Raw genomic sequence first — 56,190 nt, forward strand, 5'->3', positions numbered from 1 at the left:
CCGCGGGTCGACGCCGGCGGCGACGAGCGCCTCCTCGGCGGCCGGGGCCGAGCCCGCCCAGGACGCGAGCGCGGCCCGCAGGGTCTTGCGGCGCTGGGCGAACGCGGCGTCGACGCACGCGAACACCTCGACGCGGGTCGCGTCCGTCGGCGGGGGTTCGCGGCGGACGAGCGAGACCAGTCCGGAGTCGACGTTGGGCACCGGCCAGAACACCGACCGGCTGACGTTGCCGGCGAGGGCGACGTCGGCGTACCAGGCGGCCTTGACGCTGGGCACGCCGTAGGTCTTCGAGCCGGGCCCCGCCGCGAGCCGCTCGGCGACCTCGAGCTGGACCATGACGAGGATCCGTTCGATCGTCGGGAAGCGCTCGAGGAAGCTCAGCACCACCGGGACCGAGATGTTGTAGGGCAGGTTCGCGACGAGCGCGGTGGGCGCGTCACCGGGCAGCGCCTCGACGCGGAGGGCGTCGGCGTGGACGACGGTGAGCTTCTCGGCCACCCCGGGCGCGACGGTCCGGACGGTCTCGGGCAGCGCCCCCGCGAGGATCGGGTCGACCTCGACGACGGTGACGTGCCGGGCCACCGGCAGCAGGGCGAGGGTGAGCGACCCGAGACCCGGGCCGACCTCGACGACGACGTCGTCGGGGCCGATGCCGGCCACCCGCACGATCCGCTGGACGGTGTTGGCGTCGATGACGAAGTTCTGGCCCCACGTCTTGGTGGGGCGGACGCCGAGGCGGGTGGCGAGGTCACGGACCTGGGCGGCCCCGAGGAGCCCGGACGACGACATGGTCGCCACCCTATGGCCTGCGGCGCGAGGGGACACGACCGAGGCCGTGCCTCCCGGAAGGGAGACACGGCCTCGGATGGTGCCGTCGGACGGCGCCGGTGTCAGCGTCAGGCGGCGTGCCCGCAGCCCCACGGCTGCAGGCCACGGTCCGCGTAGACACGGTTGGCGACGGTGATCTGCTCGGCGCGCGACGCGAGGTCGGCGCGGGAGGCGAAGTCGCCACCCCCGGCACCGAGCCACGTGCGGATGTCGAACTGGAGGCCGCCGTAGTAGCCGTTGCCCGTGTTGATCGACCAGTTGCCACCGGACTCGCACTGGGCGATCCGGTCCCACATCGCGGCGTTGGACAGGTTGATGCCCGCGCCCGAGGTGTTGCCGGCCGAGGGGGCCGGGGCGCTCGCCCGAGGGGCGGTCGCCCGAGGGGCCGGCTTCGGCGCGACGGGGCGCGCCTTGGTGCCGACGGCGACGACCCTGCTCACGGGAGCCGTGACGACCCTGATCGTGAGGGGACGCACGGTGACGAGCTTGCCGTCCAGCATGGTGTTCCGCACGGTGGTGCGGCGGACGCCTGCCTTGCCCTCGGTCACGACCTTGCGGGTGCCCTCGAGGAGCGTGGCGTCCTTCTTGGTCACGGTCGCGAACGCGATGCGCTGGGTCGACGTGGTCAGACCCGTCGTCACGCGCTGCACGGCGATCGCGAGACCCCGGGTGAGGGGCGCGTTGGCGGCAGGGGTGACGCGGTCGTTGCGGTCGTACTTCACACCGGCCTCGGCGAGTGCTTCGCCGACGGTGCCGACGTTCGTCGTGAACGCCAGCGTCTTCTTGTCCACGACGACGCTGAAGGACTTCGGCGTCGTCACGGTGAGCGCGAGCCCCTCGCGGCCGAGGGCCTGCGATCGGGAGGCGGAGAGCTTGGCGTTGCTGCCGGCGCGGATGTCGAGGTCGCGCAGGGCGGCGTCGACCGTGGTCGCCGTCGTCCAGTACTCCTTGGTGACGCCGTCGACGGTCACGGTGAGCTTGCGGCCGTAGCGGACGGAGATGGTGTCGCCGTCACTGATCGGGCTGCCGACGGAAGGGGTGACCTGGTCGTGCTCGCCGACCGTGATGCCCTTCTTCTCCAGGGCGTCGCCCACGGTCGAGCCGAACACGTGCAGGGACGAGGCGTTGCCGTCGACCGAGAGGGCCACGGACTTGTCGAGGTGGGCGACGCCGAACGAACCGGCGGCCACCGTCAGTGCCGCAGCACCTTGGGCAGCGAGGCGCAGGGGACGAGAAATCAAGAAGTGCTCCGATGATCGAACTCTCCGGACACCGAGGCGAGCGACAGCCCTCAGGGGGGACCGCGGGCCCCCAGGGGAAGGTGCCCGACAGCAGGAGAGCGAGGTCTCACCGGTGTGACACCGGCGTCCTCGCCCCTGCTTTTCGCCCGAAGCCCAGCTCCGGCCAACGCCACAACCATCCCGAGAAACGGGGCAAAGGTCAAATTTTGGTAACGGTGATGTGGACCACGGGGTGGCGTGCGGGCGCCGGCGCCGACGTCACCAGGGCCCGTAGACCCGCTCCGAGTTGTCCGACAGGGCCTCGCACAGCGTCGGCACCGCGACCCCGAGGGTGGCCGCCATCGCCCGCACCGTGAGCGGCACGAGATGGGGTGCGTTGACCGCCCCGCGGTGGGGGTGCGGCGTGAGGTAGGGCGCGTCGGTCTCGACGAGTAGCCGGTCGAGCGGGGTGACCGACAGGGCGTCCCGCAGGCCCTTGGCGTTCTTGAACGTCACCGTCCCGGCGAAGGACAGGTAGTAGCCGCGCTCGGCACACTCCTGCGCCATCGTCACGTCGCCCGAGAAGCAGTGCAGGACAGTCGAACTCGGCGCCCCTTCCTCCTCGAGGATCCGCAGGACGTCGGCGTGCGCGTCCCGGTCGTGGACCTGCAGCGCCTTGTCGAGCCGCTTCGCCAGGTCGATGTGCCAGCGGAAGCTCTCGTGCTGCAGGCCCTGGCCCTCGGGGGCGGTCCGGAAGTAGTCGAGGCCGGTCTCGCCGACGACCCGGATCCGCGGGTGCCGGGCGAGGCTCTCGATCTCCGCGTATGCCGCCGCGAGACCGCCGCTCTCGGCCAACCGGGGCACCTCGTTGGGGTGCAGGGCGACCCCACCCAGCATCCCGGCATACGTGTCGACCATCTCGACGGTCTGGCGCGCGGCCGGGAGGTCGCAGCCGATCTGGACGACCCGGTCGACCCCCACCGCGGCGGCGCGGGCGAGCAGGTCGGCGACGTCGACCGGCACCCCGTCCCGCTCGATGTCGAGGTGCGTGTGGTTGTCGACCACCGCGATCGGCAGCGCGTCCGGCAGCCCGGGAACGGCGTCGCGGCCGGACCCGCTCACGACTCGCGGAGCCGCTCGAGCTCCTCCTCGACGACCGACTCGTCGAGCTTGACGAAGACGCCGGTCGGCTTGGCGATGGGGGCGCCGACGGTGACCGGGCGCGACTCCCAGCGCGGGGTGGAGCCGTAGGAGCCGGTGATGACCGGGTAGGTGCGGTCCGCGTCGTCGTCGAGCCCGTGGACGTCCTCGACGACCGGCATCGGGATGAACTCGCCCTCGCCGCCGATGAACGCGTGCACCCGGTTGGCGGCGTGCGGGAGGAACGGCGCGAGGATCGTGTTGAGGTCGCTGACGCACTGGATGAGGGTGTGCAGGACCGTGGCGAGGCGCTCGCGCTCGTCGTCGCCCTTGAGCTTGAACGGCTCGGTGTCGGTGACGTACTTGTTGACCTCGCCGACGGCCCGCATCGCCTCGCCCACGGCCGACTTGATCCGCTGCCGGGCGAGGAGGTCGCCGACGGTGTCGAAGGCCTGGAGGGTGGCGGCGCGCACGGCCTCGTCGACCGGTTCGAGCGCCCCGGGCTGCGGGATCTCACCGAAGCTCTTGGCGATCATCGCCCCGGTGCGGTTGACGAGGTTGCCCCAGCCGGCGACGAGCTCGGAGTTGTTGCGCTGGACGAACTCGGCCCAGGTGAAGTTGCTGTCCTGGTTCTCCGGGCCGGCCGCGCAGATGAAGTAGCGGATGGGGTCGGGGCCGTAGCGCTCGAGGACCTCGCGGATGCCGATGACGTGCCCGCGGCTGGAGGAGAACTGCTTGCCCTCCATCGTGAGGTACTCGCTGCTCACCACCTCGGTCGGCAGGTTGAGCACGCCGTAGGTGCCGGGCTCGCCGCCCTTGGCTCCGCGGCCGGCATACGCGAGCAGCTCGGCCGGCCAGATCTGCGAGTGGAAGGTGATGTTGTCCTTGCCCATGAAGTAGTAGGAGAGCTGCTCCTCCGGGACCGCGCCCTCCACCCACCAGTCGCGCCAGCGCTCGTCGTCGCCGGTGCGCCGGGCCCACTCGATCGAGGCCGACAGGTAGCCGACGACCGCGTCGAACCACACGTAGAGGCGCTTGGCCGGCTGGTCCTCCCAGCCCTCGAGCGGCACGGGGATGCCCCAGTCGATGTCACGGGTCATCGCGCGCGGCCGGATGTCGTCGAGGATGTTGAGGCTGAACTTGATGACGTTGGGGCGCCACGTGCCGCTGGCCTCGCGGCCGGAGAGCCACTCGCGCAGGGCGTCGGCGAGCGCGGGCAGGTCGAGGAAGAAGTGCTGCGTCTCGATGAACTCCGGCGTCTCGCCGTTGATCCGGCTCTTCGGCGCGATGAGGTCGGTGGGCTCGAGCTGGTTGCCGCAGTTGTCGCACTGGTCGCCGCGGGCCTCCGCGTAGCCGCAGATCGGGCAGGTTCCCTCGATGTAGCGGTCGGGCAGGGTGCGGCCGGTGCTCGGGCTGATCGCGCCCCGGGTCGTCTGCTCGATCATGTAGCCGTTGGCGTGGACCTGCCGGAAGAGCTCCTGGGCCACGGCGTAGTGGTTGGCGGTCGTCGTGCGCGTGTAGAGGTCGTAGGAGCAGCCGAGGTCGGCGAGCTCGCGGGCGATGATCGCGTGGTTGGTGTCGACGAGCTCCTGCGGCGTGACGCCCTCCTTGTCCGCGAGGACGAGGATCGGGGTGCCGTGCTCGTCGCTCCCGCTCACCATGAGCACGTCGTGGCCGGCCATCCGCATGTAGCGGGAGAAGACGTCGGACGGGACACCGAAGCCGGCGACGTGGCCGAGGTGGCGCGGCCCGTTGGCGTACGGCCAGGCGACGGCAGAGAGAATTTTGCTCACCGGTCGATCCTAGGCGTCGCGCACAACCCGGCTCGCGAGCCCCTCTGGCGCTCCCGAGCCGGATCGTCCCGGCTCGCGAAGACGCCTCCGGCTCGCGAGCCCCGTTGCGTATGCCGTCCGCTCGCCGCCGCGGGTCAGGCCCGGCCCATCCCCGCGTCCCGGGCGCGGATGATGGCCTCCGCGCGGTCGGTCGCCTGGAGCTTGGACAGGATCGCGGAGACGTTGTTGCGCACCGTCTTGGGTGCGAGGAACAGGGCGGAGGCGATCTGCCCGTTGGTCCGGCCGGCCGCGATGAGGTCGAGGACCTCACGCTCGCGCTCGGTGAGCATGGGGAACTCGGCCGCGCTGCGCGCCGGAGAGGGCGACAGGAGCTCCCCGATGCGCGCCGCCAGGGACGACCCGAACACCACACCGCCGGCGTGCACGGACGTGATGGCCCGGGTCACCTCGTCCTGCGAGGCTCCCTTGACGAGGTAGCCGCGGGCGCCGGCGCGCATGGCCGAGAGCAGGGTCCCGTCGTCCTCACCCATGGTGAAGACGAGGACGCCCACCCCGGGGTCGGCCGCCAGCACCTGCCGAGTCGCCTCGATCCCGTTGAGCTGCGGCATCTGGATGTCCATGACGATGACGTCGGGGTGGTGCTCGGCCGCGAGCGCCACGGCCTCGGCGCCGTCGCGGGCCCGGGCGACCACCTCGATCTCGGGGTGCGGCTCGAGCAGCGTGGCCAGCCCGTCGCGGAAGACCGGGTGGTCGTCGGCGATGAGCACCCGGATGCGGCCGGTGGGCTCGTCAGTGGGCGACATGCTGCTCCTGTCGGTTCTCGGGCGTCGTCGGGGACGACGTGGGCGACGTGGACGTGGGCGACGTGGCCGCGACCTCGGCCACGGTCTCGGCCAAGGCCTCGGCCTTGGAGGACGGTCTCGGAACCGCCGCAGGCACGGTGGGCAGCCACGCCCGCACGGTCGTCCCGCCCCCCGCCGGGCAGGCGACCTCGTAGCGGCCACCGAGCTCCTCGACCCGCTCGCGCAGCGACCGCAGCCCCACCCCGGCGACGGCGTGCTCGGGGATCCCGCGCCCGTCGTCGGACACCTCGACGACGAGGTCGGCGGGACCGGTCGTCAGCGACACCGTGACCCCCGCCGCGTCCGCGTGGCGGGCCACGTTGGTCAGGGCCTCGCTGACGATCCGGTAGGCCGCGACCTCGACCGCCGCCGACAGCCCGCCCAGGTCACCGGCCGCCACGCTGACGTCGATCCCTGCCGTCCGGAGGCGTTCGGCCTGCTGCTGCACGGCGGCGAGCAGGCCCAGGTCGTCGAGCGCGGGGGGGCGCAGCCCGTGCACGAGCCGCCGAACGTCGGCGAGCGCCTCGGTGATCTCGGCGCGCGACTGGACGACGAGGCGGTGCGCGGTCTCCGGGTCGGTCCCGACCGCGTTCCCCGCCGCGTCGAGCCGCATCGCCACCCCGCCGAGCACGGGCCCCAGCCCGTCGTGCAGGTCGCGCCGGATGCGGCGGCGGTCCTCCTCGCGAGCGAGCACGAGCTGCTCGCGGGACTCCTGCAGGTCCTGCGCGAGCATGCTCGCCCGCACGGCGATCGCGGCCTGCCGGACGACGTCGAGGAGCAGGGCCTGGTCGCGACGCGACAGCATCCCGCGGATCCCCCCGTCGGGGAGCTCGATCGAGCCGATCCGCTCGTCCCGGTAGGAGATCGGCAGCGCCCGGGTCGCCACGGGGGCCGTGCCGTGCGTCGCGGCCAGCCCGTCACCGCCGCGACCGAGCACCTCGACCCGGACGTAGCCGACGTGGAACGCCTCGGCCACCGAGGCCGCGAGGGTCGTCAGCTGCTGCTCGAGCCCGCCGGACTCCTCGAGCCGGGCGGCGAGCGCCGACACGACCTCGTACCGCTCGCCCCGCAGCCCCATGATCCGGCGCCGCACGAGCGCAGTGAGCCAGGCACGCAGCGGTCCGTAGGCGGCGACGGCGAGGACGAGGACGAGGACCGTCACCTGCCGCTCCTCGAAACGGTCGCCCAGCAGGGCTGCGGCCGCGGCCACGAGGACGACGTCGAGGAGGACGAAGCCGGCGGCGATCCCGCCGTAGACCAGGGTCCCGCCGACCAGTGCGTCGACGTCCCCGGTCTGGGGCCGCACGACGCCGATGACGACGGAGACGCTTGTGACGGCGAGGGCGGCGACGAGCGCGGTCATCCCGACCGGGCCTCCGACGTCGAGGACCATGACCCCGCCGGCGAGCAGGCACACGAGCGCGCCCCAGAGGAGCCACCGCAGCCGCGTGCGCTCGACGCCGTCCGCCGAGGCGTGCCGGGCGAACACGACGGCCGCCGACAGCGGCAGGGCCGCGATCGTCACGACCTGGGCGACGCGGAGCAGCACGGCGGTCAGCCCGACCGGCAGCGGCAGCTCGACCTGCGGCAGCAGCTGCACCGCTGACTCCGGGAGGAGGCCGGTGTAGATGGCCTCGTCGGGAGCGAGCATGAGGAGCACCGGAAGCACGAGCGACATCGCCACCGCCACCAGCGCGACCACCCGCCAGCGCCCCGCGGGCAGCCGCCCCGACGGGTAGGTGACGAGGAGGAGCGGGAGTGCGACGAGCAGCAGCGCCCCCGCCTCCGAGAAGACCCAGTACGCCGGTCCGGTCAGCGGCGGCACGGGTGACTGCGTGAGGCCCCACACGGCATACGCGGCGCACAGGCCGTCGAACGCCCAGAAGGCACCGGTGCCGGCGAGCAGCAGGCCCACGACGTGGCGGGGGCGGTAGGCGAGGATCGCGGCTCCGCAGGCCCCCACGAGCGACCCGATCAGGGCCGACGTCACGCCGCGGTCGGAGACGAAGCGCTCCCGGTCCGCGTCGGTGACGAGCCCGTCGAGCAGGGCCGTCGCGACGAGGATGGTGACGAGGACGAGCCCGAGCAGGACCGGCACACCCGTGCTGCGCACCCGCGCACGCGGCGCCGGCGGCACGGGGAGGGCGGGGAGGGCGGCCACGCGGCAAGTCTGCCCGCGGCCGCGTCCCGCTGTCAGGGGATCGAGGTCCCGTCAGGACGGGACATCGACGGGACGGGATCGGGGACTGCGCTCCCTGACGCCCGGGTCACGGGGCGCCCGAGAGTTCTCGGCAACGGCACCGAACGCGGCGCCCCCACCGAAGGAGACCCCGATGTCCGTCACCCAGACCCCCGCCCCGGCCCGGTCCGACCTGGCCACCGCCCCACCCGTCGAGACCACGGCCGCCGGCGGCACGCCGCGCACGCACCCCTACCGCGTGCACGGTGCGCTGCTCACCACCGGAGCACTCTCGTGGTCGGCGGCGATCGCGGTCCTCGGGCTCAACAACGAGTCGCTCGTCAACCAGTACGTGCACAACGCCACCGCGTTCCTCTTCCAGGTCGGCGTCCTCGCCCTCGTGCGGGTGCTGTGGCTCACGAGGGCGATCGGCGCGGGCCGGTTGGCGCGCACCCTGCTGCGGATCGAGACGGGGTTCCTCGCCCTCGCGATGGCGTCGACGACGTCCGACTTCCTCGGCCTGACCGACCTCGAGAACCCGGCGTTCCTCATGCTCGACCTGTTCTGGCCGATCTCGATGCTCGGCATGTTCCTCATCGGCATCCGCATCGCGGTCGCCGGCCGCTGGACCGGCGTCTCACGCTTCTGGCCGATGGTCGCGGAGAGCTGGGCCGTCGTCACCGTCCCCGCCATGGCCCTCCTCGGGGAGGGCACCGCCCGATGGGTCGGGGCGCTCCACCTCGTCGTCGGCTACGCCGTCCTCGGCCGGATCGTCGCCCGCAAGCAGGCGCGCACCGACGCCTGAGACACGACACGACGCGTATGCCGTGTGGTCCCGGCCCCGGGACCACACGGCATACGCGTGCGTGGGTCACGAGGCCTCAGCGGGGCCGGACCGTGAGCACCTGCGCGAGGGTCCCGAACGGACCGAGCTCGTCGTGCAGCACCGACGACGTCACGCCGGTCCCCGCGACGCCGAAGGTCACCGCGGTGTCGAAGCCGAGCCACCCCTCCCCCGGCGAACGGAAGAGGTGGGCCGTGAGGTCGAGGTTGGGGAACGCCACGTCCTGGGGGCTGGCCCGCACGGTCATCCCGTTGGCGATGTCGAGCAGGCCGACGGCGGCGGCGAGGCGGCTGTGCGGCTCGTCGACGAGGGGGACGTCGGTGCGCACCCAGAACGCCGCCCGCCCCGGCTGCTCCTGGGCTCGCCGCAGCGACACCGACTCGATGAACCCGCCGGGCCAGACCGTCCGCGGGTCCCACGCCGGAACGGCCGATGGCGCCGGGATCGCCGGAAGCCCGCTGCCCGCAACGCTGCTCGTGTCCCTCGCGTCGAGCAGCCAGGCCCGCAGGGTCACCGCGGGCCGCCCGCCGTGGGACAGCACCGCCTCGACCAGCTCGATGGTCCGGCCGGGCCGCAGCACTCGGACCTGCACGTCGCACACGTCCATCGGCAGGGTCCCGAGGATGTCGTAGGACAGCCGGGCGAGCGCCAGCCCGTCGTCGCGACGGGCGTCCCGGTCGACCTCGACGAGGTGGGCCATGAGGCCGAGCGCCGGGGCGACGTGCTGCTCGTCGAGGTTCCAGGCACCCTGGACGTGGACGGCGGGCCTGAAGCTCGTGTCGCCGACCCTTCGGAAGTAGCTCATCGCCCCATCCTCCCCGCCGGGTCCGCGAGCCGGAGATCGCCCCGGGCATCGAGTAGACATGTCCTCGAGGGCGCGGTCCTGCGTCCGGACGACAGGGAGGTCGACACGTGATCGCCGCACTCACCGGCTTGGGGCTCTCCGCCGCGGCGGGGCTCAACGCCTACATCCCGTTCATGGTCGTCGCGCTCATCGCGCGCTTCACCGACGTCATCACGCTGCCGGAGGGCTTTGCGTGGATCGAGTCCCCGTGGGCCATCGGCGTCGGCGCTGTGCTCCTCCTCACCGAGCTCGTCCTCGACAAGATCCCCGCCGTCGACACCGTCAACGACGCGATCCAGACCTTCATCCGGCCGAGCATGGGCGGGCTCATCTTCGCCGCGACGACGGCCGCGGAGGACCTCGACCGGTCGACGTGGATGGGCGAGAACCCGTGGGTCGGGGTCGTGCTCGGCATCGTCGTCTCCGGGCTGGTGCACTCGGGCAAGATGGCCGCCCGGCCGGCGATCAACGCCGGAACCCTCGGCATGGGTGCCCCGGTCGTCTCGACCGCCGAGGACGGCGCGTCCGTCGGCCTGTCCCTCGTCGCGATCTTCATCCCGGTCCTCGTCATCGTCGCGCTCGCCGCGCTCGCCTGGCTGCTCGTCTGGATGTGGCTCAGGGTGCGCCGATGGAAGCGGCGGCGAGCCGACCGTGTCGGGCCGGACCCGGCATACCCACGGGTCTGAGAGCGGGCGCACCACCCACGCCCACGTTCGCTGCATAGGCTGCGGCACATGGAGGCCACCGAGCAGCGCGCCCTGACGCGGCGGGACCTCCTCGCCGAGACGTGGCTCGTGCTCGGCGTCTCTCTCGGCGCGTCGGCGATCTGGAGCGCGCTGTCGCTCGTCCGCAAGCTCTCGGCCGAGGCGCCGCTGGGGCAGCAGACGACGGCGATGAACTCGTCGGTGACGCCGGACCGGCCGTGGCTCGACCTCGTGTACCAGCTCGTCGGGATCGGGCTGGCGCTCGTCCCGGTCCTCCTCGCGATGCACCTGCTCGCCCGGGGGGACGTGCGGGCGCGGTTCGCGATCGGGTGGGACTGGACCCAGCCGGCGCGAGACCTCGTGCGCGGCCTCGGCCTCGCGGCGCTCGTCGGCATCCCCGGCCTCGGCCTGTATGCCGCCGCCCGGGCGCTCGACCTCAACACCACCATCGCGGCGGCGAACCTCACCGACGTGTGGTGGGCGGTGCCCGTCCTCGTGCTCGCGGCGGCGCAGAACGCGGTGCTCGAGGAGGTCGTCATGGTCGGCTACCTCTTCACCCGGTGGTCGCAGGCCGGCTGGTCGACCGGCCGGATCATGCTCTCGTCGGCGCTGATCCGCGGGTCGTACCACCTCTACCAGGGCTTCGGCGGGTTCGTCGGCAACGCCGTCATGGGGCTGCTCTTCGGGTGGCTCTACACCCGCACCCGGCGGGTGGGCCCGCTCGTCGTGGCCCACACCGTCCTCGACGTCGTCGCCTTCGTCGGCTACGCCCTGCTCAGGGACCGCCTCACCTGGCTCTGAGGGGGCCCCGCCAGTGTCGCGCCGAGCCGTCAGTCGGGGGTCCTGTGACGAGTCGGGGGTCGCCGGGGCCCCGACTCGTCACGCAAACCCCGACTGGTCGCCCTGGTCGCCCTGGTCGCCCTGGTCGAGCCAGGTCGCCCTGGTCGAGCCAGGTCGAGCGCCGCTCGGGACGAACCCCTTGGTCGGCGAGGATCGCGAGCAGCCGGTCGGGTCTGAGCAGGTCGGCCCACACCCACCGCGCCACCTCGGTCCGGCGTCGAAGGCGGTCCTCGCGCTTCTTCTCGGCCCACAGCACCCGCCCCGCCTCCTCAGGGCTGGCCCCGGCCGGGATGCGGTACTTCGTGCGCCCGTCGAACTCCCCCACCGCCCTCTCCCACCAGAAGTCGACGTCACCGATGTGGCCGTCCGCGTCCGAGAACGAGACCTGCAACCGCGGCTTCGGGATGAGCAGACGGAACATCTGCACGCGCGAGAAGCTCTCTCCCGGAGACATGCTCATTCCGTCGGCGATCGCGACGACCCGCGCGGCGGACGCACGACCGCGCGCTCGCCGCGGCACGACGGCGAGCTCCTCGGTGAGGTCCTCGCGCGTGCACATCCCGTGGCGGAGGCAGTAGTCGGCGGCGGTGACCGCATCCTGTAGGGTGCCGTACCGCGCAAGGTCGACCACCATCCGCGCCGGCGGCGTGACCAACACACCGTGCACCCGCACGCACTCGCTCTCGGCGCCCAGGAGCGGGCGGAGCACGGACGACCCGCTGACCCCGCGGCGGGTCACGAGGTGCCGCACCGTCGTGGGCCAGGCACTGATCCGTGGGACCCCCAGGACGGCAGCAGCCGACTCGCCCGCGAACCGCACCGACTCCCCCGTCCGGTGGGTGCGCATCGTGGCGTGCACGAGGGCGGCGTGACGGTCCACCGGGGTGAGCGCCGCGAAGCTCGCCTCCGGCAACCAGACACCGGTGCGCACCTGCCGCCACCCGCCCCGGCTCGGCTCGGTCCCGGCACGGCGCAGGTCGGCGGTCCGCACCAGCTGGCTCGGGTCGAACGGTGGGTGGCGAGGGGGTCCGTGCATCCCCCGAGGGTCGCAGGACTCGTCGGTGGTGCCGCGGAGTTGTCCCCAGGCATCGTCAGTCGGGTCCTCTGTGACGAGTCGGGGTGCGCGCCACCCCCGACCGGTCACACGGCCCCCGACACGTGAGCACGCGGCATACCCAGAGTGGGTATGCCGCGTGCTCGCGAAGCGTAGGCGGGCTCAGCGGCCGTGCTTGAGCGCGGTGCGCAGGTCCTTGTTGAGCTGGGAGATGACGTCCTGCGGGATGCCCTTGGGGCACGCCTGGGAGCACGCACCGACGTTGGTGCAGCCGCCGAAGCCCTCGTGGTCGTGCTGGCCGACCATGGACACGACGCGGGCGTCGCGCTCCGGCTGGCCCTGGGGCAGCTCACCGAGGTGGGTGATCTTCGCGCCGAGGAAGAGCATGCCGCTGGCGTTGGGGCAGGCGGCGACGCAGGCGCCACAGCCGATGCACTCGGCGGCCATGAAGGCACGGTCGGCGTTGTCCTTGGGGACGGGCGTCGCGTGGGCGTCCGGGGCCGAGCCGGTGTTGGCCGAGATGTAGCCGCCGGCCTGGATGATCCGGTCGAGCCCGCCACGGTCGACGACGAGGTCGCGCACGATCGGGAAGGCCTCGGCCCGCCACGGCTCGACCGTGATCGTGTCGCCGTTCTTGAACGAGCGCATGTGCAGCTGGCAGGTGGTCGTCCGCTCGGGGCCGTGCGCGTGCCCCGAGATCATCAGGCCGCACATCCCGCAGATGCCCTCGCGACAGTCGCTGTCGAAGGCGATGGGCTCCTCACCGTTGGCGTTGAGCTTCTCGTTGAGGACGTCGAGCATCTCGAGGAACGACATGTCCGGGCTGATGTCCGACATGCGGTAGGTGACGAGGCCGCCCGTGTCGTCGGGTCCGGTCTGGCGCCAGATCTTGAGGGTCAGGTTCATGACCGGGGCCCCCGCAAAGTATCGGAGTGAGGAACGAACGTAGAACTTTGTGGGGTGGTCACTTGTAGCTCCGCTGCTTCAGCTCGATGAACTCGTACGTGAGGTCTTCCTTGTGCAGGACGGGCGCGCCCATCCCGGCACCAAACGTCGTCTCGCCGTCCGTGTCGTGGGGTGGGGTGAACTCCCAGGCCGCGACGTAGGCGAACTCGTCGTCGTGACGCAGCGCCTCACCGTCCTCGGTCTGCGACTCGGCGCGGAAGTGCCCGCCGCAGGACTCGCGGCGGTGCAGCGCGTCGATGCACATGAGCTCGCCCAGCTCGAGGAAGTCGGCGACGCGGCCGGCCTTCTCGAGGGACTGGTTGAGGGTGTCGGCCGCGCCGAGGACCCGGACGTTGCGCCAGAACTCGGCGCGCAGGCCGCGGATGAGGTCGATGGCCTTGAGCAGGCCCTCCTCCGAGCGCTCCATGCCGCAGTACTCCCACATGATGTTGCCGAGCTCGCGGTGGAAGGAGTCGACGCTGCGCTCGCCGTTGATGGCGAGCAGGCGCTCGGTGCGCTCCTCGACCTCGCGGCGGGCGCCCACGACGGCCGGGCTGTCCTCGGTGAGAGGCGTGGCCGGGGACGTGGCGAGGTAGTCGCGGATGGTGTTGGGCAGGACGAAGTAGCCGTCGGCCAGCCCCTGCATGAGGGCGGAGGCCCCGAGCCGGTTGGCGCCGTGGTCGGAGAAGTTGGCCTCGCCGGTGACGAAGAGCCCGGGGATCGTCGACTGGAGGTCGTAGTCGACCCAGAGCCCGCCCATCGTGTAGTGCACGGCCGGGTAGATGCGCATCGGCGTCGTGTACGGGTCCTCGCCGGTGATCCGGGCGTACATGTCGAAGAGGTTGCCGTACTTGTTGCGGACGGCGTCCTCGCCGAGCCGCGCGATGGCGTCGGCGAAGTCGAGGTAGACGCCACGGCGGAAGTCGCCGACGACCGGGCCGACACCGCGACCCTCGTCGCAGACGTTCTTGGCCTGGCGCGAGGCGATGTCGCGGGGCACGAGGTTGCCGAACGAGGGGTAGATCCGCTCGAGGTAGTAGTCGCGGTCGTCCTCGGCGATGTCACGCGGGTCCTTGTCGCAGTCCTCGCGCTTCTTCGGCACCCAGATGCGGCCGTCGTTGCGCAGCGACTCCGACATCAGGGTCAGCTTCGACTGGTGCTCACCGGCGACCGGGATGCAGGTCGGGTGGATCTGCGTGTAGCAGGGGTTGGCGAAGTGGGCGCCCTTGCGGTGCGCGCGCCACGTCGCCGTGACGTTGGAGCCCATGGCGTTCGTCGAGAGGAAGAAGACGTTGCCGTATCCGCCGGAGGCCAGCACGACGGCGTCGGCGAGGTGGGTCTCGATCTCGCCGGTGACGAGGTCGCGGGCGATGATGCCGCGCGCCCGGCGCTCCGAGCCCTCGCCATCCACGATGACCTCGAGCATCTCGTGCCGGGTGAACTGCTCGACCGTGCCGGCGGCGACCTGGCGCTCGAGCGCCTGGTAGGCCCCGATGAGGAGCTGCTGCCCGGTCTGCCCGCGGGCGTAGAACGTCCGGGACACCTGGACGCCACCGAAGGACCGGTTGTCGAGCAGACCGCCGTACTCGCGGGCGAACGGGACGCCCTGCGCGACGCACTGGTCGATGATGTTCGCGCTCACCTCGGCGAGGCGGTAGACGTTGGTCTCGCGGGAGCGGTAGTCGCCGCCCTTGACCGTGTCGTAGAAGAGGCGCTGGACGGAGTCGCCGTCCTCCTTGTAGTTCTTCGCGGCGTTGATGCCACCCTGGGCCGCGATCGAGTGCGCCCGGCGCGGGGAGTCCTGGAAGCAGAACGACTTCACGTGGTAGCCGGCCTCGCCGAGCGTGGCGGCCGCGGCGCCGCCGGCGAGCCCGGTGCCCACGATGATGACCGACATCTTGCGTCGGTTCGCCGGGTTGACCAGGGCCGCCTCGAACTTGCGACGGGTCCACTTCTGCTCGATCGGCCCGGCCGGGGCCTTGTGGTCCGCAATGGGGGCGCCGTCGCGGTAGAGGCCGTGGACGAGGCCGGAGGAGTTCTCAGTCATGGTCAGCGACACCTTCAGTCGATCAGGCCGAATGCGATGGACAGCGGCGGGATGAGGAACCCGACGACGATAAGTGCGGCGAGCCCGACGCCGAGGCCGCGGGCACGCGTCCGGGCCTTGGGGGTCGAGGTCCAGCCGAGGGTCTGCTGGGCGCTGAAGACACCGTGCATGAGGTGCATGAACAGGGCCACCATCGCCGCGACGTAGATGAGCGTCATCCACCAGACCTCGAAGCTCGCGACGACGAGCTGGTAGGGGTTCGCGGTGACGTCGATGCCCTGCTTGTCGGCGTTGGGCGACACCTTGACGATCGTGAAGTGGATGAGGTGCCACACGATGAACAGGAGGAGGAAGACCCCGCCCCAGCGCATCCACTTCGTCGTCGCGGCCGTCTTCATGGCGGCGTACTTGGTGCGCCGCGCACTGCCGGCGCGGCTCCAGAGGGCGAACGCGGCATACACGTGGCCGACGATCGAGAGGAGGAGCACGAGCCGGACGATCCACAGCAGACCGCCGTACGGGAGCATCGGCTCGCCGAACGTGCGCAGGTGCTCGGCGTAGCCGTTGAACGACTCCTCGCCGGAGAGCGCCTTGAGGTTGCCGTACATGTGCAGCAGGAGATAACCGACGAAGACCAGGCCGGTCACTGCCATGAGCAGCTTGAGCGCGATCGTCGTGCTCCGCGCCGTCGTCGTGCGCGGGGAGAGCGTCGTCGTGGGCATGGACGAAAGGTACCCCGACCTGCGCGCGCGGACCTGCTCAGGCCGACCTAACTCACGTGTGAGATACGCACGTTACCCACGCGTATGCCGGCCCACGCAGAGCGTGGGACCCGCGCGCCCCCCTCCGCGGCCCGCTCAGCCGTCGAGGCGGGCCAGCTCCTCGGCGCCGAGCTCGAGATCCGCCGCGGCCGCCGAGTCGGTGATGGACTGCGGCCGCTTGGCCCCCGGGATCGGGATGACGACACGCGACTGGGCGAGCTCCCAGGCGAGGGCGACCTGCTGGGGACTCACCCCGCGAGCGGTGGCCACCTCGGCGAAGGCCGGGTGCTTCTCGGCGAGCTCCTTCGCGTCGCCGAGCCCACCGAGCGGGCTCCACGGCAGGAAGGCCAGGCCCAGCTCCTCGCAGACGTCGATCTCGGGGCGGCTGCTGCGGAAGGCGGGGCTGAACTGGTTCTGGACGCTCACGAGGGAGGTGCCGAGCGCGGCATGCGCGGCCCGGATCTGCTCGGGGTTCGCGTTCGAGAGGCCGACCCGGGCGACCTTGCCGCTGTCGGCGATCTCCTTGAGCGTCCCGATGACCTCGTCGTACGGCACCTTCGGGTCGGGGCGGTGGTGCTGCCACAGCGCCAGCTGCTCGACGCCCAGCCGCTCGAGGCTGGCGTCGACCGCGCGGCGCAGTTGGTCGGCCGAGCTGTCGAGGTCCCACCCACCACCCTCGGTGCGCACGTGCCCGCCCTTGGTGGCGAGCAGGACGCGGTCGCGGACGCCGAGCTCGTCGAGGATCGAGGCGATGAGCCGCTCGTTCTCCCCCTGCGCCCCGGCGCCCGTCTCGTCACCGGATCCGTAGGCGTCGGCGGTGTCGAAGAGGGTGACCCCGGCGTCGAGCGCGGCGGTCACGGTGTCGAGGAGCTGCTGTCGCGGCTGGCTCCCGCTCTGGTCGAACGTCATCAGGCCCAGGCCGATGGCGCCGACCTGCATGTCTCCGAGGGTGCGTGTGTGCATGCCCTCCAACCTCACGACCGCGGCGTCCCACGTCAAATCGAGGTCGTCGGGCGCTCTGCTCGAGCCGGGGCGAGGACGCGCGCGACCCCACCCCCGACTTATTGCGCTTTCCGGCCGTAGCAACGCGACTCATGTCGGGTTTGTACGGCCGGAAAGCGCAATAAGTCGGCATGCGGGGTGAGCGCTCAGCGCTGGGCAGCCAGGGCCGCGTCGTAGAGCGCCTTCTTCGACAGGCCCGTCGCCGCGGAGACGTCGGAGCACACGTCCTTGAGCCGCTGCCCCTCCGCCACCCGGTCGAGGATCCCGGTGAGCTGGCTGTCGACGTCGCCCACCGTGACGTCGGCGCCGGCGACGACGACGGTGATCTCCCCCTTGACGCCGTCGTCCGCCCACGCGACGAGCTCGACGAGCGAGCCCCGGCGCACCTCCTCGTACGTCTTCGTCAGCTCGCGGCACACCGCCGCCCGACGGGTCCCGCCGAACACCTCCTCCATCGCGGCCAGCGACTTCGCGATCCGGTGCGGCGCCTCGAAGAACACCATCGTCCGGTGCTCCCGGGCGAGGCCCCGCAGCACCCGGATGCGCTCCCCGCCCTTGCGCGGCAGGAACCCCTCGAAGCAGAACCGGTCCACCGGCAGCCCCGACACCGCGAGCGCCATGAGGACCGCCGACGGGCCGGGCACGCACGTCACGCGGACGTCGATCCCGATCGCCGCTGACACGAGCCGGTACCCGGGGTCGGACACGGACGGCATACCCGCATCGGTGACGACGAGGACGCGAGCCCCCTCGCGAAGCCTCTCCACGAGGTCGGTCGTGCGGGCCGCCTCGTTGTGCTCGTGGTAGCTGACGACCGAGCCGGTCGGGTTGACGTCGAGCGACTGGCAGAGCCGGCGCAGCCGCCGGGTGTCCTCGGCCGCGATGACGTCGGCGGTGGCGAGCTCGTCGGCGAGGCGGGGCGCGGCGTCGCGCGGGTCACCGATCGGCGTCGCCGCGAGGACGAGCACTCCCTCACCGGCGTCAGTCATGGCGCGATCCTCCCACGGGTCCCGCACGTCGTGATGCCTACGATGTGCCGGTGACCCGGACCGACGAGCTGCGCGCCCGGCTGCTCGGGACCACCCCCACCGACCGCGTCTGGGGCTGGGTCGGGCCGCTGCTCGTCGCCGCGATCGGGGGGTTCCTCCGGTTCTGGAACCTCGGCCGGCCCGACTCGCTGGTGTTCGACGAGACCTACTACGTCAAGCAGGGCTGGTCGCTCGTCGAGCACGGCGTCGAGCTGCGCGTGGCGGGGACGAACGAGGACGCGGACAAGCTCTGGAACGCCGGCAACGTCAAGGTCTTCTCCGACCAGGGCGACATGGTCGTGCACCCACCGGTGGGCAAGTGGCTCATCGGCGCCGGCGAGTGGCTCTTCGGGCCGACGAACGCGTTCGGGTGGCGCTTCGCCGTCGCGGTGCTCGGCACCCTGTCGATCCTCGTCGTCGGCCGGGTCGCCCGGCGGATGTTTGGCTCGACCGCCCTGGGGTGCGTCGCGGCCCTGCTGCTCGCCGTCGAGGGCACGCACTTCGCCCTGTCCCGCACCGGCATCCTCGACATGGTCGTCTCCTTCTTCGCCCTCGCCGGGTTCGCCGCGCTCGTCGTCGACCGCGACCGGAGCCGCGAGAAGCTGGCGCGCGTCGTCGGTCGGCGAGCCCCCGGCGTCCCACTCACGAGGGGGCCGTGGCTGGGGGTGCGTCCGTGGCGCTGGCTCGCCGGGCTCTCCCTCGGGCTGTGCGTCTCGACGAAGTGGTCGGGGCTGTTCTTCCTCGCGGTCTTCGGGCTCATGACGGTCCTCTGGGACATGGGCGCCCGCCGCGCCGTCGGCGTCCGTTCGTGGGTGCGCGAGGGTCTGCTCAAGGACGGCCCGTATGCCGCGGTGCAGCTCGTCGTGACCTCCGCCGTCGTCTACGTGCTGTCGTGGTCGGGCTGGTTCGCGTCGAGCAACGGCTACCACCGGCGGTGGGACACCTTCCACCCCGGGGAGGGGATCCAGTGGCTGCCGGCGGTGCTGCGCAACTGGGTGAAGTACCACCAGGACATGTGGCAGTTCAACACCACGCTGTCGACGCCGCACTCGTACTCGTCCAACCCGTGGGGCTGGATGATCCAGGCCCGGCCGACGTCCTTCTTCTACGAGGGCAAGAACCGTGGCCAGGAGTCGTGCGACGTCGACGCCTGCTCCCAGGCCGTCCACACCATCGGCACGGTCTCCCTCTGGTGGGCGGGGATCGTCGCCCTGCTCGTCTGCGCCTTCTTCTGGGTCGTGCGGCGCGACTGGCGCGCGGGCGCCGCCCTCGCCGGGGTGGTCGCCGGCTACGCGCCGTGGTTCCTGTACCAGCACCGCACCATCTACGCGTTCTACACGGTGGCGTTCGTGCCCTACGTCGTGCTCGCCGTGACGTTCTGCCTCGGGCTGGTGCTCGGCGGCCGCGCCGCCTCCCGCGAGCGCCGGCTGGTCGGGGTGCTCGTCGTCGGCGCCTACCTCCTCGTCACCATCGGGCTGTTCGCGTGGTTCTACCCGCTCTACAGCGGGGAGGTCGTCCCGTACGAGCACTGGCGGCGGCTCATGTGGTTCCCCTCCTGGATCTGAGCCCGCCCACCGCTCGGCCGCACCTCCCCCGGTGTCGGTGCCGCGGCATACGGTGACGTCGTGTTCTTCTTCCCGGGCGAGGACCGCCCCGTCATCAGCCCGCACGACCTACGCACCGCGTCGGAGTGCGAGTTCGCGCTGATCCGGGACCTCGACAGGCACCTCGGGCGGGCGGTCCGGGCCGACGACGAGAGCTCGCCGATGATGGACCGCATCATCGAGCTCGGCAACGCCCATGAGAACGCCGAGCGCATCCGCCTCGGCCGGCTCCACCCGGGGCGCGTGCGTGACCTCACCCGTGGTCCGCACTCCCGCGAGGGGTACGAGGCCGCGATGCAGCAGACCCTCGAGGCACTCGGGTCGGACGCCGTGGTCCTGTGCCAGGCGACCTTCTTCGACGGCGACGTCCTCGGCTACGCCGACTTCCTCGAGCGCACCGACGCGGGGTGGCTGGTCAGCGACACCAAGCTCGCGCGCTCCGCCAACGTCCCGGCCCTGCTCCAGATCGCCGCGTATGCCGCGCAGCTCCAGGACCGCGGTGTCCCCACCGCGCCGTGGGCGCGGCTCGTCCTCGGCAACGAGGACCGTCGCGACTTCCCGCTGGCCGACATCGTGCCGGTGTACCGGTCCCGGCTCGCGCGGCTGCAGCGCATCATCGGCGAGCACCTCGACGACGACGGTCCCGGCGCGTGGGGCGACGACCGGTGGATCGCGTGCGGGCGCTGCGACGTGTGCGAGGCCGAGGTGGCCGCCCACCGCGACCTCACCCTCGTCGCCGGGGTCCGCCCGAGCACGCGCAAGCACCTCCTCGGCGCCGGGATCACGACCATCGACGACCTGGCCGCCTCGACCGGGTCGGTGGACGGCATCCAGGAGTCGCGGCTCGAGCGGCTGCGTGCCCAGGCGCGTCTCCAGCTCACCCAGCTCGACGACGTGGACGCGCCCGTCGCGTACGAGGTGTTCGACGAGGCGCCGATCCGGCGGCTGCCCGTGCCCACCGCCGGTGACCTGTTCTTCGACTTCGAGGGCGACCCCCTGTGGGCCGAGCGGGGGTCGAAGGACTGGGGCCTCGAGTACCTCTTCGGCGTCGTCGAGGTGGACTCCGGTGCAGACGCCTTCCACGCCTTCTGGGCGCACGACCGCGAGCAGGAGAAGCAGGCGCTCGTCGAGTTCGTGGCCTACGTCCAGGAGCGACGGCGTCGGTGGCCGGGGCTGCACATCTACCACTACGCGCCCTACGAGACGGCCGCGCTCAAGCAGCTCGCCTCCCGCCACGGCGTGTGCGAGGACGACATCGACCAGTTCCTGCGCGACGAGGTCTTCGTCGACCTCTACGCGACGGTCCGCGGGGCGATCCGGGTCTCGCAGCGGTCCTACTCGATCAAGAAGCTCGAGCCCCTCTACATGGAGGCCCGCACCGCGGACCTGCAGAAGGGTGACGACTCGATCGTCGAGTACCACCGGTTCATGATGGCGCGGCTGGAGGAGCGCTTCGCCGCGGCCCAGGACATCCTCGACGGCATCGCCGAGTACAACAAGGACGACTGCATCTCCACCCGGCTGCTCCGGGACTGGCTCGTGAGCCGGGTCCCCGACGGCGGGGTCGGCGAGGTCGTCGAGGCGCTCGCCCCGCGCCCGCTGAGCGACGAGCGCGCGGCGGCGCTGCGGCTGGAGGCGGACCTGCGGGCCCTCGTCGAGGGCGTCAAGCTCGACCAGCGCACCCCCGAGGACCACGCCGTCGCCCTCGTCGCCGCGTCGGTGCTCTTCCACGCGCGCGAGGACAAGCCGTTCTGGTGGGAGCACTACGAGCGGATCAAGCACCCCGTCCAGAACTGGATGCGCTCCGCGGGCGTCGCCGTCGTCGAGGGCGAGCCCGAGCTCCTCGCGCCCTGGCACAAGCCGACCCCCCGCAGCGGCATGAAGCGGATCTACGCGGTGCGTGTCGACCCCGCCGGCGGGACGCTGCTCGACGTCGGCGGCAAGGTGGCGGCCCTCTACTCCGCCCCGCCGAGCTTCCCGGCGCCGGCCGACCACCTGCCGGGCAACGCCCACGCCAGGAGCCCGGGCACGGTGGAGATCATCGAGGCCGAGGAGGAGATCACCGACCGCGGTCGCGTCTTCCAGCGGCTGACGATCCTCGAGAACGCCCCCGCCAAGGCGGAGATCGACGACTTCCCGGTGGCGTTCGTGCCGGGAGGCACGGTCGGCACCAAGAACATCGACGAGGCCCTCCACGAGCTGGCCCGCGAGGTGCTCCAGACGCACCCGACCCTTCCCCGGCGCGCCGGCATCGACGTCCTGCGGCGCACCCCGCCGCGGCTGCGCACGGGCGCGTCGCTCCCCGCCCCGGGCTCGGGGGACGCCCGCTTCATCGAGGCGATCACCGCGGCCCTCACCGACATGGACGACTCGTACGTCGCGGTCCAGGGTCCGCCCGGGACCGGCAAGACCTACGTCGGCGCCCGGGTGATCGCCCGGCTCGTCCGTCTCGGCTGGAAGGTGGGGATCTGCTCACAGGGCCACGCGGCCGTCGAGAACATCCTCGACGCGGTCGTGCGCGCCGGGGTCCCGGGCACGCAGGTCGCCAAGGCCCCCAAGTACGCCAACGCCCCGGCCTGGACCGCCCTCGACAGGGCCGACGACCTCGCGCCGTTCATCGCCGAGCGGGCCGAGGCCGGACTCGGCGTCGTCGTCGGCGGCACCGCCTGGGACCTCACCAACACCGGCCGCATCCAGCGCGGGTCGCTCGACCTCGTCGTCATCGACGAGGCCGGGCAGTTCTCGCTCGGCAAGACCCTCGCGGTGTCGATGGCGGGCCGGCGCCTGCTGCTCCTCGGCGACCCGGCCCAGCTCCCCCAGGTGTCGCAGGGCACCCACGCCGAGCCGATCGACCACTCGGCGCTCGGCTGGCTCGCCGGCGACGACGACCTCCTGCCGCCCGAGCTCGGGTACTTCCTCGAGGCGACGTGGCGGATGCACCCGCGGCTCACCGAGGCCGTGTCCCACCTGTCGTATGCCGGCCGGCTCACCTCCGAGGAGCACGTCACCGCCGTGCGCACCCTCCAGGGGGTGGAGCCCGGCGTCCACGAGGTGCTCGTCGAGCACCGCGACAACAAGAACTTCTCCCCCGAGGAGGCCGACGTCGTCGTCGAGCTCGTCACCGACCTCCTCGGCCGCACGTGGACCGCCGGCGACGAGCCCGGCGCCGAGGCCGGGCGACCGCTGACCCAGCAGGACTTCTGCGTCATCACGCCCTACAACAGCCAGGTCGGCATGCTCAAGGTGCGCCTGCGGGCCGCCGGCTTCGACGAGGTGGCGGTCGGCACGGTCGACAAGTTCCAGGGCCAGGAGGCCCCGGTCGCGATCCTCTCGATGGCGGCGTCCGCTCCGGGGGACGTGTCGCGCGGGATGGGCTTCCTCCTGAACCGCAACCGGGTCAACGTCGCGATCTCCCGGGGCAAGCACGCGGCCTACGTCGTGCGGTCCGCAGTGCTCACCGACTTCTCCCCGCGCAGCCCGGACGAGCTCATCGCGCTGGGCGCCTTCCTGGGCCTGTGTGAGCACGCCACGAGCACGACCTCACGCGGGCCATCGGCCCACGTCGGCTGACGGGCCGGCACCACCTCGCCCGTCGCCGACCTGGGTTCTTCGACCCCTGACGCCTTCGCGCCCGATGCATGACGCGGGCTCCTCAACGCATTCGCCGCGCCCAGCCGCTCGCTCGGGACGCCGGCAGCACGACGGGCGGCTGCGTCGGCGGGAGTCCCGCGTCATGTGAGCCCGAGACCCGAGTCTTCATCACCGTGACGGGATGGAGTGCAACCGCATGCTGCAACCGCCACGACGCAACCCCGCTATGGAGCCCGAACGGGCACCCACGAAGGAGCACGTCATGTTGAAGTCCAAGATCATCGGTACCGGTACGGCCGTCCTCCTGGCCGGCGCCCTGGGCCTGGTCCCCGGCGCGGCCTCGGCGAACGCCGCCCCCTCCACCGCCAAGGCCGTCGCGGCCGCCCAGCCCGCGGCCACCACCCTCCCCGTGACCGGCACCCTGCCGGACGGGACGGCCTTCACCGGCGCGCTGAGCAACCTCACCACCTCCGTGGTCGGCGGCGTCGTGCAGCTCACCGGGACCATCACCGGTACCGGACTGCCGACCGGCGGGACGCAGTTCACGGCCCCGATCCAGGACCTCGTCGCCACGGCGGGGTGCAAGATCCTCACCCTGGACCTCGGGCCGCTGAACCTCGACCTGCTCGGCCTGGTCGTCGACCTGTCCCCGGTCTCGCTCGACATCACCGCGGTGCCGGGCCCGGGCAACCTGCTCGGCAACCTGCTCTGCGCCGTCGCCGGGCTCTTCGACGGCCCGGGCAACGCGCTCGGTGGCATCGCCGCGCTCCTGAACCGGATCCTCTCCGGTCTCGGCCTCGCTCTCTGAGCGAACCCCGCCGTGCCAGCGGCGCCCCGCCCCCTTGACCGGGGCGCCGCTGGTGCTCCACCCCGCAGCTTCACCCACAGACCTCCCTGGAGGCACGACATGACGGTGATCGCCTTCCGACCCCGACCCACGACCGGGAAGCCGCGGCCCACGGACGACGATGCGACGGCCATCACCGGCAGCTTCCGGTCGCCGCGCGGGCGGACGGGCACGATGTCCGGACACCTGCGCCTTCAGCGGCTCGTCGTCGTCCCTCGTGGCGCCTTCGTCACCGGCGTCTTCACCGGGGAGCTGCGTGAGTTCGACGGCACCCTCGTGGGCGTCGACAGCCGGAGATGCACGGTCCCGGCCGACCTGCGGCGCAGCGACGACGGCCTCCAGGCCGTCATCCGGCCTCTGCACCTCGACCTCATGGGCATCGACGTCGACGTCGGTGCCTTCGCGGTCTCACCCGTCCTGCCGTTCCCCGCCTCCCCCCGCCGCACGGACCCACGCCGACGCCACATCGTCGGCGGACTGCGCAGCATCCATCCCCGATGAAGGCGGCCGCGCTGCTCACCCCCGTCCTCGTCCTCGGGCTGCTCCACCTGCTGCACCGCCTCGAGGTCTGGACCCGAAGCCCCGACGGCATCCCCCTCCCACGACGGAGGGGGTCGGGCACGGCCGGGACGCCCACCTCGGCTCAGGTCGAGGACAACCCCGAGCGACCCCCGGCACCCGGTCGGCCGCCTCGTGAGCGGGTCCGGGCGGGGGCAGCAACCTGCGCGATGACCCCGGATATGCCGCCTCCCCGGGCGTAGGGTCACGAACGTGACACCTGCGCCGGCCCGCGAGGAGCCGGAGGATGCGGACGGGGCGGCCCACGTCGCTGACCTCATGCCGATGCTCCGGCGCATCGTCGCGGCACGCGTGGGACAGCACCCGGCAGCCGAGGACATCGTCCAGGAGACGCTGCTGCGGGTCCTCACGGCTGAGGACCGGATCGAGCCGGGCATGCTCGAGCCGTATGCCATCACGACGGTGCGCAACGTCATCGCGACGATGTGGCGCAAGCAGGACCGCGACGCCCGCAACCAGCACCGCGTCCACGACCCGAGCGAGCCGGAGGACGCCGAGGAGCTGGTCGTGGCCTCCGAGGAGCAGTCCGCCATCAGCGTGGCGCTGAGCCGGCTCGCGGACCGCGAACGGCAGATCCTCCTCGCTCACGAGGTGAGCGGGAGGGCCACGCAGTCCCTGGCCGACGAGACCGGCAGCACGGCCGGGGCCGTCGCCGCCCAGCTCAAGCGGACCCGGGCGCGGATGCGGGTCGAGTACGTCCTCGCGCTCGAAGGGGTCGAGCCGCCGACCGACCGGTGCCGACCCGTGCTCCTCGCCCTGTCCAGTGCGGACCGGCGTCGGCAGCGGGAGGTCGACGCACCCCGGCACCTGCTCGAGTGTGAGGTGTGTGCCCGGCTCAGCGAGCCGCTGATGGGCAGGGGCCCCGTGCGCACCGACGAGATCCACGTCCCCATCGGCGCGGACCCGGACATCGTCGCAGCGCGCCAGGCGGCCCGGGAGCTCGCGTCGCGGGCCGGGTTCACCGGCACCGACCTCACCATGCTGGCCACCGCCGTGTCCGAGGTGGCCCGCAACATCGTCCGGTTCGCCTCCAGTGGCGAGGTCAGCATCGAGCTCCTCGACAGGCCCCGGGCCGGCATCCGCGTGGTGGCCAGGGACACGGGGCCCGGGATCGGCGACCTCGACCGCGCACTCGAGGACGGGTTCAGCACCTACAACGGTCTCGGCCTCGGCCTTCCCGGCTCCCGCCGGCTCATGGACGAGTTCGACATCACCTCCGAGCCCGGTCAGGGCACGACCGTGAGCATGACCAAATGGATCGACAGGAAGGGATGAGCATGGACGCTCACCACGACGAGGAGCTCCCCCCGCAGGACGACCAGTCGCCCTCCGGCGACATGCTGCTCCCGCAGCTGGTGGCCCACCTCCGCGAGCATCGCGCGACGCTTCGGGACGACTGGGCGCAGCGGATCCACGACGCGCACCTGCTCGAGGCGATGACCCCGCAGGAGATGGTCGCCGAGACGACCTCCGTCTACGACAACTACGTCGAGGTGCTCGAGACGGGAAGCGTCGAGGCGCTGCAGCACTATGCCCGTGACCTGTCCGAGCGCATCATCCCGCGAGGCGTGGAGACCCACGAGGTCGTCGGCATCGTCCTGCTCCTGCGCGACGTGCTGGCGCGGTCGCTCTTCGAGAAGTATCAGGGCGACGTGGGCCTGCTCAACCGCGTCCTTGACGCCTACGAGCCAGCAGCGAACCGCATCGCGAACACGGTCGCGGTGAGCTTCGTCGACGAGCGCGAGCGCGTCATCCGCCAGCAGCAGGACGCGATCCGGGAGCTGTCCACGCCGGTGCTCCCGGTGCGCGAACGCCTGCTCATCCTTCCGATCATCGGGGTCCTCGACAGCGAACGCGCCAAGCAGCTCACCGAGCAGCTTCTCGGAGGCATCCGCACCCACCGCGCCAAGGTCGTGGTCATCGACATCACCGGGGCACCCGAGGTCGACGAGGCCGTCGCCAACCACCTCGTCCAGACGGTGGACGCGTCCCGGCTCATGGGTGCCAGCGTCATCATCACCGGACTGTCCCCGACCATCGCGCAGACGCTCGTCACGATCGGCGTGGACCTCAGCAAGATGAACACCATCGGAGACCTCCAGGGTGGCCTCGAGGAGGCCGAGCGGCTGCTGGGCTACAAGGTGACTCGCAAGGGAGTGACGGACGGCTCGTGAACTCAGGACCGGCACTCGTCTCCATCCTGCGCCAGGGTGACACCCTCGTCGCGTCGGTCCACACTGCCCTGGACGACTCCGAGATGGTCCGGTTCCAGAACGACCTCGTCCGCCAGATCGGTGAGTACCGCGCTCGTGGCGTCATCATCGACGTCGCGGCACTCGACGTCATCGACAGCTTCGCGTCACGCACCCTGCAGACGATCGCCGACATCGCCCGCCTGCGCGGAGCCGTGACGGTCATCGTGGGCATCCAGCCCGAGGTGGCCTTCGCCATGGTGCGCCTCGGGATGGGGATGGGTGAGGTGGCGACGGCGCTGGACCTCGAGGAGGGGATGGCCCACCTCGCGGGGCTGCGCGGCTCCGGGGCGCGCCGTGAGTGACGTCGCGGACCTCACGCGCGACTACCGCGCGGCCTTCCAGCGCTACCTCCCCGGGCGGAGCGAGGCTGCGCTGACCGTGGGGTACCAGCTGGGACGACGTGCCGTCGAGGAGGGCGTCAGCCTCCTCGACCTCGTCGGCGTGCACCACGTCGTGCTCGCCGAGATCCTCGCCGACCTTCGCGATGGTGACACGAGTGCCGTCACCGAGGCGGCGTCGGCGTTCCTCCTCGAGGTCCTGTCGACCTACGACATGGCCCACCGGAGCCTGACCCGAGCCGCTGGCGCGGGCGACCCACCGGAGGACGGACTCAGCGCACGACCCTGACGTTGAAGGCGGGGGTCCTCAGGGCCCCCATGAGACGCAGCCAGAGGGGGAGGAACATCTCGGTGCCGCGCGCCGTCGTGATGTCGCCCAGGTCGATGACATCGGTGTGGCCGAAGCTCTCGAGCAGGTCGACGACCACGGCCTTGGCCGCGGGGTCGTCGCCGGACACGAAGACCGACGAGTCCTGGCCGAGGCTCAACGGGTCGACCATGAGGTGGGCATTGAGGGTGTTGAGCGTCTTCACGACCTTCGCGTCGGGGAAGGCCCGCTGGATCTGTTCGCCGAGTGAGTCACTGTCCTTGACGAGCAGGGTGGGAGGGAATCCCGCCGTGAAGTCGAGTGGGTTCGAGATGTCGATGACCACCTTGCCGGCGAGGTGGCCGGCGCCGGCCCGGCTGAGGGCGTCGAGCGAGCCGGCGCCGTTCGTCGCGTTGACGATGACCTCCGCGCGACCAGCCGCCTCGGGCAGGGTCGTCAGCTCGACCGACGGGTGGGAGCCCAGCCAGGTGCTCAACGGCGGGTTGCCCATGCCGTCCGGCTCGCGACGAGCTCGGGTGGCCTCCGGGTCGCGGGTGCCGACGACGACGTCGTGGCCGAGGCAGGCGAGGCGGTCGGCGAGCGACTGGCCGACCATGCCGGTGCCGAGGACTGCGATCTTCATGGGTGCTCCTTGTCGAGGCCGTCGAGGTAGACAGACCTGTCTACCTGAGGTCGCGACGGTAGCAGACAGGTCTGTCTACCCGCAAGGTATGCTGGTGGACAGCCGTCCCCCACCGGAGGAACCCGATGCCCCGACCACCCTCGACGCCGGAGGTCCAGCGCACCAGCGCCGCACGCGACCGCATCCTCGAGGCCGCCTTCGCCCTCTTCTACGCCCGCGGCATCCGCGCCGTCGGGGTGGACCTCATCATCGCCGAGTCCGGCGTGGCCAAGGCGACCTTCTACAAGCACTTCCCCGCCAAGGACGACCTCGTGGTGGCCTACCTCGACAAGGTCGACGGAGTGTGGACCGGGCAGCTCCGGGCTGCCGCAGAGGCGGCCGGCCCGGACCCGGCCGGACAGCTCGTCGGGCTCTTCGACGCCCTCGGGACCGCGTGCCGCCGCGAGGGGTACCGGGGGTGCGCGTTCATCAACGCGGCCGCGGAGTCGCAGCCGGGCACAGCGGTCCACGACCGCACCGTGGCCCACAAAGCGGCGGTCATGGCGTGGATGAGCGGCCTGGCGGAACAGGCCGGAGCTCACGACCCGGGTTCCCTCGCCCGCTCGCTCGCCCTCCTCCTCGACGGCGGCCTGGCCAGCGGCGCGCTCGACGCGAGCCCCGACGCCCCGGAGGCCGCCAAGGACTCGGCCCGTATCCTCGTCGGATCCACGGTGAGACCTCGGGGTCGTCGCACGGCGCTACGCTCCTGAGATGAGCCGGATCTTCACGACCAGCGTCGCGTCCGTCTACCCCCACTACGTCACCAAGGCGGAGCGCAAGGGCCGCACGAGGGCCGAGGTCGACGAGGTGATCACCTGGCTGACGGGCTACGACCAGAAGGCCCTCGACGCCCACCTGGCCCACGGGACGACCTTCGAGGACTTCTTCGCCCGGGCCGAGATCAACCCGAACGTCTCCCTCATCACCGGCACCGTCTGCGGTGTCCGGGTCGAGGAGGTCGAGGACCCGTTGATGCAGCAGATCCGCTGGCTCGACAAGCTCGTCGACGAGCTCGCCAAGGGCAGGCCGATGTCCAAGGTCCTCAGGTCTGCGGTCCCGAGCGCGTGACGTCGCCCTCGGCCGACTCCGGCCGGGTGTCGAACCCCACGTCGATCTGCTGGTAGCCCTTGAACCGCCCGATGCGGGCCTGCTGCGTGTACGCGCGGCGGTCGCCGTCGGTGAGGTCGACGTTGTCGGTGAAGGGGGTGAGCAGGGCGCGCGGCCAGAGCCGGGCGTGGCGGACGACGTCCGCCTCGGCGGACAGGACGATGCCCATGGCGGCGAGGTGGAAGAACGCGAACAGGCCGATGACGATGGCGAAGATGCCGTTGGACGACGAGCTCTCGGTGGCCCGCTCGACGAGCCCGACCCCGAAGTACTGCACCATCTGCCAGGTCGCCGCCGCTCCGAGGGCGCCGAGGGCCACGTCCTTGAGCCCCACGTCCCGAGCCACGGCACGACGCATGGCGAGGGCGAAGACCAGGGCGGTGACGGCATACTGCGCGATGGTGAGCAGCACGCGGGTCGTCGCCGGGTAGCTGATGAGGCCGGTGGTCGCGACGACGGACAGGCCGGTCGTGGCCGCCACGAAGAGCAGCACGTTGAGGAGCAGCACGAAGCTGCGGGCGCGGGCCTTGAACGGGTTGGGGCGGGAGTTGCGCGGGACACCCCACGCGGTGTTCATCGCGTACTGGAACGCCTGCCCGATGCCCAAGCCGCCGTACAGCGCGACCACACCGCTGGCGACGATCCCGATGGTGCTCCCCTGGAGCGTCCCGGGGTCGCCGAGCTGGGCGCCGAGCACCGGGATCTCGGCGAGCGTGGACTCCAGCAACCGCTCCTGGAGGTCGGGGCGGCTCTGGAGCACGGCGCCGAGGAGGGTCGTGAAGAGCAGCAGCAGCGGGAAGAACGACAGGAAGGCGTAGTAGGCGATGAGCGCGACGAGGTAGCCCGCCTGGTCGTCGAAGAACTTGTAGACGACGGCGAGCGGGAACCCGAGGACCGGGTGCTGGCGCTGGAAGCGGTCCACGTGCTCGGCGATACCCACCCGCGCATCACATCACGGCGGTGGCACCGCCGGGGTCGAGCCTCAGGCGCCGTGTGGACAGAGGCCCCGGGATACACGGCGCCTGACAACCGTGTCACCGGGAGCGGGGTCAGGCAGCAAGCGTCCTCAGGACGGCGCCGAGGTCGGGTTCGTTGCGGCGGTTGTAGGGCAGCCTGGACAGGAGCATGCCCATGGCGCAGCTGTTGGTGAGCGCGGCGCCGGTGAGGCCTGCGCCGACGCCGGCCGAGATCCACTTGGCCCACGGCGCAACGGTGCTGGCCAGAACGCCAGCGAGGACGATGCTGCCGGCGACGAGGCGGACCTGGCGTTCGAGCTCCCATGTCTCGGTACCGCGGGTCAACGGGCCACCAGCGGCCTCCCAGGCGGTGACACCGCCCGTGAGGACATGCACGTTGTCGAGTCCGGTGGCCCCGAGAAGCGACTCGGCCTGACCCGCGCGGGCACCGGAGCGGCATACGAGGACGACCTCGTCGCCGAGGTGGGTCCGCAGCTCGGTTCGATGCTCCCGCAGCAGATCGAGGGGCACGTTGTAGGACCCCGGGATGTGAGCGGTGGTGAACTCGGCCGGGCTGCGGACGTCGAGCAGACGCGGACCTTCAGGAGAGGTGAGCCACTCCTGAACGGCGTGGGCGTCGAGCCCGGTGGGGCGGCGAGGCGCAGCGGCCTCTTCCGGCGAGTCGGTCGCGATGGTGACGTTCATGGTGTCCTTTCGTGTGCCACTGCCGGGCACCTCAGAAGAGGGTGGGCAGGGCGCGAGCAGCGGTGTAGAGCGCCACACCGACGAGCAGCACGGCGAAGGCGCGCGTGAGGATCGTGGGGTGGAGCCGGGAGGTGAGGCGGCCGCCGACGAGACTGCCGACCACGGCGGCCGCGGTGAAGGCCGCGATGAGGGGCCAGTCGAGATCCGTTCCCACTGTGGTGATGCGTGCCGTGAGAGCGGTGGCGCTGTTCACGGAGATCACGAGGAGGGAGGTACCGACTGCGACAGGCATGGGGAACGACAGCGCCAGGACGAGGGCCGGCACGAGGACGAATCCGCCACCCACGCCGAAGAAGCCGGTGAGCAGCCCCACAGCGGTGGCGGTCACGACGACCTTGGCGAGCCGGGGGCAGGCGCAGGTGAGGGGGTGGAGGGTGAGGATGGGTTCGGACGTCGGGTCCGCGGTCTCGGGCCCCGCGCTGCGACGGAAGGACCGGCGCAGCATGAGGGTCGCGACGACGAGCATGAGGCCGGCGAAGGCGCTGAGGAGCACCTGTGGTGCGACCCTCGACGCCAGGAGCGACCCGAGCAGCGAGCCTCCCGTACCCAGCGCCCCGAACATCAGCCCCTGTCCGACGCGGACGCGGTGCGCCCGGGCGTGCGGGAGAAGGGCGATGAGCGAGGTGACGCCGACGATGAGCAGCGAGCTGGTCGTGGCCGCGCGGGGTTCCTGCCCCAGGACGTAGACGAGCGCGGGGACGGTGAGGATCGAGCCGCCGCCGCCCAGTGCGCCCAGCGCGAGGCCGATGACCAGCCCGAGCGGGATGACGAGTGGCGACACGAGGTGTCAGGAACGGCCGAAGAAGCGCGCGAAGGCCGAACCGTTGCCGGCGGCGCTCTTCTCGGCGTCCCTGTGACCGGGGCAGCGCTCACCTCGGGGGACGTTGGCCATGACCTGGTCGACGTGCTGGCCGCAGCCGGCCCAGGTGGTCTTGCCGCAGACCTTGCAGTTGGCGGGACGACACATGAGGGTTCTCCTTCGGGGTGGGACGTGCGTGGGACGTGCGTGGGACGTGCGTGGGGTTCGGACCGCGATGCGGGGGTCGGACAGGTCAGGCGGCGGCTGCGGCGAGGGGAAGGCCGGACGAGGCCGCGCTCTCGTCGTAGCTGTCGTCGACGGCCACCACGGGGACGTGGTGGGAGGCGAGGACGGAGGCGGCGATCGAGGCACGGTACCCGCCGGCGCAGTGGACCCAGACCTCGCCGGACGGCACCTCGGACACCCGGGAGAGGAGCTCGTGGAGGGGGATGTTGACCGCGCCCTCGATGTGGCCGCCGTCGTACTCCGACGCGCGGCGCACGTCGAGCACGGACACTCGGCGGTGGTGGCGCACCTGCGCCAGGTCGGCGAACACGGCGCGCTCGAAGTGCCCCAGCGTGCCGTCGGTCCACTCCTCGGGGCCACCGGTCGCGGCGCCCTCGAGGTCGTCGATGCCGATGCGGACGAGCTCGCGCTGGGCCTCGGCGACCTGCTCGGGCGAGTCGCCCAGCAGGGTGAGGGGAGTGCCCCAGGGGATGAGCCAGCCGAGGTAGGTCGCGAACTGTCCGTCGAGACCGAAGTTCAGGGTGCCCGTGACGTGCCCGGCGGCGAAGGCGGTGCGGGTGCGCAGGTCGACGACCCACTCGCCGTCGGCAATGCGCGCTGCGAGGGTGTCCTTGTCGGCGGACTCAGGAGGGGCGAGGTCGGGCGCTCCCGGGCCCGCGCTGTTGGCCGGTCCCATGTGGGCGTAGTACGCGGGGTAGGCGTCCAGGCCGGCGAGGGTGTCGGCGACCCAGCGCTCCTCGTCCTGGGTGAGGGCGGGGTTCTGACGCTTCTCGGCACCGATCGTCGACGCCGTCGTGTCGCCGGTGGAGCCGGCCGAGCAGAACGAGCCGAAGCCGTGGGTCGGCAGCACGTGGGCCTGCTCCGGCAGCTCCTGCGCCAGGCGCTGTGCGGACGCGAACTGGTGGTGCACGAGGTCGTGCGTGTGCTCGTGACCCAGGAGGTCCGGACGGCCGGTGGCCCCGAAGAGCAGGGACCCGCCGGTGAAGACACCGACGGCCTCGAAGTCCGATCCGGGGGCCTCCGCGGCCTCGAGGGCGAAGGACAGGTGGGTGTAGGTGTGGCCCGGCGTGGCGATGGCTCGCAGTCGCATCGTCGCGGACGCCTCGACGACGTCGCCGTCGTGGATGGGCGTGCGCTCGAAGGAGACGTCGTCGGCGGCGTTGACGTGGTACGCCGCACCGGTCGCCTGCGCCAGGGCGAGGCCGCCGGTGACGTAGTCGTTGTGGATGTGCGTCTCGAAGACGTGGATGATCCGGACACCGGCCTCGTCGGCGAGCGTCAGGACGCGGTCGATGTCGCGCTGCGGGTCGATGACGACGGCCACGGCACCGTCGTGTGCGAGGTAGGAACGGTCACCGAGGGTGGGGGTTTCGATGGGGATGATCACCGGGGTCGAGCTCATGGCGCGAGGTCCTTCCATGGGGGGGTGGTGGGCAGGGGTGCCGCCCACGACGGCGCTGGCGTCGAAGCCGGACAGGACGGGGAGGTCCGACCGGGAACCGGAGCGGTTCCCGCTGTCGGCGAGCACCTCGACACCTGCTCGCGGGTGGCCTGGGACAACTGGGACTCCCGCTGGTGGGCATACCCGCTGGGGTATCGGTCGACGGCTACGCTAGTACCCCCCGGGGTATCCCTGTCAAATCAGGGGCCGACTTGGAGGTATACCCCCATGGGTATACGATGCGAGGGAAGAGATCATCGAGCCGGCAGTCGCGCTCGACACCCCAGTGGGTATGGACCCACCCTCGTTTCGCAAGGAGATCCCATGAGCACCCAGACCCTGACCAGCCAGAACTTCGAGGCCACCGTCACCACGGGCGGCATCGTCCTCGTCGACTTCTGGGCGTCCTGGTGCGGACCGTGCCGCCGGTTCGCACCGGTCTTCGAGGCCGCGTCCGTGAAGCACCCCGACATCGTGTTCGGGAAGGTCGACACCGAGGCGGAGCAGGCGCTCGCCGGGGCCGCGCAGATCACGTCCATCCCGACGCTCATGGCCTTCCGCGACGGCATCCTCGTGTTCAGCCAGCCCGGTGCGCTGCCCGCCGCCGGCCTCGAGCAGGTCATCGAGGGTGTGCGTGCACTCGACATGGACGACATTCGCGCGAAGATGGCTGCGGAGCAGCAGACCGTCTGACCCGTCGTCCCCATCGACAGGACCCCCTGAACCCCCCGGACCCCCCGGACCGCTCCACCGCCCGCCCCACCGCCGACCACGAAGGAGCCCGTCATGGGTTACGCCCTGAGCACCACCGTTCACCGGCCGTTCGCCGAGGCGCTCGACGCCACCCGGTCGGCGCTGTCCGACCAGGGGTTCGGTGTCCTCACCGAGATCGACCTCTCGGCGACCCTCAAGGAGAAGCTCGACGCCGACATCGCCCCCCAGGTCATCCTCGGTGCCTGCCGGCCGCCGTTGGCCCACGCGGCCCTCGAGGCAGAGCCCTCCATCGGCCTCCTGCTGCCCTGCAACGTCGTCGTGCGTGAGGTCGAGGACGGAACCCTCATCGAGGCCATGGACCCCGAGGTCATGGTCACCCTCACCGGCAACGAGAACCTCTCAGCAGTCGCCGCCGACGCGCGCGGGCGACTCACGGCAGCCCTGGCCGCGCTGACCACCTGACCCATCCCCATCCCCAAGGAGCACCCATGGTCACCCTCAACACCGACGACATGACGCCGGTCGTCAACCGCCTGCGCCGCGCGCAGGGTCAGCTGGGCGGGGTCATCCGCCTCATCGAGGAGGGCCGCGACTGCAAGGACGTCGTCACCCAGCTCGCCGCCGTCAACCGCGCCCTCGACCGCGCCGGGTTCGCGATCGTCTCCTCCGGGCTGCGTGAGTGCCTCACCTCCCCGGACGGCATCAACGAGGAGGACCACGCCGCGATGGAGAAGCTCTTCCTCACCCTCGCGTGACCTCGTCACGACGACAGGAGGCCGAGGGCTGATCAGCCCTTCTCGCGCGCCGGCAGGTCGAGGGAATGCAGCAGGGTGTGCTGCACCTTGCTCAGCTGGGTGCTCCACGCCTGGAGCGGTGCCAACGAACGCTCCAGGATCTCCAGCTGGTCGTCCAGGACGGCCAGCTCTGCGGTGATGGCCTGGATGGTCAGCCTCTTGGCATGGACCTCCTTGAGGACGATCTCGAGCTCGGCGCCGATCTGCGGTGCCGACTCGACCGCGTCGCGCATGGAGGCGAGCATGCGGGTGGCCGACGAGAGGACCGACTCGGGGACGACGGCCTGGGCACCTGCCCCGCCCGCCTGGGCCACCTGCTGCACCAGCATTCGCGTGGTGCTGAGGAACCGATCCGTCGTCGAGTGCACGCTGCCCTGGTGCTCTTGCCGAGGCCCGGTGCGGGACCCCTCGGCCTCCACGCCGTCCTGGCCCATGCTCCCATTGTGGTGCACGGGTCTGCCGCGGGTGACGCGTTGGAGAATGCGGGTTCCTCACTGCGTGCGCCGTGCTGACCGCGACGTCCTCCGCGGTGGGGAGAGGACGACGGCGTAGGTCGGGTCGCAAGGACAACGACGAGACCCCGCCCGACCGAGCACCTCGGTGCCGGTCGAACGGGGTCCCCGTCGGGTGGAGCTGCGGGGAATCGAACCCCGGACCTTCTCATTGCGAACGAGACGCGCTACCAACTGCGCTACAGCCCCATTGAGCGGCATCACGATAACACCGGCGGTGGCCCGCCACGAAACCGGGACGGCCCGGCATACGCTCGTCGACATGCGCCTTCGTATGCCGTCCGGCCGGGTCGGTCGAGCCGACCCCGCCGACCTGCCACGGCTCGGGATGCCGGCCCCGGCCGAGGCCCCGACCCCCGGTCCGGGCCACCACACCGCCGCCACCGCCCACCCCACCGGCCACCCCGTCCCGGACCTCGACCCGGCCCACCAGCCCGTCGCCTGGCAGGTTCCCTGGGGGGTGCGGACCGCCAGCGAGTGGTCGTGGCGGGTCATCCTCATCGCCGCCGCGATCCTCGGCGGACTGTGGCTGTTCGCCCACCTGTCCGAGGTGACGGTGCCGATCGTCGTCGCGCTCCTCCTCGCGGCGCTGCTCCTCCCGGTGACCCGGTTCCTCACCCGCGCGCTCCCCCGGGGCGCCGCCGCCGGCCTCACCGTCCTCGGGACCCTGGCCTTCACCATCGGGGCGCTGAGCTTCGTCGGGTCCCAGTTCACCTCGCAGTTCGGGGACATCCAGGCCCAGGTCGGCCAGGGCATCGACGAGATCCGCGTGTGGTTCCGCCAGACCTTCGGCATCAGCGACACCCAGGTCGACCAGTGGATCGACCGGGCCCGCGAACAGCTCTCCTCGGGTGACTCGAGCGTGGGCCAGACCGCGGCCCAGGCGGGCCTGACCGTGACCCACCTCGTCGCCGGCTTCTTCATCGCGCTGTTCGCGCTGTTCTTCTTCCTCTACGAGGGCGAGCGCATCTGGGCGTGGGTCGTGCGGCTCTTCCCGCGCGACTCGCGTGAGCGCGTCCACTCCTCCGGGGTCATCGCGTGGGGCCAGCTGTCGGCCTTCACCCGCGCCACGATCCTCGTCGCGGCGGTCGACGCGCTCGGCATCGGCGTGGTCGCCGGCGTCCTCGGGGTGCCGTTCGCCTCCGGGGTCGCGGTGCTCGTCTTCTTCGGCGCCTTCGTCCCCGTCATCGGTGCGCTGATCTCCGGCGCCGTCCCCGTCCTCCTCGCGCTCGTCGCCCTCGGGCCGGTGCAGGCGCTCATCATGCTCGGTGGCGTCATCGCCGTGCAGCAGGTCGAGTCCCACGTCCTCCAGCCGTTCCTCCTCGGGCGCGCGGTGCGGGTCCACCCGCTCGGGGTCATCCTCGGGATCGCCGCGGGTGTCGTCGTCGCCGGGATCATCGGCGCGCTCATCGCGGTCCCGCTCGTCGCCGTCCTCAACGCGGTCGGGCACCACCTGCTCGACGGCGACGAGGTGCCCGACGAGGCCGACGACCTGCTCACCCCGCAGGAGCAGGAGCGCACCGACCTCGACGTCGCGCACGAGCGCCGCCTCGACGAGCAGGCGCTCGAGGGCAGGCTCCCCGGACGCTGACGCAGGGAACGACGAACGCCCCGCCGGTCGGCGGGGCGTTCGTCGTCGGGGGCGGAGGCGTCAGGCGCCGGCGGTGCGGCGCTGGAGCGCCTGGTCCTCGTATGCCGCCCGCACCGGCCCCGCTGCCGGCTCCACCTCGGGGGTCGGAGCCGGACGCTGGGCCGCGCGGGCCTTCATCGTGTACGTGGGCCGGGGCACGGGACGCGGGTCCCAGGTGAGCGGGATGTCGTCCTCGTCGAGCTCGGGCAGCGCGACCTCGTGCTCGGTGACCGGCTCGGGTGCGGGGGCGTCGACGACGGCCTCGATGACCTCGGTGGCCGACGCGGCGGAGACGTCGTACGGCGCCGGAGCGACGTCGACGGCCTCTTCGTGCTCGGCGATCTCGGTCTCGACGGCGTCGTGGCGGGACCTCGTCGAGGGCGCCGCGTGGGCGGGCGCGGCGGCGGCGCGGGCGGCCGGGGTCGAGGGGGCGAGGCCGGAGGCGGCGCGACGGGCGCGTCCGCGGGCGGCTCGGCGTGCCCTGACCTCGGCCTGCACGCCGGCCCGGAGCCAGACGAAGCCACCGACGGCCATGAGCAGGGGCACGACGAACGCCCACCACACGAGCACCCCGACGACCGCGAGCAGGCCGAAGACGAGCGTGCCGAGCAGTCCGACGAGCAGGACGATGCCGCGGGTCGCGCGGCTCGGAGACATCGAGGGGGCGGCGACGTCACCGCGCTCGTCGAGCCGGCCGGCGGCGGGGGCCGCACCGGCAGCGACGGGAGGCGCACCGGCAGCGACGGGAGGCGCAGCGGTCGCCGGCGACGCGGCATACGCCTCGGCCCGCTTGACGGTCACCTGCGGGCGCATCGCGCGCGCCGGGCTCACGGCATAGGTGCGCGGGACGCGCCCACCGTCGTCGACGGAGGGCAGGGGGGCACGGACCTGCAGCACCCGCATCGTCTCGGAGAACGCGTCGACGGACCGGATCGTCGCGAGGTGCTCGCGACGACGGACCCAGTACTGGACGAAGTAGGCACCCCAGATCCCGATGATGACCAGGAAGATCAGGCTGCTCGGCTCCACGCGACGACCGTATGCGTGCGGGAGGTCAGGCAGTCGGACCTGTCGCGGTGTGTCGCCCAAGTGACTGCTGTGACGAGTGGGTCAGCCGGTCCATGAGGGTGGAACCGGCCAGGTCCTCGCTCGTCAGGGCGAACGACCGGTGGTCGCGCCAGTCACCGTCGATGTGCAGCATCCGCAGTCGCAGGCCCTCGTCACGGAACCCGAGCCGGCGCACCACCGCGAGGCTCGCCGTGTTCTCGGGCCGGATGTTGACCTCGATCCGGTGCAGCCCGAGCTCGCCCATCGCGTGGTCGGCGACGAGGGCCAGCGCCGTGGGGACGATGCGCTGACCGGCGACCGCCTCCGACACCCAGTAGCCGACGGTGCACGAGCGGAAGGACCCCAGGACGATGTTGCTCACGTTGACCTGGCCGACGAGCCGGCCCTCGGTCTCGATGACGAACGGAAGCATGCGGCCGGCGAGCGCCTCATCCTGGTAGTAGTCGACGAGGTCGTCGAAGGTGCGCGCCCCGGTCGGCGGGACGGGTGAGGTCGCGTCCCAGCGGCTCAGCCAGTGGCGGTTCGCCGCGCGGACCGCGGAGTACTCGTCGGCGTCCTCGGGTCGCAGCGGCCGGAGCAGGAAGCGGACCCCGGTGGGCGTCGACCCGACGAGGACCTGCGACCACTCCGGGCGCGGGCGACCCCACCGCATCAGTGGTCGCCGCCCGCGAGCTGGCTCAGCGCGTGGCCGAGCACGGTTTCGAGGACCGCGAGCGCGTCGCGGACGCCACCGGTCGAGCCGGGCAGGTTGACGACGAGCGTGCGGCCGGCGACCCCGGCGAGGCCGCGCGAGAGCATCGCCGTCGGCACTCCCCCGTCGACGCCGGCGGCGCGGATGGCCTCCGCGATCCCGGGGACGACGCGGTCGAGCAGTGGCGCGGTCGCCTCGGGGGTGCGGTCGGTCGGGCTGATCCCCGTGCCCCCGGTCGTGACGAGCAGGTCCGGTCGCTCCTCGAGGGCGGCGGAGAGTGCCTCGGCGATCCCGGCGTCCGGGACGACCGTGGCGTCCGCGACGTCGGCTCCCCACGTGCGCAGGGTCTCGACGATGAGGGCGCCCCCCTTGTCGGGGTAGACACCCTGCGAGGCGCGGGTCGAGGCGGTGATCACGACGGCCCGCCGCCCGGCGAGGGACCCGGCTGCGGTGGCGGGGTCGCTCACGGCTCCTCCACCCAGTCGCCGGAGCGGCCGCCGGACTTCGCGGTGACGCGGACGTCGGTGATGCGTGCGTGCTTGTCGACGGCCTTGACCATGTCGATGAGGGCGAGGGCGGCCACGCTCACGGCCGTGAGGGCCTCCATCTCGATGCCGGTCCGGTCGGCGGTCCGCACGGTGGCGGTGATGTCGACGCCGTCGTCGGTGACGTCGAGGTCGACCGAGGCGGCGTGGACGGCGACCGGGTGCGCGAGCGGGATGAGCTCCGGCGTGCGCTTCACCGCCTGTATGCCGGCCAGCCGGGCGACCGCGAGCGCGTCACCCTTGGGGACGGTCCCGTCGCGCAGGGCGGCGACGGCCCCGGGGGCGAGCACGACCCGGCCGCGGGCACTGGCCTCGCGCGCGGTGACGGCCTTCGCGGAGACGTCGACCATGTGGGCGGTGCCGTCGGCCCGGACATGGGTCAGTCCGCTCTGGCGCCCTGTGTCACCCACGTGGTTCCCCACCTCACCAATTCCCCCCGGGAGGGACGGAGATTCCGTGTCCCCAACGGGAGGAATTGGCGAGCTGGGGACGGGGTCAATCTTGCCCCACGAGGGGAAGCAGCCGGACCTCGTCCCCCGGGTGGATCTCGGAGGTGGCGGCGTCGACGACGGCGAGGTGGGTGGCCTCGGCGAGCGCGCCGAGCATGTGGGACCCCTGCCCACCGGAGGGCCGGACGCCCTCGGCGTCGAGGACGACGCGGGTGAGCTCGACCTTGCCCGCCACGGAGGCCCAGCCCCGGGTCGCGGTGGCGGTCGTCGTCGGCACCTCGGGGTCGAGGCCGGAGAGGGCGCGCAGGACGGGCAGGACGAACACGTGGAAGGACACGAAGGAGCTCACCGGGTTGCCGGGGAGCGTGATGATCGGGGTGCGGCGCGCACCGACGACACCGGAGCCCTGGGGCATCCCGGGGCGCATGGCGACCTTGACGAAGTCGACGCGACCGTCCCGGGAGAGCACCTCCTTGACCGTGTCGTAGGCCCCCATCGACACCCCGCCGGTGGTGAGGACGAGGTCGGGCTCCCCGGGGACGTCGGCGAGGAGGGCGCCGAGGGCCTCGGGGTCGTCCCGAAGGTGGGCGGAGTGCACGAGCTCGACCCCCGCGGCGCGCACCAGCGCGGAGAGCATCGGCCCGTTGGAGTCGACGATCTCGCCGTGGGCCAGGCTCGACCCGGGCGGCAGCAGCTCGTCCCCCGTCGAGACCACCGCCACCCGAGGGCGACGGACGACCGCGACCTCGGCGAGGTTGGCCGCGGCGATGAGGGCGAGCCGGCCGGGCGTGACCCGGACCCCGCCGCGCAGGACCACGTCGCCCGCTCGCACGTCCTCCCCGCGGCGGCGCAGGTGCCGGCCCGGCTCGGCGGCGAGGTCCAGCGAGACCCGGTCGACCCCACCGTCGCTGAGCTCCACGGGCACGACGGCGTCGGCGCCCTCCGGCAGGGGCGCCCCGGTCATGATCCTCATCGCGGTGCCGGGGCGGAGGACGTGCCGGGTCGTGTCGCCGGCGGCGATGTCCCCGTCGACGTCGAGGACGACCGGGGCGCCGGGGGCTGCGCCGTCGAGGTCGGCCGAGCGGACGGCATACCCGTCCATCGCGGAGTTGTCGAAGCCCGGGAGGTCCACGGCGGCGACGACGTCCGCGGCGAGGACCCGTCCCAGCGCCCCGGCGATCGGCACGGTCTCGGGAGGCAGCTCGTCGACGAGGGCGAGCAGGGTCCTGCGGTGCTCCTCGACGCTCCTCACACGTCCCCTTCGAGGCGTGAGCCGTCGGCGATGGTGCGCGGCGCGTCGGCGCGGACCGTGACGTCACCGACGCACGTCACGTCACGGCCGAAGGTCACGTCCCCGTCGACGACGAGCGAGTGGGCCTCGCGAATGTACGGGACCCCGTGCGGGAAGCGGGCGTCGAAGTCCTGGACGAACTTGTAGTGGTCCGAGAGGTCGATGAAGGGCTCCTCCTCGTCGCTGAGCGACACGACCCGGCTGGCGTCGTCGAGGGCGTAGAGGTCCGAGCGCACGAGGAGGAGCTCGTTCGTCGTCTTGACCGGCCGGAACCGGTCGCGGGGGACCAGCAGGGCACGGGACCCCTCGAAGAGCTCGACGGCCGTGCCCATCGCAGACTCGATCTGGATGACGGGGGTCGAGTCCTTGCGGGTCGGGTCGACGGTCTTGCGGTTGACGATGATCGGCAGCTCGAGGACCCCGTCGTGTTCGGCGAGCCGGGCAGCGAGGACGTCGAGGTCGAGCCAGAGGTTGTTGACGTGGAAGTAGACGTGCCGGGTGTTGTCCTGGAAGTACTGGTCCTCCCCCGGCGCGACCATCGCCGAGTCCCGCAGGACGAGCCGGCCGTCGCTGCGGCGGGTCGCGAGATGTCCGCCCTTGCGGTCGTTGCGGGTGCGCTCGCACACCTCGGCGACGTAGGGGATCTGCTCCCGGGCCATCCACGCGGGGATCCTCGGATCGCACGTCGCTCCGAGGTTGTCGGCGTTGGACAGGAAGAGGTGGCGGAAACCCCTGTCCCGCAACCTGTCCAGGAGCCCGCTGGACTGCAGGGCGACGTAGACGTCACCGTGACCGGGCGGGCACCACTCGAGGTCGGGGTCCTCCGGCCACGACACGGGGGTGAGGTCGTCCGCCCTCAGCTTGGGCTCGGCGCTCTGCAGGAAGTCCAGGGGCAGCCCGTCGACCTCGAGCCTGTCGTGGACGGCGAGGAGCTGCAGGGTCTCGTCACGGGTGCGGAAGGAGTCCATGAAGACGACGGGCAGGTCGACGTCGTGCTCCCGCCGGATCGCGAGCACCTGGCGGGCGATGATGTCGAGGAAGCTCAGCCCGTCGCGCACGGGAAGGGCGGACTTCGGGCCACTGATGCCCATGGACGTGCCGAGGCCGCCGTTAAGCTTGAGCACCACGGTCGTCGCCAGGGCGGCCCGGGCCTCGGCCTCGTCGACGTCGAGGTCGGCGAGCGCGGGGACGTCGCCGAGCGGCGCGATGCTCTCCTCGAGGATGTGGCCGGTCGCGTCCTGCTCGAGCATCCCGTAGAAACGCGTGAAGGCGGCGACCGCCCGCTCGTCGACCCCACGGGCGCGCATGAGCTCCGTACTCCGGTGGAGCCCGTCTGCACCCATGTCGGCAACCCTAGGCGACCAGCGCGGGCGAAACGTGGACACTGGGCGCGTGACCCCCGATTCCGTCGCGAGCGCCAAGGTCGCGCTGCGCCCGATCCTGCTCGCGGCCCGTCGCGAGCGGGTCGCCGCCCGCGACCGCGACGCCGACGACGCGGCGCTCGCCCGTGAGGTGCTGGCCCTTGCCACCGGGCTCGGGATCGGGGCTGGCGGCACGGTCGCGGCCTACGAGGCCCTGCGCACCGAGCCACCCACGGCGGCGAGCATCGACGCACTCGTGGCACACGGCATACGCGTCGTCGTCCCGGTCACCCTGCCGGACAACGACCTCGACTGGTGCGACGTGAACGACGAACGGCGTATGCGGCTCGGTCCGGACGCGATCTCGGCGGCCGCCCTCGTGCTCACGCCGGGCCTGGCCGCCGACCTGGCGGGGACGCGGCTGGGCCGTGGGGGCGGGAGCTACGACCGCGCGCTGGCCCGGCGGCGGCCGGACGCGCGCGTCCTCGTCGTCCTCCACCCGGGCGAGGTCCACCCCGAGCCGCTGCCGGCGGACCCGCACGACCAGCCCGTCCACGGCGTCCTCACCGCGGACGGGGTGACCTGGCTCTGAGGTCACCGGATGACCCCTCGGGTCAGCTGCCACCCTCGGGCACGAGGGTGAGCTCGTCCTCGCTCGCCTCGCGCACCGCCTTCTCGGTGAAGGCCCACGGGTGCTGTCGGCCCTCGACCCAGTCCTCGGTCTGGTCGTCGTAGTGCCCGTTGAACGCGTGGCCGCTCGCCCCGGTCTGGTTGACCCACGTGGAGCGGTCGAAGCTGCCGAGGTCGACGACCATCCGCATCGAGGGGGCGGCCGTGACCTCGTAGCCGAGGTTGGCCTTCCAGGCCGTCGCGTTGACGATCGCGGACCCCCCGGGCATCTCGTACTCGCCACGGTTGAAGATGCGCCGGACGACCCCGGGCACGCTGTCGCCGCCGAGCACCTGGTGGGTGAGGTCGAGCGTGTGCAGTGAGCCCCAGCGCCAGTCGTCGGGGTCCTTGCCGAGCCTGCGGGTCAGCTCGAGCCGTGCCTCCACCTGCGCCTGGCGCAGGATCTCGTCGCGCCCCTCGGTGATGGCAGCGGTCTGCCGGTTGTCCCACCACGCGCTGCGGGGGTTGTCGAGCAGCCCGGCGACCGCCGTCATGTAGCGGCTCCCACCCTCGGCGCGCAGGTCCTCGGGCACCTCGTCGTCGAAGAGGAGGCGGAGGAGGTTGGCCCAGACGGCGTTGTAGTAGGCCGCGGCGGCACCGGAGCGGGACCGGTCGGCGGGCGTCGTGTAGTCCCAGTCGCGCAGGAGGTCCTGGGCCTCCTTGGTGAAGGCGACCTCCGCGTCGGAGTCGCCGGCACCCTTGAGCGGCACCTCGAGCAGCGCCTCGACGAGGACGGGGGCGAACTCGTTGCGCGAGTCCATCTGGATCTCGCCCATCTGCTCCACGGTGAGCTTGTCGCCGTTGCGGGTGGCCGCGTCGAGGAGCTCACGGATGCGCTGCGAGCGGTAGCCGTAGTCCCACTCGGTGGTGAGGAACGGGGTCGGCCTCGCGGTCACGGCCTGGTTCGCGGCGACGATGATCCCGGACTCGGGGTCGAGCGAGCTCGGCATCGACGCGAACGGCACGAAGCCCTGCCAGTCGTAGGCCTCGTCCCAGCCGGGGGCCGGCCAGTAGCCTGGCGGCGCACCCGCGAAGGCGGACACGCGGACGGGGACCTGGCCCGGCGCCTGGTAGCCGATGTGGCCGTCGACGTCGGCGTAGACGAGGTTCTGCGAGGGGACGGCGAACGACTTGGCGGCCTCCCGGAACTGCTCGAAGTTCTGGGCCACGTTGAGCTGGAGGATCGCGTCGGCCGTCTGGCTCGGCTCGAGCCCGGTCCACGCCATCGAGACGGCGTACGTCTGGCTGTCCCGGGCGGCGCCCTCGGACGGTGGGGTGGGCGAGCGCTCCCCGGCGTCGACGAACGCGGGGATCACGTCGGACATGAGCGGGCCGTGGCGGGTCGCTCGGACGGTGAGGTCGACGTCGTCGCCCCCGGCGACCCTGATGGTCTCGCGGCGGGTGGTGAGCGGCTCCCACGTGTCGCCGCGCAGCACGCGGTCACCGTCGAGCCTCTCGAGGTAGAAGTCGCTGACGTCGGGCGAGAGGTTGGTCATGCCCCAGGCGATCCGGTCGTTGTGGCCGATGACCACCCCGGGCACCCCCGCGAACGAGAAGCCGGCGACGTCGAGCGGGCACTCGACGCTCTTCGCGCGGCAGTGCAGGCCCACCTGGTACCAGATCCCCGGGATACCCGGCGAGAGGTGGGGGTCGTTGGCGAGCAGCGGCTTTCCGGTCGCGGACTTCTCGGGGCCGACGACCCACGAGTTCGAGCCGATGCCCTCCCCCCGCCCGATGAGCTGGGGCACGGCGGAGAGCGCTCGTTCGACCGCGGCATACGCCGCCTGGGCCGAGGAGTCGCCGAGCGCACCGGCGGCCTGCTTCGCCGCGGGCCGTTCGGCCGCGGCGCTCAGCGCTGCCGGGACCGCCGACGAGGACTGCTGGAGCGAGGGTGACGCCGGCGCCCAGTCCTCGCCGGAGAGGATCGGCTCCCTCGCGAGGTCGTAGGGCGGGTAGATCTCCGCGATCTGGTTGACGGTCACGCGCCTCGACAGCCGCGCGCGCGCCAGCTCGTCGGAGTAGTCGCCGCGCAGGTCCCAGGCCATCGCCTTGAGCCAGGCGATGGAGTCGGCCGGCGTCCAGTCCTCGATCTTGTAGTCGGAGACCCGGGTGCCGAGCACGACGTACTCGAGCGAGGCCTGCGACGGCGAGCGGCCACGGAGGTAGGCGTTGACGCCGTCGGCGTAGGACTGCAGGTACGTCCGCGTCGCCGGGTCCAGCGTCGGCAGCTCGGCCTCGGCGACGCGGCGCCAGCCCATCGTGCGGATGACCTTGTCGGTCTCGACGCCGGCGTCCCCGACGAGCTCGGCCAGCCGGCCGGCCGTGATGTGACGGCGCATGTCCATCTCGAAGAAGCGGTCCTGCGCGTGCACATACCCTTGGGCCCGGGCGATGTCGGCGACGCTGTCACCGTAGATCTGGGGGATGCCCCGCTCGTCACGCAGGACGTCCACGGTGCCGGCCAGGCCGGGGACGTCGATCTCACCCTCGGTCTGCGGGAACGACCGCCGGACCAGCGACACCCCGACGACGGAGAGGACGAGGGCGGCAATGGTGAGGACGCCGACGACGGTCAGGGCGACGCGACGGGCCACGCGGTGAGGGGACACCCTGCGAGACTAGGTCAGACCGCCAGACGAGCGAGCAAGGACGGGCCGTGACCGACATCGTGGGTATGGCGCACGTCGGCGTGGTCAGTGGGGTCAGTGGTGTCAGCGGGGTCAGCCCGGTCTCCGTCGTCGCGGCCGCGGGGGAGAACCTGCGCTCGCTCTCCATCGGGCTGCTCATCGGCACCGCCGTCCTCATCGTGGCGATCGCGGCGGTGAGGCTGTCGACCCGCTCCGGCCTGCCCTCGCTCCTGCTCTACCTCGGCATCGGCCTGGCCCTGGGGAACCGGGGGCTCGGCATCGACTTCTCCGATGAGGAGCTCACCCAGGTCCTCGGTTACGCCGCGCTCGTCCTCATCCTCACCGAGGGTGGGGTGACGACGAAGTGGGACTCGATCAAGGGCTCCCTCGCCCCGGCGGCGGCCCTGGCGACCGTCGGCGTCGTCGTCTCGATCCTCGTCGTGGCGCTCGCCGGCCACTTCGTCCTCTCGATGTCGTGGAGCACCGCGCTGCTCATCGGCGCCATCCTCGCCTCCACCGACGCCGCCGCGGTCTTCGCGGTGCTGCGTCGGGTGCCGCTGCCGAGGCGCGTGAGCGGCATGCTCGAGGCCGAGTCCGGCTTCAACGACGCGCCCGTCGTCATCATCGTCACGGCCATCGCGGTGCAGTCGGCGGCCGGCGAGGAGGTGTCCCTGTGGTCGATCATGCTCATCGTCACCGGCGAGCTCATCGTCGGCTCGCTCGTCGGCCTCGGCGTGGGGTGGCTCGGCGGGCGACTCATGTCCCGGGTCGCCGGCGGCTCGTCGGCGCTGTTCGCCATCGGGGTCGTCGCCATGTCGGTCCTCGCCTACGCCGCCGCGGACGTGCTCCACGCGTCGGGGTTCATCGCCTGCTACCTCGCCTCCCTCGTCCTCGGGAACATGTCGCTGCCCCACCGTGCGGCGGTGCTCGGCTTCTCCACCGCCCTCGGCTGGCTCGCCCAGATCGGGCTGTTCGTCCTGCTCGGCCTGCTCGCGGACCCGGCGGCGTTCCCCGACCAGATCGGGCGGGCGCTCGTCCTCGGGCTCGCGCTCCTGCTCGTCGCCCGACCGCTCTCGGTGCTCGTGTCGTGCTCACCGTTCGGGCTGGGGTGGCGCACCCAGGCGTTCCTGTCGTGGGCCGGGCTGCGCGGCGCCGTGCCCGTCGTGCTCGCCACCGTCCCGCTCACGGTCGGAGCAACGGGGGTGGAGTGGATCTTCGACCTCGTCTTCGTCCTCGTCGTCATCTTCACGCTCGTCCAGGCGCCCAGCCTGCCGTGGGTGGCGCACCGGCTGGGGCTCGACCGTGGCCACCACTCGTTCGACCTGGCCATCGAGGTGACCCCGTTCGACGACATCGGCGCGCACCTCATCGAGGTCACCGTCGGGCCGTTGTCCCGCCTCGCGGGGGTGCAGGTCTACGAGCTGCGGCTGCCGGCCGGGGCCAACGTCGCCCTCATCGTGCGCGAGGGCGCCTCGTTCGTCCCGCACGAGACGACGCCGCTGCGACGCGGTGACCAGCTGCTCGTCGTCACGCCGGCCGCCCTGCGCGCCGCCGTCGAGAAGCGGCTGTATGCCGTGAGCCGGGGTGGGCGGCTCGCCGGCTGGTCGCGGGACGGCTGAGCCGGCCGCCCGCCTCCCCGGCCTCCCCACCCCCGGCCTGCTGCGTCTGCGTCTGCTTGGATGGTCAGAGGACTCACCATGCACGCAGACGCAGGCGGGGGGCGTACGGGATCGACGTCGGGGGGACGGGTGGCCGTGGGCGGACGGCATACGGGAGCATCCCGTGGCGTTCCGTATCCTTGGAGCCGCTCACCCCGCTGTGCCCCAGGAGGAACCCGTGCCCACGTACGCCTACGCGTGCCGTGACTGTGACCACCGCTTCGAGGCGGTCCAGTCCTTCAGCGACGACTCGCTCTCGATCTGCCCGGAGTGCGGGGGGTCCCTGCGCAAGGTCTTCAACTCGGTCGGGGTCGTCTTCAAGGGCGGCGGGTTCTACCGCAACGACTCGCGGGCCGCCTCGAGCAGCTCGTCACCGGCGGCTCCGTCCGGCGACGCCGGTTCCGGGTCCTCGTCCGGTTCCGACGCGGGCACCGGCACGGGCAAGGGCAACGGCAAGGACTCCGGCTCGTCCGGCTCGTCCGGCTCGTCCGGCTCGTCCGGCTCGTCCACAGGAGCCTCGCCCACCCCGGCGTCGTCCACAGCCTCGGCCTGACCCCTGCCGGGCGCCGCTGCGCCGACCTAGCGTCGGCCCCATGCCGCGACCACACCTCCCCAGCCTCCCGCGCCCCGGGCTCCTCGGCCCGTCGCGACGCGCGCGGTGGCGACGGTGGGCGCTGCGCCGGCTGGCCTCCGCAGCGTGCGCGGTCGCGGCCGTCGTCGTCCTCGTGGGAGTCGTGCGGCCACCACCGGCACCCACGACCCCGGTGGTCGTGGCGGCCCGGCACCTGGCGAGCGGCGCCGTCCTCGACGAGGAGGACCTCCGGGTCGTCGACGTGCCGCGCGACCCGCCACCGGTGGCGACCTCCACCGACCCGTCCGGCCTCGTCGGGCGGCGCCTGACCTCCAGGGTCACCCGCGGCGAGGTGGTCACGACCACCCGGCTCGTGCCCCGCACCCCTGCCGACGGACTGCCATCCGGCACCGTCGCCGCCCACGTGCTCGTGGCCGACGAGCGCAGCCTCGACCTCGTTCCGGTCGGCCACCGGGTCACCCTGTACGCCGAGGTCGGCGGGGCGGCGCTGGCACGCGACGTGCTCGTCCTGGGCGTCGACACGCCCGAGGTGACCTCCGTGACGGGACCGTTACCGGGGACCGTCCCCGCCTCACGCGGCCTGGTGTGCGCCCTCACCGACGCCGACGTCGAGCGTGTCTTCGCAGGTCAACGACCGGAAGGTGGGGCCCCGCGGGTCCTGCCCGTGGTCACCGGTTGACCCGCCGGCGGCGTCGTCACCGCCGAGGCCGTGCGGTCCCTGTTTCGGGTCCGAAGCACCTTGTACGGTGATCGCGCTCTGGCAGATGTTTGTCGGGCACCCATGTCTCCGACAGAAAAGGAATGATCCACATGAAGGGCTTCAAGGACTTCGTCATGCGTGGCAACCTCGTCGAGCTCGCGGTGGCGTTCGTCATCGCCGGTGCGTTCGGCGAGGTCGTCAAGAAGATGGTCGACGTCATCATGGGCATCGTCGGCAAGGCCGGGGACCAGCCCGACTTCAACGCGTGGAAGCCGGCGGGCCTCCCGGTCGGTGCCTTCATCACCGCCCTCATCGCGTTCCTCGTCCTCGCCGCGGTCGTCTACTTCTTCGTCGTCAAGCCCTACGAGGCCGCCAAGGCACGTCTCTTCCCGGCCGAGACCGACGCCGACACCCAGGACCCGAACACCGAGCTCCTCAAGGAGATCCGCGACAGCCTCCGCGCGCGTCCGAACCTCTGACTCCACCGCACCACCGCACCACCGCCTCGGGGCGGGAACCAGCACCTGCTGGTTCCCGTCCCGCGTCGCGTCCACCCCCAGCCTCTTCCGCAACGTCAGCGTCAACGGCTGCCAGAACGACCACAGACGCAGACGCAAGGGGGGAGAAGCGAGCGGGTCAGGACCAGTGCGGGGGGCGGTTCTCGCGGAGCCAGCGTGCCGAGGTGTCGTCCTCGCCCCGCTCCCCCCACCCCTCGTCGGTGTCGTCGCTCGTCTGCTCGACCGGTGTGCGCTCAGCGGCTGCGGCCTTCGGCGACGAGCCGTCGTCGATCTCCTCCGCCGGCGTCGTGTCCTCGGGCCCCCGCTCCTGCTCGCCCCGGGCCGCGGCGGGCACCCGGGGCCGGGCCGAGGTCAGGCCCTCGTCCGAACCGACCCGCTGCGGGGCGCTCGACGCGCGACGTGACCGCCCGGTCATGAACGCCCGCGGTCGGCCATCGACCTGATCCGGGCGACGTCCCTCGCGGGGTCGCGGAAGGCGTCCCGGGTCCAGACCCGCACGTGCTGCCAGCCGAGCCGGCCGAGGTGCTCCGCACGGAGGCGGTCGCGGTCCCGGGCGCTGGACATCGCGGCATACTCCGGTCCATCCGACTCCACGGCGACGGCGAGCCGCCCCGGGTGGTTGGGGTCCTCGACCGCGAGGTCGATGGGGGCAGCCGACGAGCCGTAGCGCTCGTGCACGACGAGACCGGTGTCGCGCAGGCGCCTCGCGAACTCGGCCATGACGACCGACTGCGTCGGCGCGCTCGGCACGACATCGCCGGGCCCGCCCTCGACCGCGACGACGGTCGAGGTGGCGGCGTGCTCGAGGAAGTCGCGCAACATCTGGGCGCCGAGGGCCTTGAGCCGCGTCGGGTCGAGCTCGTCCGCACCGATGGACGACACGACGGTCATGCGCTTCTTGGCCCGGGTGATCGCGACGTTGAGGCGGCGTTCGCCACCTTCGGTGTTGAGCGGGCCGAAGCGGTGCAGCACCCGGCCGTGGGGGGTCTTGCCGTAGCCGACGGACAGGATGACCGCGTCCCGTTCGTCACCCTGGACGCGCTCGAGGTTCTTGACGAAGAAGCGTTCGTGGACGTCCTCGGTGAAGAAGGTCGCGGTCCTCGCGTCGAGCCCCTGGAGGGCCCGGCGCAGCGCGTCCTCGATCCGCTGGGTGTGAGCCAGCCCCAGCGCGATGACGCCGAGGCTCTCGCTGGGTCGGGTGCGGGCGTGCTCGAGGACCAGCTCGACGACGCGGTCCACCTCGGCCTGCGTCGTCTCGACGCTCGCCGCTCCTTCGGTGAGGACGCCCACGCCGTCGACGAGCTCATGGCGGAGCACGGGCGCCGAGCCGGTCCCCGGGAAGGTGACGAGCGAGCCACCGTAGACGTGCTCGTTCGCGAACGAGATGAGCCGCTCGTCCTGCGAGCGGTAGTGCCACGAGAGGCGCCGGCTGGGCAGCGTCGCCGCGAGCACGTCGAGGATCGACTCGACGCCCTCGGTGAGCCCGTCGTCGGGCGCGGCCTCACCGCCGTCGGAGACCGTCGTGAAGAACGACGTCGGGGGCAGCTGCTTGGCGTCGCCGGCCAGCACCACCTGCCGCGCACGGGAGATCGCGGAGACCGCTTCGGCCGGGGGCACCTGGGACGCCTCGTCGAAGACGACCACGTCGAACCAGATGCCCGGTGGCAGCACGGAGGCGACGACGAGGGGGCTCATCACCCAGCACGGCCGCGACGCGGTGAGCAGCTCGCCGGCCACGGGGAAGAGGTCGCGCAGCGGTCGGTGGCGGCGTGACTTCGCCGCCTCGGCGCGCACGATGCTCTCCAGCTCGGGCGCGTCGGCCAGCACCCGGTCGATGTTGGCGCGCACGGCGGCGCGGACGCGGGACGCGTTCTGCCGCAGGACCTCCCGGTCGGCGGAGGCGAACTCGCCGAGGGTCCGGCGCAGGTCCTCACCGTCGTGGGCGCCCACCCTGGGGTCGCGCAGGGAGATGTCGTCGAGCACCGAGCTCCACCAGACGAAGTCGGCCTCGCTCGCGACGTCGTCGGCGGGCACACGGCGGGTGGCGAGGTCCTCGAGCAGTGAGCCGAGGCCCGCGTCGCGCATCGACTCGACCGGGCCGATGATCGACGGGACGACGGCGAGCCGGTCGGGGGCGTCGGCGAGCGCCTGGAGGCGGTCACGCAGCTCGTCGCGCGGCACGTCGAGCAGCGACATGGGCGCCTCGGTGCGCGGCACGCGGTCGTCCAGCCACCCGAGGTCGGCGGCGAGGGCGGCGTACGCGTCGGTGGCCCGGTCGAGGTCGGCGGGCATCTCCGGGCGCCCGCCGGCACCGGCCATCTCCTTCCACGCACTCCTCTGCTCGCTCGCGGAGAGCAGGGCCGCATGCAGGTCGGCCGGTGGGCGGCCGGGCCGCACGTGGCGACGGACCTGGCGCCGCAGCCCGCGACGCTCCCACCACCCGAGCTCGGAGCCGACGGAGGACCGGTAGTCCGCGGTGCCGGTCGCCGCGACGAAGTCGCCCAGCGGGACGTCGAAGATCTCAGGCCGGAACGTCTCGAGCGTGTCGCGCACCTGCGCCACGGTGTCGAGGATGCGCCCCCACTCCCGCACCGTGCGCGACGGCGGGAGCCGGAGGCCGGTGAAGACGTCGCGCAGGGTCTGGCCGACGTCCTCGATCGCGGAGCCGGACCAGCGCTCCACGAGCTCGCGGGCCCGGATCGCCTCCTCGGGGGTGCGCACGGTCGCGCCGTACCAGGGGTCCGCCCCGCGGTCGGTGCGCCACGCGCCGAGGGAGGCGACCCGCGTCATCTCGCGGGCGAGCACCTCGAACCGCTCGCGCGGCAGGGACTGGAGCGCCTCACCCCGGATCCTGACCCGCGAGTGCGGGGGTCGCGGCGTCGTGCCGAGGCCGCTGATGGCCTCCTGCACGTCGTGGACGGACACCCCCCACGGGTGCCGGGGCTCGTGCATCGCCTCGAGGTGCTCGCGCAGGGACGAGGCGGTCGACCGCAGCCGGTCGACGTCGCGGCTCGCCGGGTCGGCGGGGCGCGGGGAGCCGCCCGGCAGGGTGTCGGCGAGCTCGGTCGCGATCCGGCGCCGGCCGCGGGGGCCGTCGTGCAGGTCGAGGACGAGGTCACCGAGCCCGATCCGGTCGAGGCGCCCGACCACGGCGTCGATCGCCGCCCGCTTCTCGGCGACGAAGAGCACGCGCTTGCCGTCGGCCGCCAGCGACGCGACGAGGTTGGCGATCGTCTGCGACTTCCCGGTACCGGGGGGGCCGTGGATGACGAGGTGGGCGCCGGAGCGGGCGGCCTCGATGGCCTCCTGCTGGGAGGAGTCGGCGTCGAGGACGAGCAGGCCCTTGGCGGGGTCGGGCACGACGTCGTCGGCGCGGCCGGGGAGCTCGTGCCGCACGGAGCGCTGCGCCGTGGCGTCGCCGGCGATGGCGGCGATGACGTCGTGGTCCGCAAGGGCGTCACCGTGCGCGGCGAGGTCGGCGACCATCGGCAGCTTCGCGTAGGAGAACGTCCCGAGGACGATGCGCGGCGTCACGGCGAAGTCGGGCACGGAGGCGCACGCCTCGGTCAGCGCGGCGTACGCAGGGTACGGGTCGAACCCGCCGGGACGGAAGGCGAGCGACTCGAGCTTCTCGGTGTCGATGCTGACGCCCTGCTCCGAGGCGAGGTAGTGCTCGAGGACGGGGTTGAGCTCGATCTCGTCGCCGAGGTCGAGCTCGTAGTCGTCGTGCTGCGGCGTGGTCGGTCGCAGGGTGCAGCTGCGCAGCAGCACGGGCGCCGCGGGCTCTCGCGCGACGGCCGCTCCGCGACCCCGGCCGAGGCTCCACGTCGCCATCCCCACGGCGACGAAGCCGGTGTCGATGCCGCGCTCCTCCCGCAGCTCGCGGGCCTTGGCCGCGATGGTGCGGGCGCGGCGGCGGGCCTCGTCGAAGGCCGCCGGCTCCCGGACGAGGTCGGACAGTCGGGTGGGCCGGCCGGCGAGGAGCATGGCCACACCGCCCGGGTGCGCCGTCGTGAGGTCGAGGGTGCCCGTGGGCAGGTCGCGGTACCAGAGCAGGGTGTTGCGCCCGCCGAGGTCGACGAGATGCCTGGTCCACCCCTCGACGGCGTGGCGGACCTTCTCGGTCCGCGAGTCGATCTCTGACTGCGGTCCGGTCTCACTCACCTGAGCAGGCTAACAACGACAGGCGCGTATGCCGTGTGCCGCCACCCTGCGGGCAGCCTCCCCGACCGACGTGGCCGGGATCGGGGAGGATGGCGGCATGTCACAGGATGCAGCGCAGGACCCCGGGTCCGCCACGACCGGGCTCGTCCGGGTCGTCCGCCACGACGACGGGGTCGCCGAGATCGTCCTCGACCGGCCGGAGGCGATGAACGCCGTCTCGACCGCGATGGCCCGGGCCCTCACCGAGGCCGCCCAGGGTCTCGCCGACGACGACACGGTCCGCGCGGTCGTCGTCTCGTCGTCGCACCCCAAGGCGTTCTGCGTGGGCGCCGACCTCAAGGAACGCAATCGGCTCACCGACGACGAGCTGCGGGCCCAGCGCCCCGGCAACCGGGCGGCATACGGCAGCGTCCTGGACCTGCCCGTGCCGGTCATCGCCGCGGTGGGCGGCTACGCGCTCGGGGGCGGCTGCGAGATCGCCCTGTCGTGCGACCTCATCGTCGCGTCCCCGCGTGCCACGTTCGCGCTGCCCGAGGTGTCGGTCGGCGTCATCCCCGGGGGTGGCGGGACCCAGCTCCTCACCCGCCGCATCGGCTGGTCGCGCGCCGCCGACCTCATCTTCACGGCCCGCCGGGTCGACGGCATGGAGGCCCTCGCCCTCGGCCTCGCGGACCGGGTCGTCGAGGACCCGCGCGCGGCGGCGCTCGAGATCGCGGCGACGATCGCGGCGCACTCCCCCGTGGGCGTGCGCAACGCCAAGGCGGCGATGCGCGCCGGCATGGACGTCTCCCTGGCCGACGGGCTGGACCTCGAGGACGCCCGGTGGCACGACACCGCCTTCAGCCCGGACCGCGCCGAGGGCGTCGCGGCGTTCGCGGAGAAGCGCCGGCCCCGCTGGCCCGGGGTCAGCGCTCGCTGACCTCACCCGTCCCGCGCAGCACGACGGCGAGGACGCCGATGGCAAGGGCGACGACGAGCGCCGCGAACGCGAGCGCCTGGAAGCTCGCCACGTCGACGACGACGCCGGCGAGCGCTCCGCCGAGCCCGGCGGTCAGCCCCATGACGAGGTCGCTCGCACCCTGCGCGCCCGGTCGCTCGGCGGCCGGGAGTGCCGCGGTGAGCATCGTGGAACCGGAGACGAGCGTGCACGACCAGCCCAGCCCGAGCAGGAAGAGCGCGACGAGCAGCCCCGTCGAGTGCCCCTCCGGGGCCGAGGAGGCGAGCAGCGTGGCGGCGGCGAGCACGGCCGACCCGACGATCGCGACCGCGCGGCCACCGAGCCGGTCCACGGCGAGCCCGGTCAGCGGTGAGAAGGCGAACATCCCGAGGATGTGGACGCTGATGACGAACCCGATGACGGTGAGGTCGGCCTGGCCGTGCCGCATGTGCAGCGGCGTCATCACCATGACGCTCACCATGACCATGTGCCCGAGGGCCAGGGTCATCAGGCCGAGCAGGGCCCGGGGATGGCCGGCGACGACGCGCAGGCCGCGGCCCACCCGGCCGTGCGTGCGACCGGAGGCGCCGGGGTCGGCCGCGACGGCGCGACGCCTGGCCTCGACCAGGGGGTCGGGGCGCAGCCGCACGAGCAGGACCGTGATGGCGAGCAGCAGCCCGACGAGCGAGAAGACGAACGGCCCGGTGAGCCGGGGCAGCCCGAGCAGCCGCGACACCGGCTCGCTCGGGCCGACGAGGTTCGGTCCGACGACGCTCCCGATGGTCGTGGCCCAGACGACGAGGCTGATGTCGCGGCCGCGGTGGGCAGGAGCGGCGAGGTCCGCCGCGGCATACCTCGCCTGGTTGTTCGACGCCGTGGAGCCACCGAAGAGCAGGCTGGCGACGAGCAGCAGCGCGAAGCTCCCGACGACCCCCGACGTGATGAGACCGAGCGCGCCGACGAAGGCGAGGCCGTAGCCGAGCACGAGCCCGTGCCGCCGCCCGCGCGCCGCACTGAGCCGGGCCATCGGGACGGCGATGAGGGCGGAGCCGAGAACCTGGAACGTCGAGCCCAGCCCGGCATACGTCGGCGAGCCGCTGATCTCCTCGGCGAGCAGCGCGCCCACGGCGACCCCACTGGCGAGGGAGATCCCGCCGAGCACCTGCGACATCGACAGGGTCGCGACGGTGCGCCGCTGCACGAGGTCGCGCTGTCCGCTCACCTCCGTGCCCCCGCTCGCCGTCACCCGCCCGAGTATGCCGTCCGCCCGGCCCGGTTCGTCGCCGACAGTCGGTGCGCATCCCGCTCACGGGCGTCAACTAGGCTGGTATGCGGCCTTCGGGCCTCCCCGCCCTCGTAGCTCAGGGGAAGAGCACTTCTCTCCTAAAGAAGGTGTCGCGTGTTCGAATCACGCCGAGGGCACCCTGTCCGACCTGCGGAAACGCGACGATGGACTCGTGGCCCCTCGCCTTCTGGATGAAGCGCAGGTCCGCCCCAGCCATCCGCGCCAGCCTGCCGAACGTGCGCCGCAGGTCGGGGCTCATCTCGCCGGGCTCTTCCTCTCGCTCACCAATCTCCATACTCTGGCATTCGTTCACGGTTCCTCGCGGCCGGTCAGCGTCGGGCCACCACCTGGGCTACGCCTCGGACACTTTGGAGATCTCATGCCTCGAACCCCCCGG

The 56,190-nt window shown here is 72.3% G+C and carries 55 protein-coding genes and 2 tRNA genes (1 of these 57 only partly in view); 26 read left to right on the top strand and 31 right to left on the bottom strand.

Features of this window, described 5'->3' with window-relative positions; all coding sequences use genetic code 11:
- The 6 genes from rsmA to N801_RS05450 all read right to left on the bottom strand — a co-directional run.
- On the bottom strand, positions 1 to 789 hold a 789-nt coding region (rsmA, locus tag N801_RS05425; protein ID WP_035934392.1), incomplete at its 3' end, for a 16S rRNA (adenine(1518)-N(6)/adenine(1519)-N(6))-dimethyltransferase RsmA.
- A 107-nt stretch (positions 790 to 896) separates the two neighbouring features.
- Positions 897 to 2,018, bottom strand: a complete 1,122-nt coding sequence (locus N801_RS21715; protein WP_084108259.1) for a resuscitation-promoting factor — start codon at positions 2,016 to 2,018, stop codon at positions 897 to 899.
- 309 nt (positions 2,019 to 2,327) lie between these two features.
- Positions 2,328 to 3,170, bottom strand: a complete 843-nt coding sequence (locus tag N801_RS05435; protein ID WP_035934411.1) for a TatD family hydrolase — start codon at positions 3,168 to 3,170, stop codon at positions 2,328 to 2,330.
- Positions 3,167 to 4,981 carry a methionine--tRNA ligase gene (gene metG / locus N801_RS05440; protein WP_035934415.1) on the bottom strand — a complete coding sequence of 605 codons (1,815 nt, stop codon included), beginning with the start codon at positions 4,979 to 4,981 and terminating at the stop codon, positions 3,167 to 3,169. The genes N801_RS05435 and metG overlap by 4 nt, the downstream gene beginning before the upstream one ends.
- Positions 4,982 to 5,115: 134 nt before the next feature.
- Positions 5,116 to 5,784, bottom strand: a complete 669-nt coding sequence (locus N801_RS05445; RefSeq protein ID WP_156996492.1) for a response regulator transcription factor — start codon at positions 5,782 to 5,784, stop codon at positions 5,116 to 5,118.
- Positions 5,771 to 7,984, bottom strand: coding sequence for a sensor histidine kinase (locus N801_RS05450; RefSeq protein WP_052112638.1), 2,214 nt, complete (start codon positions 7,982 to 7,984; stop codon positions 5,771 to 5,773). The genes N801_RS05445 and N801_RS05450 overlap by 14 nt, the downstream gene beginning before the upstream one ends.
- A 172-nt stretch (positions 7,985 to 8,156) precedes the next feature.
- Here N801_RS05450 and N801_RS05455 point away from each other — a divergent pair, with 172 nt between their 5' ends.
- The gene (locus N801_RS05455) at positions 8,157 to 8,807 is read left to right on the top strand and encodes a hypothetical protein (protein WP_035934419.1); all 651 of its coding nucleotides are present in this window, start codon (positions 8,157 to 8,159) and stop codon (positions 8,805 to 8,807) included.
- A 76-nt stretch (positions 8,808 to 8,883) separates the two neighbouring features.
- On the opposite strand, the gene N801_RS05460 is transcribed toward N801_RS05455, so the two are convergent.
- On the bottom strand, positions 8,884 to 9,651 hold the full coding sequence (locus tag N801_RS05460; protein WP_035934427.1) for a thioesterase family protein: 768 nt from the start codon (positions 9,649 to 9,651) through the stop codon (positions 8,884 to 8,886).
- Positions 9,652 to 9,758: 107 nt separating this feature from the next.
- Here N801_RS05460 and N801_RS05465 point away from each other — a divergent pair, with 107 nt between their 5' ends.
- Both N801_RS05465 and N801_RS05470 read left to right on the top strand, forming a co-directional pair.
- Complete coding sequence (locus N801_RS05465; protein ID WP_035934435.1) at positions 9,759 to 10,376, top strand: DUF4126 domain-containing protein; 618 nt, start codon at positions 9,759 to 9,761, stop codon at positions 10,374 to 10,376.
- A 48-nt stretch (positions 10,377 to 10,424) separates the two neighbouring features.
- The gene (locus N801_RS05470; RefSeq protein WP_035934443.1) at positions 10,425 to 11,195 is read left to right on the top strand and encodes a CPBP family intramembrane glutamic endopeptidase; all 771 of its coding nucleotides are present in this window, start codon (positions 10,425 to 10,427) and stop codon (positions 11,193 to 11,195) included.
- On the opposite strand, the gene N801_RS19570 is transcribed toward N801_RS05470, so the two are convergent.
- The 6 genes from N801_RS19570 to rsmI form a co-directional block, all read right to left on the bottom strand.
- Positions 11,182 to 12,270, bottom strand: coding sequence for a hypothetical protein (locus N801_RS19570; RefSeq protein WP_052112639.1), 1,089 nt, complete (start codon positions 12,268 to 12,270; stop codon positions 11,182 to 11,184). The two genes, N801_RS05470 and N801_RS19570, sit on opposite strands and share 14 nt — an antisense overlap.
- Positions 12,271 to 12,450: 180 nt before the next feature.
- Entirely contained in the window at positions 12,451 to 13,194 is a 744-nt protein-coding gene (locus N801_RS05480; RefSeq protein ID WP_035934450.1) for a succinate dehydrogenase/fumarate reductase iron-sulfur subunit, read from the bottom strand.
- A gap of 58 nt (positions 13,195 to 13,252) precedes the next feature.
- Complete coding sequence (locus N801_RS05485) at positions 13,253 to 15,280, bottom strand: fumarate reductase/succinate dehydrogenase flavoprotein subunit (RefSeq protein WP_035934748.1); 2,028 nt, start codon at positions 15,278 to 15,280, stop codon at positions 13,253 to 13,255.
- A gap of 14 nt (positions 15,281 to 15,294) precedes the next feature.
- A complete protein-coding gene (locus tag N801_RS05490; protein ID WP_035934458.1) occupies positions 15,295 to 16,002 on the bottom strand; it encodes a succinate dehydrogenase cytochrome b subunit in 708 nt (235 codons plus the stop codon).
- Positions 16,003 to 16,137: 135 nt separating this feature from the next.
- Positions 16,138 to 17,004 carry an aldo/keto reductase gene (locus N801_RS05495; protein ID WP_035934466.1) on the bottom strand — a complete coding sequence of 289 codons (867 nt, stop codon included), beginning with the start codon at positions 17,002 to 17,004 and terminating at the stop codon, positions 16,138 to 16,140.
- Positions 17,005 to 17,189: 185 nt separating this feature from the next.
- Positions 17,190 to 18,032 carry a 16S rRNA (cytidine(1402)-2'-O)-methyltransferase gene (gene rsmI / locus N801_RS05500; RefSeq protein ID WP_035934474.1) on the bottom strand — a complete coding sequence of 281 codons (843 nt, stop codon included), beginning with the start codon at positions 18,030 to 18,032 and terminating at the stop codon, positions 17,190 to 17,192.
- 50 nt (positions 18,033 to 18,082) lie between these two features.
- Here rsmI and N801_RS05505 point away from each other — a divergent pair, with 50 nt between their 5' ends.
- The 9 genes from N801_RS05505 (at position 18,083) to N801_RS05540 (ending at position 27,574) form a co-directional block, all read left to right on the top strand.
- Positions 18,083 to 19,636: a dolichyl-phosphate-mannose--protein mannosyltransferase gene (locus tag N801_RS05505; protein WP_035934481.1), complete on the top strand. Its 1,554-nt coding sequence runs from the start codon at positions 18,083 to 18,085 to the stop codon at positions 19,634 to 19,636.
- 60 nt (positions 19,637 to 19,696) lie between these two features.
- Positions 19,697 to 23,245, top strand: coding sequence for a TM0106 family RecB-like putative nuclease (locus N801_RS05510; protein ID WP_035934489.1), 3,549 nt, complete (start codon positions 19,697 to 19,699; stop codon positions 23,243 to 23,245).
- Between the two features lie 283 nt (positions 23,246 to 23,528).
- Entirely contained in the window at positions 23,529 to 24,074 is a 546-nt protein-coding gene (locus N801_RS05515; protein WP_052112656.1) for a hypothetical protein, read from the top strand.
- Positions 24,075 to 24,173: 99 nt separating this feature from the next.
- Positions 24,174 to 24,614 (top strand): hypothetical protein, encoded by a 441-nt coding sequence (locus N801_RS05520; RefSeq protein WP_035934498.1) that lies wholly within the window; start codon positions 24,174 to 24,176, stop codon positions 24,612 to 24,614.
- Entirely contained in the window at positions 24,611 to 24,874 is a 264-nt protein-coding gene (locus N801_RS20570) for a hypothetical protein (RefSeq protein ID WP_156996494.1), read from the top strand. Before N801_RS05520 ends, N801_RS20570 begins: the two co-directional genes overlap by 4 nt.
- A gap of 10 nt (positions 24,875 to 24,884) precedes the next feature.
- On the top strand, positions 24,885 to 25,967 hold the full coding sequence (locus tag N801_RS20050; protein WP_245618233.1) for a sigma-70 family RNA polymerase sigma factor: 1,083 nt from the start codon (positions 24,885 to 24,887) through the stop codon (positions 25,965 to 25,967).
- A gap of 2 nt (positions 25,968 to 25,969) precedes the next feature.
- On the top strand, positions 25,970 to 26,866 hold the full coding sequence (locus tag N801_RS05530) for an STAS domain-containing protein (protein WP_052112640.1): 897 nt from the start codon (positions 25,970 to 25,972) through the stop codon (positions 26,864 to 26,866).
- Positions 26,863 to 27,249, top strand: coding sequence for an STAS domain-containing protein (locus tag N801_RS05535; RefSeq protein WP_035934512.1), 387 nt, complete (start codon positions 26,863 to 26,865; stop codon positions 27,247 to 27,249). Before N801_RS05530 ends, N801_RS05535 begins: the two co-directional genes overlap by 4 nt.
- Entirely contained in the window at positions 27,242 to 27,574 is a 333-nt protein-coding gene (locus tag N801_RS05540; RefSeq protein ID WP_035934518.1) for a phosphatase RsbU N-terminal domain-containing protein, read from the top strand. Before N801_RS05535 ends, N801_RS05540 begins: the two co-directional genes overlap by 8 nt.
- Here the strand turns inward: N801_RS05540 and N801_RS05545 are convergent.
- Complete coding sequence (locus tag N801_RS05545) at positions 27,558 to 28,235, bottom strand: NADPH-dependent F420 reductase (RefSeq protein ID WP_035934523.1); 678 nt, start codon at positions 28,233 to 28,235, stop codon at positions 27,558 to 27,560. The two genes, N801_RS05540 and N801_RS05545, sit on opposite strands and share 17 nt — an antisense overlap.
- 125 nt (positions 28,236 to 28,360) lie before the next feature.
- On the opposite strand from N801_RS05545, the gene N801_RS05550 reads away from it, so the two are divergent.
- Positions 28,361 to 28,984, top strand: a complete 624-nt coding sequence (locus tag N801_RS05550; protein WP_035934528.1) for a TetR/AcrR family transcriptional regulator — start codon at positions 28,361 to 28,363, stop codon at positions 28,982 to 28,984.
- A gap of 1 nt (position 28,985) precedes the next feature.
- Complete coding sequence (locus tag N801_RS05555) at positions 28,986 to 29,342, top strand: DUF2200 domain-containing protein (protein ID WP_035934531.1); 357 nt, start codon at positions 28,986 to 28,988, stop codon at positions 29,340 to 29,342.
- Here the strand turns inward: N801_RS05555 and N801_RS05560 are convergent.
- The 5 genes from N801_RS05560 to N801_RS05580 form a co-directional block, all read right to left on the bottom strand.
- Complete coding sequence (locus N801_RS05560) at positions 29,317 to 30,321, bottom strand: YihY/virulence factor BrkB family protein (protein ID WP_035934533.1); 1,005 nt, start codon at positions 30,319 to 30,321, stop codon at positions 29,317 to 29,319. The genes N801_RS05555 and N801_RS05560 overlap by 26 nt on opposite strands.
- A gap of 109 nt (positions 30,322 to 30,430) precedes the next feature.
- The gene (locus N801_RS05565; protein WP_052112641.1) at positions 30,431 to 31,042 is read right to left on the bottom strand and encodes a rhodanese-like domain-containing protein; all 612 of its coding nucleotides are present in this window, start codon (positions 31,040 to 31,042) and stop codon (positions 30,431 to 30,433) included.
- Between the two features lie 31 nt (positions 31,043 to 31,073).
- The gene (locus tag N801_RS05570) at positions 31,074 to 31,883 is read right to left on the bottom strand and encodes a sulfite exporter TauE/SafE family protein (RefSeq protein ID WP_035934535.1); all 810 of its coding nucleotides are present in this window, start codon (positions 31,881 to 31,883) and stop codon (positions 31,074 to 31,076) included.
- 6 nt (positions 31,884 to 31,889) lie between these two features.
- On the bottom strand, positions 31,890 to 32,069 hold the full coding sequence (locus N801_RS05575; RefSeq protein WP_035934537.1) for a DUF8730 family Cys-rich protein: 180 nt from the start codon (positions 32,067 to 32,069) through the stop codon (positions 31,890 to 31,892).
- An 85-nt stretch (positions 32,070 to 32,154) separates the two neighbouring features.
- Entirely contained in the window at positions 32,155 to 33,549 is a 1,395-nt protein-coding gene (locus tag N801_RS05580; protein WP_035934758.1) for an MBL fold metallo-hydrolase, read from the bottom strand.
- Positions 33,550 to 33,912: 363 nt separating this feature from the next.
- Between N801_RS05580 and trxA the strand changes: the two genes are divergently transcribed.
- The 3 genes from trxA (at position 33,913) to N801_RS05595 (ending at position 35,057) form a co-directional block, all read left to right on the top strand.
- Positions 33,913 to 34,281 (top strand): thioredoxin, encoded by a 369-nt coding sequence (gene trxA / locus N801_RS05585; RefSeq protein ID WP_035934540.1) that lies wholly within the window; start codon positions 33,913 to 33,915, stop codon positions 34,279 to 34,281.
- Between the two features lie 93 nt (positions 34,282 to 34,374).
- The gene (locus N801_RS05590; RefSeq protein WP_035934542.1) at positions 34,375 to 34,764 is read left to right on the top strand and encodes a DUF302 domain-containing protein; all 390 of its coding nucleotides are present in this window, start codon (positions 34,375 to 34,377) and stop codon (positions 34,762 to 34,764) included.
- A gap of 26 nt (positions 34,765 to 34,790) precedes the next feature.
- A complete protein-coding gene (locus N801_RS05595) occupies positions 34,791 to 35,057 on the top strand; it encodes a metal-sensitive transcriptional regulator (protein ID WP_035934545.1) in 267 nt (88 codons plus the stop codon).
- A 32-nt stretch (positions 35,058 to 35,089) separates the two neighbouring features.
- On the opposite strand, the gene N801_RS05600 is transcribed toward N801_RS05595, so the two are convergent.
- Together N801_RS05600 and N801_RS05605 are read right to left on the bottom strand one after the other, a co-directional pair.
- A complete protein-coding gene (locus N801_RS05600; protein WP_052112642.1) occupies positions 35,090 to 35,530 on the bottom strand; it encodes a hypothetical protein in 441 nt (146 codons plus the stop codon).
- 194 nt (positions 35,531 to 35,724) lie between these two features.
- A tRNA-Ala gene (locus N801_RS05605) sits at positions 35,725 to 35,797 on the bottom strand.
- Between the two features lie 28 nt (positions 35,798 to 35,825).
- On the opposite strand from N801_RS05605, the gene N801_RS05610 reads away from it, so the two are divergent.
- Positions 35,826 to 37,199 (top strand): AI-2E family transporter, encoded by a 1,374-nt coding sequence (locus N801_RS05610; protein WP_245618235.1) that lies wholly within the window; start codon positions 35,826 to 35,828, stop codon positions 37,197 to 37,199.
- 60 nt (positions 37,200 to 37,259) lie between these two features.
- Here the strand turns inward: N801_RS05610 and N801_RS05615 are convergent, their stop codons facing one another.
- The 6 genes from N801_RS05615 to N801_RS05640 all read right to left on the bottom strand — a co-directional run bounded on the left by N801_RS05615 (position 37,260) and on the right by N801_RS05640 (position 42,625).
- The gene (locus tag N801_RS05615; protein WP_035934549.1) at positions 37,260 to 38,267 is read right to left on the bottom strand and encodes a SepX/GlpR family protein; all 1,008 of its coding nucleotides are present in this window, start codon (positions 38,265 to 38,267) and stop codon (positions 37,260 to 37,262) included.
- A gap of 25 nt (positions 38,268 to 38,292) precedes the next feature.
- On the bottom strand, positions 38,293 to 38,958 hold the full coding sequence (locus N801_RS05620; RefSeq protein ID WP_035934556.1) for a GNAT family N-acetyltransferase: 666 nt from the start codon (positions 38,956 to 38,958) through the stop codon (positions 38,293 to 38,295).
- The gene (locus tag N801_RS05625) at positions 38,958 to 39,464 is read right to left on the bottom strand and encodes a MogA/MoaB family molybdenum cofactor biosynthesis protein (RefSeq protein WP_035934562.1); all 507 of its coding nucleotides are present in this window, start codon (positions 39,462 to 39,464) and stop codon (positions 38,958 to 38,960) included. The genes N801_RS05620 and N801_RS05625 overlap by 1 nt, the downstream gene beginning before the upstream one ends.
- Positions 39,461 to 39,892 carry a cyclic pyranopterin monophosphate synthase MoaC gene (moaC, locus tag N801_RS05630; protein ID WP_245618237.1) on the bottom strand — a complete coding sequence of 144 codons (432 nt, stop codon included), beginning with the start codon at positions 39,890 to 39,892 and terminating at the stop codon, positions 39,461 to 39,463. Before moaC ends, N801_RS05625 begins: the two co-directional genes overlap by 4 nt.
- A 145-nt stretch (positions 39,893 to 40,037) precedes the next feature.
- Positions 40,038 to 41,243, bottom strand: a complete 1,206-nt coding sequence (locus tag N801_RS05635; RefSeq protein WP_035934575.1) for a molybdopterin molybdotransferase MoeA — start codon at positions 41,241 to 41,243, stop codon at positions 40,038 to 40,040.
- Positions 41,240 to 42,625: a UTP--glucose-1-phosphate uridylyltransferase gene (locus tag N801_RS05640; protein ID WP_035934581.1), complete on the bottom strand. Its 1,386-nt coding sequence runs from the start codon at positions 42,623 to 42,625 to the stop codon at positions 41,240 to 41,242. The genes N801_RS05635 and N801_RS05640 overlap by 4 nt, the downstream gene beginning before the upstream one ends.
- A 49-nt stretch (positions 42,626 to 42,674) precedes the next feature.
- On the opposite strand from N801_RS05640, the gene N801_RS05645 reads away from it, so the two are divergent.
- The gene (locus N801_RS05645) at positions 42,675 to 43,235 is read left to right on the top strand and encodes a 5-formyltetrahydrofolate cyclo-ligase (RefSeq protein ID WP_035934589.1); all 561 of its coding nucleotides are present in this window, start codon (positions 42,675 to 42,677) and stop codon (positions 43,233 to 43,235) included.
- A 22-nt stretch (positions 43,236 to 43,257) separates the two neighbouring features.
- Here the strand turns inward: N801_RS05645 and N801_RS05650 are convergent, their stop codons facing one another.
- On the bottom strand, positions 43,258 to 45,921 hold the full coding sequence (locus tag N801_RS05650) for a penicillin acylase family protein (protein ID WP_035934597.1): 2,664 nt from the start codon (positions 45,919 to 45,921) through the stop codon (positions 43,258 to 43,260).
- Positions 45,922 to 45,968: 47 nt separating this feature from the next.
- On the opposite strand from N801_RS05650, the gene N801_RS05655 reads away from it, so the two are divergent.
- The 4 genes from N801_RS05655 (at position 45,969) to mscL (ending at position 49,368) form a co-directional block, all read left to right on the top strand.
- Entirely contained in the window at positions 45,969 to 47,558 is a 1,590-nt protein-coding gene (locus N801_RS05655) for a potassium/proton antiporter (protein ID WP_342666904.1), read from the top strand.
- A gap of 217 nt (positions 47,559 to 47,775) precedes the next feature.
- Complete coding sequence (locus N801_RS05660; protein WP_035934604.1) at positions 47,776 to 48,150, top strand: FmdB family zinc ribbon protein; 375 nt, start codon at positions 47,776 to 47,778, stop codon at positions 48,148 to 48,150.
- A gap of 40 nt (positions 48,151 to 48,190) precedes the next feature.
- The gene (locus N801_RS19575; protein ID WP_052112644.1) at positions 48,191 to 48,868 is read left to right on the top strand and encodes an SAF domain-containing protein; all 678 of its coding nucleotides are present in this window, start codon (positions 48,191 to 48,193) and stop codon (positions 48,866 to 48,868) included.
- Positions 48,869 to 48,999: 131 nt separating this feature from the next.
- The gene (mscL, locus tag N801_RS05670; RefSeq protein WP_035934612.1) at positions 49,000 to 49,368 is read left to right on the top strand and encodes a large conductance mechanosensitive channel protein MscL; all 369 of its coding nucleotides are present in this window, start codon (positions 49,000 to 49,002) and stop codon (positions 49,366 to 49,368) included.
- Positions 49,369 to 49,525: 157 nt separating this feature from the next.
- Here the strand turns inward: mscL and N801_RS05675 are convergent, their stop codons facing one another.
- Together N801_RS05675 and N801_RS05680 are read right to left on the bottom strand one after the other, a co-directional pair.
- Positions 49,526 to 49,822, bottom strand: a complete 297-nt coding sequence (locus N801_RS05675; protein WP_035934620.1) for a hypothetical protein — start codon at positions 49,820 to 49,822, stop codon at positions 49,526 to 49,528.
- Positions 49,819 to 53,571 carry an AAA domain-containing protein gene (locus N801_RS05680; RefSeq protein WP_035934628.1) on the bottom strand — a complete coding sequence of 1,251 codons (3,753 nt, stop codon included), beginning with the start codon at positions 53,569 to 53,571 and terminating at the stop codon, positions 49,819 to 49,821. Before N801_RS05680 ends, N801_RS05675 begins: the two co-directional genes overlap by 4 nt.
- Positions 53,572 to 53,668: 97 nt before the next feature.
- On the opposite strand from N801_RS05680, the gene N801_RS05685 reads away from it, so the two are divergent.
- A complete protein-coding gene (locus N801_RS05685) occupies positions 53,669 to 54,490 on the top strand; it encodes an enoyl-CoA hydratase/isomerase family protein (protein ID WP_035934769.1) in 822 nt (273 codons plus the stop codon).
- Here N801_RS05685 and N801_RS05690 read toward each other — a convergent pair.
- Complete coding sequence (locus N801_RS05690) at positions 54,477 to 55,754, bottom strand: MFS transporter (RefSeq protein WP_052112645.1); 1,278 nt, start codon at positions 55,752 to 55,754, stop codon at positions 54,477 to 54,479. The two genes, N801_RS05685 and N801_RS05690, sit on opposite strands and share 14 nt — an antisense overlap.
- Before the next feature lie 104 nt (positions 55,755 to 55,858).
- On the opposite strand from N801_RS05690, the gene N801_RS05695 reads away from it, so the two are divergent.
- Together N801_RS05695 and N801_RS05700 are read left to right on the top strand one after the other, a co-directional pair.
- Positions 55,859 to 55,930, top strand: a tRNA-Arg gene (locus tag N801_RS05695).
- 242 nt (positions 55,931 to 56,172) lie between these two features.
- Positions 56,173 to 56,190, top strand: the 5' end (the start) of a protein-coding gene (locus N801_RS05700) for a M28 family metallopeptidase (RefSeq protein WP_035934636.1). 1,542 nt of this gene lie beyond the right edge of the window; 18 of the gene's 1,560 nt are visible here — the first part of the coding sequence; its start codon is at positions 56,173 to 56,175; its stop codon lies beyond the right edge, outside the window.

The sequence above is a fragment of the Knoellia aerolata DSM 18566 genome (genome assembly GCF_000768695.1).
Classification (GTDB): Bacteria; Actinomycetota; Actinomycetes; order Actinomycetales; family Dermatophilaceae; genus Knoellia; species Knoellia aerolata.

Excerpts from the sequence above, each read along its gene's own strand:
- N801_RS05445 (WP_156996492.1), bottom strand. The coding sequence starts at position 5,784 with ATGTCGCCCACTGACGAGCCCACCGGCCGCATCCGGGTGCTCATCGCC.
- N801_RS05455 (WP_035934419.1), top strand. The coding sequence starts at position 8,157 with ATGTCCGTCACCCAGACCCCCGCCCCGGCCCGGTCCGACCTGGCCACC.
- N801_RS05460 (WP_035934427.1), bottom strand. The coding sequence starts at position 9,651 with ATGAGCTACTTCCGAAGGGTCGGCGACACGAGCTTCAGGCCCGCCGTC.
- N801_RS05470 (WP_035934443.1), top strand. The coding sequence starts at position 10,425 with ATGGAGGCCACCGAGCAGCGCGCCCTGACGCGGCGGGACCTCCTCGCC.
- N801_RS19570 (WP_052112639.1), bottom strand. The coding sequence starts at position 12,270 with ATGCACGGACCCCCTCGCCACCCACCGTTCGACCCGAGCCAGCTGGTG.
- N801_RS05480 (WP_035934450.1), bottom strand. The coding sequence starts at position 13,194 with ATGAACCTGACCCTCAAGATCTGGCGCCAGACCGGACCCGACGACACG.
- N801_RS05485 (WP_035934748.1), bottom strand. The coding sequence starts at position 15,280 with ATGACTGAGAACTCCTCCGGCCTCGTCCACGGCCTCTACCGCGACGGC.
- N801_RS05490 (WP_035934458.1), bottom strand. The coding sequence starts at position 16,002 with ATGCCCACGACGACGCTCTCCCCGCGCACGACGACGGCGCGGAGCACG.
- N801_RS05495 (WP_035934466.1), bottom strand. The coding sequence starts at position 17,004 with ATGCACACACGCACCCTCGGAGACATGCAGGTCGGCGCCATCGGCCTG.
- rsmI (WP_035934474.1), bottom strand. The coding sequence starts at position 18,032 with ATGACTGACGCCGGTGAGGGAGTGCTCGTCCTCGCGGCGACGCCGATC.
- N801_RS05515 (WP_052112656.1), top strand. The coding sequence starts at position 23,529 with ATGTTGAAGTCCAAGATCATCGGTACCGGTACGGCCGTCCTCCTGGCC.
- N801_RS05520 (WP_035934498.1), top strand. The coding sequence starts at position 24,174 with ATGACGGTGATCGCCTTCCGACCCCGACCCACGACCGGGAAGCCGCGG.
- N801_RS20570 (WP_156996494.1), top strand. The coding sequence starts at position 24,611 with ATGAAGGCGGCCGCGCTGCTCACCCCCGTCCTCGTCCTCGGGCTGCTC.
- N801_RS05530 (WP_052112640.1), top strand. The coding sequence starts at position 25,970 with ATGGACGCTCACCACGACGAGGAGCTCCCCCCGCAGGACGACCAGTCG.
- N801_RS05545 (WP_035934523.1), bottom strand. The coding sequence starts at position 28,235 with ATGAAGATCGCAGTCCTCGGCACCGGCATGGTCGGCCAGTCGCTCGCC.
- N801_RS05550 (WP_035934528.1), top strand. The coding sequence starts at position 28,361 with ATGCCCCGACCACCCTCGACGCCGGAGGTCCAGCGCACCAGCGCCGCA.
- N801_RS05555 (WP_035934531.1), top strand. The coding sequence starts at position 28,986 with ATGAGCCGGATCTTCACGACCAGCGTCGCGTCCGTCTACCCCCACTAC.
- N801_RS05565 (WP_052112641.1), bottom strand. The coding sequence starts at position 31,042 with ATGAACGTCACCATCGCGACCGACTCGCCGGAAGAGGCCGCTGCGCCT.
- N801_RS05575 (WP_035934537.1), bottom strand. The coding sequence starts at position 32,069 with ATGTGTCGTCCCGCCAACTGCAAGGTCTGCGGCAAGACCACCTGGGCC.
- N801_RS05580 (WP_035934758.1), bottom strand. The coding sequence starts at position 33,549 with ATGAGCTCGACCCCGGTGATCATCCCCATCGAAACCCCCACCCTCGGT.
- trxA (WP_035934540.1), top strand. The coding sequence starts at position 33,913 with ATGAGCACCCAGACCCTGACCAGCCAGAACTTCGAGGCCACCGTCACC.
- N801_RS05590 (WP_035934542.1), top strand. The coding sequence starts at position 34,375 with ATGGGTTACGCCCTGAGCACCACCGTTCACCGGCCGTTCGCCGAGGCG.
- N801_RS05595 (WP_035934545.1), top strand. The coding sequence starts at position 34,791 with ATGGTCACCCTCAACACCGACGACATGACGCCGGTCGTCAACCGCCTG.
- N801_RS05600 (WP_052112642.1), bottom strand. The coding sequence starts at position 35,530 with ATGGGCCAGGACGGCGTGGAGGCCGAGGGGTCCCGCACCGGGCCTCGG.
- N801_RS05620 (WP_035934556.1), bottom strand. The coding sequence starts at position 38,958 with ATGCGGTGGGGTCGCCCGCGCCCGGAGTGGTCGCAGGTCCTCGTCGGG.
- moaC (WP_245618237.1), bottom strand. The coding sequence starts at position 39,892 with ATGGTCGACGTCTCCGCGAAGGCCGTCACCGCGCGCGAGGCCAGTGCC.
- N801_RS05640 (WP_035934581.1), bottom strand. The coding sequence starts at position 42,625 with ATGGGTGCAGACGGGCTCCACCGGAGTACGGAGCTCATGCGCGCCCGT.
- N801_RS19575 (WP_052112644.1), top strand. The coding sequence starts at position 48,191 with ATGCCGCGACCACACCTCCCCAGCCTCCCGCGCCCCGGGCTCCTCGGC.
- mscL (WP_035934612.1), top strand. The coding sequence starts at position 49,000 with ATGAAGGGCTTCAAGGACTTCGTCATGCGTGGCAACCTCGTCGAGCTC.
- N801_RS05675 (WP_035934620.1), bottom strand. The coding sequence starts at position 49,822 with ATGACCGGGCGGTCACGTCGCGCGTCGAGCGCCCCGCAGCGGGTCGGT.
- N801_RS05685 (WP_035934769.1), top strand. The coding sequence starts at position 53,669 with ATGTCACAGGATGCAGCGCAGGACCCCGGGTCCGCCACGACCGGGCTC.